Origin of the sequence: Roseburia sp. (assembly GCF_041325975.1) — a bacterium.
GTDB classification, from domain to species: Bacteria; Bacillota; Clostridia; order Lachnospirales; family Lachnospiraceae; genus Roseburia; species Roseburia rectibacter.
Genome location: NZ_JBGLEJ010000005.1, coordinates 1 through 53,570 on the forward strand (window position 1 = coordinate 1; position 53,570 = coordinate 53,570).

At 43.5% G+C, this 53,570-nt stretch carries 73 protein-coding genes, 1 other RNA gene and 3 pseudogenes (1 of these 77 running past the window's edge); 63 read left to right on the top strand and 14 right to left on the bottom strand.

From position 1 onward, the window contains the following. Positions 1 to 69 precede the first annotated feature (69 nt). The 10 genes and pseudogenes from ACDD58_RS11170 to ACDD58_RS11215 form a co-directional block, all read right to left on the bottom strand. Positions 70 to 807, bottom strand: a pseudogene (locus ACDD58_RS11170) (VirB4-like conjugal transfer ATPase); the annotation flags it as partial. Positions 808 to 867: 60 nt separating this feature from the next. Next, positions 868 to 1,263 (bottom strand): plasmid mobilization relaxosome protein MobC, encoded by a 396-nt coding sequence (locus ACDD58_RS11175; protein WP_117500819.1) that lies wholly within the window; start codon positions 1,261 to 1,263, stop codon positions 868 to 870. 340 nt (positions 1,264 to 1,603) lie between these two features. Then, positions 1,604 to 2,023 carry a response regulator transcription factor gene (locus ACDD58_RS11180; protein ID WP_173821045.1) on the bottom strand — a complete coding sequence of 140 codons (420 nt, stop codon included), beginning with the start codon at positions 2,021 to 2,023 and terminating at the stop codon, positions 1,604 to 1,606. Between the two features lie 206 nt (positions 2,024 to 2,229). Then, positions 2,230 to 4,392: a 3'-5' exonuclease gene (locus tag ACDD58_RS11185; RefSeq protein WP_117500820.1), complete on the bottom strand. Its 2,163-nt coding sequence runs from the start codon at positions 4,390 to 4,392 to the stop codon at positions 2,230 to 2,232. A gap of 686 nt (positions 4,393 to 5,078) precedes the next feature. Continuing rightward, positions 5,079 to 5,453 carry a hypothetical protein gene (locus ACDD58_RS11190; RefSeq protein WP_002591345.1) on the bottom strand — a complete coding sequence of 125 codons (375 nt, stop codon included), beginning with the start codon at positions 5,451 to 5,453 and terminating at the stop codon, positions 5,079 to 5,081. A gap of 151 nt (positions 5,454 to 5,604) precedes the next feature. Further along, positions 5,605 to 5,733 (bottom strand): annotated as a pseudogene (locus ACDD58_RS11195) (Maff2 family mobile element protein); the annotation flags it as partial. A gap of 63 nt (positions 5,734 to 5,796) precedes the next feature. Further along, a complete protein-coding gene (locus tag ACDD58_RS11200; RefSeq protein ID WP_070087586.1) occupies positions 5,797 to 7,581 on the bottom strand; it encodes a VirD4-like conjugal transfer protein, CD1115 family in 1,785 nt (594 codons plus the stop codon). Continuing rightward, complete coding sequence (locus ACDD58_RS11205) at positions 7,578 to 8,051, bottom strand: PcfB family protein (protein ID WP_002604484.1); 474 nt, start codon at positions 8,049 to 8,051, stop codon at positions 7,578 to 7,580. Before ACDD58_RS11205 ends, ACDD58_RS11200 begins: the two co-directional genes overlap by 4 nt. A gap of 36 nt (positions 8,052 to 8,087) precedes the next feature. Next, complete coding sequence (locus tag ACDD58_RS11210) at positions 8,088 to 9,032, bottom strand: DUF6017 domain-containing protein (protein WP_002604485.1); 945 nt, start codon at positions 9,030 to 9,032, stop codon at positions 8,088 to 8,090. Between the two features lie 128 nt (positions 9,033 to 9,160). Next, on the bottom strand, positions 9,161 to 9,379 hold the full coding sequence (locus ACDD58_RS11215) for a hypothetical protein (protein WP_002604486.1): 219 nt from the start codon (positions 9,377 to 9,379) through the stop codon (positions 9,161 to 9,163). Between the two features lie 203 nt (positions 9,380 to 9,582). On the opposite strand from ACDD58_RS11215, the gene ACDD58_RS11220 reads away from it, so the two are divergent. From ACDD58_RS11220 to ACDD58_RS11235, 4 genes and pseudogenes are all read left to right on the top strand, one after another. Further along, positions 9,583 to 11,226, top strand: coding sequence for a recombinase family protein (locus ACDD58_RS11220; protein ID WP_004607528.1), 1,644 nt, complete (start codon positions 9,583 to 9,585; stop codon positions 11,224 to 11,226). Then, positions 11,226 to 11,510: pseudogene (locus ACDD58_RS11225) on the top strand (macro domain-containing protein); the annotation flags it as partial. The gene ACDD58_RS11220 and the pseudogene ACDD58_RS11225, both read left to right, overlap by 1 nt. Positions 11,511 to 11,530: 20 nt before the next feature. Next, positions 11,531 to 11,920, top strand: coding sequence for a DNA-directed RNA polymerase subunit alpha C-terminal domain-containing protein (locus ACDD58_RS11230; protein ID WP_242999696.1), 390 nt, complete (start codon positions 11,531 to 11,533; stop codon positions 11,918 to 11,920). A gap of 17 nt (positions 11,921 to 11,937) precedes the next feature. After that, positions 11,938 to 12,396 (top strand): hypothetical protein, encoded by a 459-nt coding sequence (locus ACDD58_RS11235; RefSeq protein WP_117613580.1) that lies wholly within the window; start codon positions 11,938 to 11,940, stop codon positions 12,394 to 12,396. Positions 12,397 to 12,441: 45 nt separating this feature from the next. Here the strand turns inward: ACDD58_RS11235 and ACDD58_RS11240 are convergent, their stop codons facing one another. Together ACDD58_RS11240 and ACDD58_RS11245 are read right to left on the bottom strand one after the other, a co-directional pair. Beyond that, positions 12,442 to 12,642 (bottom strand): helix-turn-helix transcriptional regulator, encoded by a 201-nt coding sequence (locus ACDD58_RS11240; protein ID WP_022171364.1) that lies wholly within the window; start codon positions 12,640 to 12,642, stop codon positions 12,442 to 12,444. Positions 12,643 to 12,727: 85 nt separating this feature from the next. Further along, positions 12,728 to 13,462: an XRE family transcriptional regulator gene (locus ACDD58_RS11245; RefSeq protein ID WP_117613581.1), complete on the bottom strand. Its 735-nt coding sequence runs from the start codon at positions 13,460 to 13,462 to the stop codon at positions 12,728 to 12,730. A gap of 236 nt (positions 13,463 to 13,698) precedes the next feature. On the opposite strand from ACDD58_RS11245, the gene dinB reads away from it, so the two are divergent. The 10 genes from dinB to ACDD58_RS11295 all read left to right on the top strand — a co-directional run bounded on the left by dinB (position 13,699) and on the right by ACDD58_RS11295 (position 19,814). After that, complete coding sequence (gene dinB, locus ACDD58_RS11250; protein WP_117918804.1) at positions 13,699 to 14,949, top strand: DNA polymerase IV; 1,251 nt, start codon at positions 13,699 to 13,701, stop codon at positions 14,947 to 14,949. A 163-nt stretch (positions 14,950 to 15,112) separates the two neighbouring features. Further along, complete coding sequence (locus ACDD58_RS11255) at positions 15,113 to 15,355, top strand: LexA family transcriptional regulator (RefSeq protein WP_117918753.1); 243 nt, start codon at positions 15,113 to 15,115, stop codon at positions 15,353 to 15,355. A 5-nt stretch (positions 15,356 to 15,360) separates the two neighbouring features. Then, positions 15,361 to 15,615: a hypothetical protein gene (locus tag ACDD58_RS11260; RefSeq protein WP_004611568.1), complete on the top strand. Its 255-nt coding sequence runs from the start codon at positions 15,361 to 15,363 to the stop codon at positions 15,613 to 15,615. 550 nt (positions 15,616 to 16,165) lie between these two features. Further along, on the top strand, positions 16,166 to 16,513 hold the full coding sequence (locus ACDD58_RS11265) for a helix-turn-helix domain-containing protein (RefSeq protein WP_117918749.1): 348 nt from the start codon (positions 16,166 to 16,168) through the stop codon (positions 16,511 to 16,513). Between the two features lie 154 nt (positions 16,514 to 16,667). Then, positions 16,668 to 17,036, top strand: coding sequence for a recombinase family protein (locus ACDD58_RS11270; protein ID WP_117918747.1), 369 nt, complete (start codon positions 16,668 to 16,670; stop codon positions 17,034 to 17,036). Between the two features lie 143 nt (positions 17,037 to 17,179). Continuing rightward, positions 17,180 to 17,530, top strand: coding sequence for a helix-turn-helix transcriptional regulator (locus tag ACDD58_RS11275; protein WP_117918745.1), 351 nt, complete (start codon positions 17,180 to 17,182; stop codon positions 17,528 to 17,530). Position 17,531: 1 nt separating this feature from the next. Further along, positions 17,532 to 17,951, top strand: a complete 420-nt coding sequence (locus ACDD58_RS11280; RefSeq protein ID WP_117918743.1) for a recombinase family protein — start codon at positions 17,532 to 17,534, stop codon at positions 17,949 to 17,951. Continuing rightward, the gene (locus ACDD58_RS11285) at positions 17,948 to 18,313 is read left to right on the top strand and encodes a type II toxin-antitoxin system PemK/MazF family toxin (RefSeq protein WP_117918740.1); all 366 of its coding nucleotides are present in this window, start codon (positions 17,948 to 17,950) and stop codon (positions 18,311 to 18,313) included. The genes ACDD58_RS11280 and ACDD58_RS11285 overlap by 4 nt, the downstream gene beginning before the upstream one ends. Next, a complete protein-coding gene (locus ACDD58_RS11290; protein WP_243006712.1) occupies positions 18,306 to 18,533 on the top strand; it encodes an excisionase in 228 nt (75 codons plus the stop codon). Before ACDD58_RS11285 ends, ACDD58_RS11290 begins: the two co-directional genes overlap by 8 nt. An 81-nt stretch (positions 18,534 to 18,614) precedes the next feature. Next, complete coding sequence (locus ACDD58_RS11295) at positions 18,615 to 19,814, top strand: tyrosine-type recombinase/integrase (protein ID WP_370777508.1); 1,200 nt, start codon at positions 18,615 to 18,617, stop codon at positions 19,812 to 19,814. Between the two features lie 496 nt (positions 19,815 to 20,310). Here ACDD58_RS11295 and ACDD58_RS11300 read toward each other — a convergent pair whose 3' ends face one another. After that, a complete protein-coding gene (locus tag ACDD58_RS11300; protein ID WP_370777510.1) occupies positions 20,311 to 20,661 on the bottom strand; it encodes a helix-turn-helix domain-containing protein in 351 nt (116 codons plus the stop codon). Positions 20,662 to 20,852: 191 nt separating this feature from the next. Between ACDD58_RS11300 and ACDD58_RS11305 the strand changes: the two genes are divergently transcribed. Beyond that, positions 20,853 to 21,083 (top strand): helix-turn-helix transcriptional regulator, encoded by a 231-nt coding sequence (locus ACDD58_RS11305; RefSeq protein ID WP_107435378.1) that lies wholly within the window; start codon positions 20,853 to 20,855, stop codon positions 21,081 to 21,083. A gap of 10 nt (positions 21,084 to 21,093) precedes the next feature. Next, complete coding sequence (locus ACDD58_RS11310; protein WP_107435379.1) at positions 21,094 to 21,555, top strand: hypothetical protein; 462 nt, start codon at positions 21,094 to 21,096, stop codon at positions 21,553 to 21,555. 1 nt (position 21,556) lies between these two features. Here ACDD58_RS11310 and ACDD58_RS11315 read toward each other — a convergent pair whose 3' ends face one another. Further along, entirely contained in the window at positions 21,557 to 21,772 is a 216-nt protein-coding gene (locus ACDD58_RS11315; RefSeq protein ID WP_107435380.1) for a hypothetical protein, read from the bottom strand. Positions 21,773 to 21,824: 52 nt separating this feature from the next. Between ACDD58_RS11315 and ACDD58_RS11320 the strand changes: the two genes are divergently transcribed. The 47 genes from ACDD58_RS11320 to ACDD58_RS11550 form a co-directional block, all read left to right on the top strand. Beyond that, an RNA gene (locus ACDD58_RS11320) (hammerhead ribozyme type II) lies at positions 21,825 to 21,889 on the top strand. Between the two features lie 13 nt (positions 21,890 to 21,902). Further along, positions 21,903 to 23,855, top strand: coding sequence for a Mu transposase C-terminal domain-containing protein (locus tag ACDD58_RS11325; protein ID WP_370777513.1), 1,953 nt, complete (start codon positions 21,903 to 21,905; stop codon positions 23,853 to 23,855). Further along, the gene (locus ACDD58_RS11330) at positions 23,855 to 24,820 is read left to right on the top strand and encodes an AAA family ATPase (RefSeq protein WP_107435382.1); all 966 of its coding nucleotides are present in this window, start codon (positions 23,855 to 23,857) and stop codon (positions 24,818 to 24,820) included. Before ACDD58_RS11325 ends, ACDD58_RS11330 begins: the two co-directional genes overlap by 1 nt. A gap of 118 nt (positions 24,821 to 24,938) precedes the next feature. After that, on the top strand, positions 24,939 to 25,238 hold the full coding sequence (locus ACDD58_RS11335; RefSeq protein ID WP_370777515.1) for a hypothetical protein: 300 nt from the start codon (positions 24,939 to 24,941) through the stop codon (positions 25,236 to 25,238). A 109-nt stretch (positions 25,239 to 25,347) separates the two neighbouring features. Further along, a complete protein-coding gene (locus ACDD58_RS11340) occupies positions 25,348 to 25,575 on the top strand; it encodes a hypothetical protein (protein ID WP_107435384.1) in 228 nt (75 codons plus the stop codon). 17 nt (positions 25,576 to 25,592) lie between these two features. Beyond that, entirely contained in the window at positions 25,593 to 25,772 is a 180-nt protein-coding gene (locus ACDD58_RS11345) for a hypothetical protein (protein ID WP_107435385.1), read from the top strand. Further along, the gene (locus ACDD58_RS11350; protein WP_227064259.1) at positions 25,769 to 25,945 is read left to right on the top strand and encodes a hypothetical protein; all 177 of its coding nucleotides are present in this window, start codon (positions 25,769 to 25,771) and stop codon (positions 25,943 to 25,945) included. The genes ACDD58_RS11345 and ACDD58_RS11350 overlap by 4 nt, the downstream gene beginning before the upstream one ends. Beyond that, complete coding sequence (locus ACDD58_RS11355) at positions 25,942 to 26,097, top strand: hypothetical protein (RefSeq protein WP_370777517.1); 156 nt, start codon at positions 25,942 to 25,944, stop codon at positions 26,095 to 26,097. Before ACDD58_RS11350 ends, ACDD58_RS11355 begins: the two co-directional genes overlap by 4 nt. An 11-nt stretch (positions 26,098 to 26,108) precedes the next feature. Next, on the top strand, positions 26,109 to 26,378 hold the full coding sequence (locus ACDD58_RS11360) for a Mu transposase C-terminal domain-containing protein (protein WP_370777519.1): 270 nt from the start codon (positions 26,109 to 26,111) through the stop codon (positions 26,376 to 26,378). Positions 26,379 to 26,460: 82 nt separating this feature from the next. Next, a complete protein-coding gene (locus tag ACDD58_RS11365) occupies positions 26,461 to 26,697 on the top strand; it encodes a hypothetical protein (protein WP_107435387.1) in 237 nt (78 codons plus the stop codon). Beyond that, positions 26,672 to 26,911 (top strand): AbrB/MazE/SpoVT family DNA-binding domain-containing protein, encoded by a 240-nt coding sequence (locus ACDD58_RS11370; protein ID WP_107435388.1) that lies wholly within the window; start codon positions 26,672 to 26,674, stop codon positions 26,909 to 26,911. The genes ACDD58_RS11365 and ACDD58_RS11370 overlap by 26 nt, the downstream gene beginning before the upstream one ends. Continuing rightward, on the top strand, positions 26,908 to 27,564 hold the full coding sequence (locus ACDD58_RS11375; protein WP_370777521.1) for a hypothetical protein: 657 nt from the start codon (positions 26,908 to 26,910) through the stop codon (positions 27,562 to 27,564). Before ACDD58_RS11370 ends, ACDD58_RS11375 begins: the two co-directional genes overlap by 4 nt. 17 nt (positions 27,565 to 27,581) lie before the next feature. Then, entirely contained in the window at positions 27,582 to 28,070 is a 489-nt protein-coding gene (locus tag ACDD58_RS11380; RefSeq protein ID WP_370777523.1) for a regulatory protein GemA, read from the top strand. 23 nt (positions 28,071 to 28,093) lie between these two features. Beyond that, positions 28,094 to 28,393: a Mor transcription activator family protein gene (locus tag ACDD58_RS11385; RefSeq protein ID WP_370777524.1), complete on the top strand. Its 300-nt coding sequence runs from the start codon at positions 28,094 to 28,096 to the stop codon at positions 28,391 to 28,393. 97 nt (positions 28,394 to 28,490) lie between these two features. Next, entirely contained in the window at positions 28,491 to 28,844 is a 354-nt protein-coding gene (locus ACDD58_RS11390) for a hypothetical protein (RefSeq protein ID WP_227064256.1), read from the top strand. Positions 28,845 to 28,856: 12 nt separating this feature from the next. Further along, a complete protein-coding gene (locus ACDD58_RS11395; RefSeq protein ID WP_227064255.1) occupies positions 28,857 to 29,195 on the top strand; it encodes a type VI secretion protein in 339 nt (112 codons plus the stop codon). A 2-nt stretch (positions 29,196 to 29,197) separates the two neighbouring features. Continuing rightward, the gene (locus ACDD58_RS11400; RefSeq protein ID WP_337790792.1) at positions 29,198 to 29,758 is read left to right on the top strand and encodes a phage protein Gp27 family protein; all 561 of its coding nucleotides are present in this window, start codon (positions 29,198 to 29,200) and stop codon (positions 29,756 to 29,758) included. A gap of 6 nt (positions 29,759 to 29,764) precedes the next feature. After that, positions 29,765 to 30,334 (top strand): transcription termination/antitermination NusG family protein, encoded by a 570-nt coding sequence (locus ACDD58_RS11405; RefSeq protein WP_370778736.1) that lies wholly within the window; start codon positions 29,765 to 29,767, stop codon positions 30,332 to 30,334. Positions 30,335 to 30,612: 278 nt separating this feature from the next. Continuing rightward, positions 30,613 to 32,370: a phage terminase large subunit gene (terL, locus tag ACDD58_RS11410; protein ID WP_156834683.1), complete on the top strand. Its 1,758-nt coding sequence runs from the start codon at positions 30,613 to 30,615 to the stop codon at positions 32,368 to 32,370. 12 nt (positions 32,371 to 32,382) lie between these two features. Next, positions 32,383 to 33,759 carry a phage portal protein gene (locus ACDD58_RS11415; protein ID WP_107435396.1) on the top strand — a complete coding sequence of 459 codons (1,377 nt, stop codon included), beginning with the start codon at positions 32,383 to 32,385 and terminating at the stop codon, positions 33,757 to 33,759. Further along, positions 33,740 to 35,188, top strand: coding sequence for a minor capsid protein (locus ACDD58_RS11420; RefSeq protein WP_107435397.1), 1,449 nt, complete (start codon positions 33,740 to 33,742; stop codon positions 35,186 to 35,188). Before ACDD58_RS11415 ends, ACDD58_RS11420 begins: the two co-directional genes overlap by 20 nt. Further along, positions 35,188 to 35,385 carry a hypothetical protein gene (locus ACDD58_RS11425; protein WP_370777527.1) on the top strand — a complete coding sequence of 66 codons (198 nt, stop codon included), beginning with the start codon at positions 35,188 to 35,190 and terminating at the stop codon, positions 35,383 to 35,385. Before ACDD58_RS11420 ends, ACDD58_RS11425 begins: the two co-directional genes overlap by 1 nt. 112 nt (positions 35,386 to 35,497) lie before the next feature. Continuing rightward, the gene (locus ACDD58_RS11430) at positions 35,498 to 36,139 is read left to right on the top strand and encodes a DUF4355 domain-containing protein (RefSeq protein ID WP_370777529.1); all 642 of its coding nucleotides are present in this window, start codon (positions 35,498 to 35,500) and stop codon (positions 36,137 to 36,139) included. A 14-nt stretch (positions 36,140 to 36,153) separates the two neighbouring features. After that, positions 36,154 to 37,095, top strand: coding sequence for a hypothetical protein (locus tag ACDD58_RS11435; RefSeq protein WP_107435399.1), 942 nt, complete (start codon positions 36,154 to 36,156; stop codon positions 37,093 to 37,095). A gap of 3 nt (positions 37,096 to 37,098) precedes the next feature. Then, entirely contained in the window at positions 37,099 to 37,479 is a 381-nt protein-coding gene (locus ACDD58_RS11440; protein WP_107435400.1) for a hypothetical protein, read from the top strand. 12 nt (positions 37,480 to 37,491) lie between these two features. Next, the gene (locus ACDD58_RS11445) at positions 37,492 to 37,860 is read left to right on the top strand and encodes a translation initiation factor 2 (RefSeq protein WP_370777531.1); all 369 of its coding nucleotides are present in this window, start codon (positions 37,492 to 37,494) and stop codon (positions 37,858 to 37,860) included. Beyond that, entirely contained in the window at positions 37,857 to 38,219 is a 363-nt protein-coding gene (locus ACDD58_RS11450; RefSeq protein WP_107435402.1) for a hypothetical protein, read from the top strand. The genes ACDD58_RS11445 and ACDD58_RS11450 overlap by 4 nt, the downstream gene beginning before the upstream one ends. A gap of 88 nt (positions 38,220 to 38,307) precedes the next feature. Further along, on the top strand, positions 38,308 to 38,613 hold the full coding sequence (locus ACDD58_RS11455; protein WP_237963406.1) for an HK97 gp10 family phage protein: 306 nt from the start codon (positions 38,308 to 38,310) through the stop codon (positions 38,611 to 38,613). A gap of 10 nt (positions 38,614 to 38,623) precedes the next feature. Next, positions 38,624 to 39,079 carry a DUF6838 family protein gene (locus tag ACDD58_RS11460; RefSeq protein WP_107435404.1) on the top strand — a complete coding sequence of 152 codons (456 nt, stop codon included), beginning with the start codon at positions 38,624 to 38,626 and terminating at the stop codon, positions 39,077 to 39,079. A 5-nt stretch (positions 39,080 to 39,084) separates the two neighbouring features. Beyond that, complete coding sequence (locus ACDD58_RS11465) at positions 39,085 to 40,155, top strand: phage tail sheath subtilisin-like domain-containing protein (RefSeq protein WP_370777534.1); 1,071 nt, start codon at positions 39,085 to 39,087, stop codon at positions 40,153 to 40,155. A gap of 13 nt (positions 40,156 to 40,168) precedes the next feature. Next, entirely contained in the window at positions 40,169 to 40,603 is a 435-nt protein-coding gene (locus ACDD58_RS11470) for a phage tail tube protein (protein ID WP_107435406.1), read from the top strand. 9 nt (positions 40,604 to 40,612) lie between these two features. After that, positions 40,613 to 41,020 carry a hypothetical protein gene (locus ACDD58_RS11475; protein ID WP_107435407.1) on the top strand — a complete coding sequence of 136 codons (408 nt, stop codon included), beginning with the start codon at positions 40,613 to 40,615 and terminating at the stop codon, positions 41,018 to 41,020. A 164-nt stretch (positions 41,021 to 41,184) separates the two neighbouring features. Then, positions 41,185 to 43,749: a hypothetical protein gene (locus ACDD58_RS11480; RefSeq protein WP_370777536.1), complete on the top strand. Its 2,565-nt coding sequence runs from the start codon at positions 41,185 to 41,187 to the stop codon at positions 43,747 to 43,749. An 11-nt stretch (positions 43,750 to 43,760) separates the two neighbouring features. Beyond that, positions 43,761 to 44,438: a LysM peptidoglycan-binding domain-containing protein gene (locus ACDD58_RS11485; protein WP_107435409.1), complete on the top strand. Its 678-nt coding sequence runs from the start codon at positions 43,761 to 43,763 to the stop codon at positions 44,436 to 44,438. An 11-nt stretch (positions 44,439 to 44,449) separates the two neighbouring features. Then, positions 44,450 to 45,415 (top strand): hypothetical protein, encoded by a 966-nt coding sequence (locus ACDD58_RS11490; RefSeq protein WP_370777538.1) that lies wholly within the window; start codon positions 44,450 to 44,452, stop codon positions 45,413 to 45,415. Positions 45,416 to 45,432: 17 nt separating this feature from the next. Next, a complete protein-coding gene (locus ACDD58_RS11495; protein WP_370777539.1) occupies positions 45,433 to 45,798 on the top strand; it encodes a hypothetical protein in 366 nt (121 codons plus the stop codon). Continuing rightward, on the top strand, positions 45,795 to 46,244 hold the full coding sequence (locus ACDD58_RS11500; RefSeq protein ID WP_107435412.1) for a DUF2634 domain-containing protein: 450 nt from the start codon (positions 45,795 to 45,797) through the stop codon (positions 46,242 to 46,244). The genes ACDD58_RS11495 and ACDD58_RS11500 overlap by 4 nt, the downstream gene beginning before the upstream one ends. Further along, positions 46,244 to 46,951: a baseplate J/gp47 family protein gene (locus ACDD58_RS11505; RefSeq protein ID WP_107435413.1), complete on the top strand. Its 708-nt coding sequence runs from the start codon at positions 46,244 to 46,246 to the stop codon at positions 46,949 to 46,951. Before ACDD58_RS11500 ends, ACDD58_RS11505 begins: the two co-directional genes overlap by 1 nt. Next, positions 46,938 to 47,801 (top strand): hypothetical protein, encoded by an 864-nt coding sequence (locus ACDD58_RS11510; RefSeq protein WP_370777540.1) that lies wholly within the window; start codon positions 46,938 to 46,940, stop codon positions 47,799 to 47,801. The genes ACDD58_RS11505 and ACDD58_RS11510 overlap by 14 nt, the downstream gene beginning before the upstream one ends. Before the next feature lies 1 nt (position 47,802). Then, positions 47,803 to 48,198 carry a phage tail protein gene (locus ACDD58_RS11515; RefSeq protein WP_107435415.1) on the top strand — a complete coding sequence of 132 codons (396 nt, stop codon included), beginning with the start codon at positions 47,803 to 47,805 and terminating at the stop codon, positions 48,196 to 48,198. An 11-nt stretch (positions 48,199 to 48,209) separates the two neighbouring features. Continuing rightward, on the top strand, positions 48,210 to 48,437 hold the full coding sequence (locus ACDD58_RS11520; protein ID WP_107435416.1) for a hypothetical protein: 228 nt from the start codon (positions 48,210 to 48,212) through the stop codon (positions 48,435 to 48,437). An 83-nt stretch (positions 48,438 to 48,520) separates the two neighbouring features. Further along, positions 48,521 to 49,816: a hypothetical protein gene (locus ACDD58_RS11525; RefSeq protein WP_370777542.1), complete on the top strand. Its 1,296-nt coding sequence runs from the start codon at positions 48,521 to 48,523 to the stop codon at positions 49,814 to 49,816. 381 nt (positions 49,817 to 50,197) lie between these two features. Then, positions 50,198 to 51,403: a reverse transcriptase domain-containing protein gene (locus tag ACDD58_RS11530; RefSeq protein ID WP_370777543.1), complete on the top strand. Its 1,206-nt coding sequence runs from the start codon at positions 50,198 to 50,200 to the stop codon at positions 51,401 to 51,403. Next, complete coding sequence (locus ACDD58_RS11535) at positions 51,363 to 51,713, top strand: hypothetical protein (protein ID WP_107435419.1); 351 nt, start codon at positions 51,363 to 51,365, stop codon at positions 51,711 to 51,713. The genes ACDD58_RS11530 and ACDD58_RS11535 overlap by 41 nt, the downstream gene beginning before the upstream one ends. Before the next feature lies 1 nt (position 51,714). Beyond that, positions 51,715 to 51,834, top strand: coding sequence for a CD1375 family protein (locus ACDD58_RS11540; RefSeq protein WP_206197008.1), 120 nt, complete (start codon positions 51,715 to 51,717; stop codon positions 51,832 to 51,834). Between the two features lie 372 nt (positions 51,835 to 52,206). After that, positions 52,207 to 52,512 (top strand): hypothetical protein, encoded by a 306-nt coding sequence (locus tag ACDD58_RS11545; RefSeq protein WP_107435421.1) that lies wholly within the window; start codon positions 52,207 to 52,209, stop codon positions 52,510 to 52,512. A 10-nt stretch (positions 52,513 to 52,522) separates the two neighbouring features. Beyond that, on the top strand, positions 52,523 to 53,570 hold the 5' portion of the coding sequence (locus ACDD58_RS11550) for a glucosaminidase domain-containing protein (RefSeq protein ID WP_370777545.1). Its footprint extends 512 nt past the window's final position; only the first 1,048 of its 1,560 coding nucleotides appear in the window; the start codon lies at positions 52,523 to 52,525; its stop codon lies beyond the right edge, outside the window.

Below are 53,570 nucleotides of genomic sequence, written 5' to 3' on the forward strand. Positions count from 1 at the left end.
ATAGCAGCTTAAACGACAGAAAAAGCAAATTGTATGAGGATTACCGCCAAGCGAAAAAGCAAATGCAAGAACGAAAACGGCGGTGCTGCTGGTCGTCAAGCCGCGCTGGATATGGATAAGGTTTTCCCCCAACGGGATAGAGGACATAAGCCCCTGTTCCTGCCGGTAGTCAAGGCGGGTCAAAATGCAGTTGTATTTCTGCGCGATTGCCGCCGCTCCAAATACTTCGTTATCCAATTTCTGCTTGGTATCTGCAAGGTTTAAGACAAGCAGCGTAAGCAGAAACATTCTTTCGTTGCGGCTCTGCAAATCGCGGAGTAGGTTTTTTGCTTCCCCGCCGTAGGTGGCAAGGTCGGACGGAATAATATCCATGTCGTAGCCGCTGCGGATTGCTTTTTTCTGTTCCTCGATTTTCATACGGTCAAGGTCGGTAATCTTGCGCTTAATCGTCTTGATTGCTTCGTTGTGGTCGATACTCTGAATGTGCAGATTGACGATAATCCCGTTTTCCGCGTCCATGAAGTCGGCAAGCATACGGTCGGAGAGTTCCGGCGCGACGATCTGCAAAAAGGAAACTGCGCCAAACTTGCCGCCCATTTGAAACATTCGCCCGTCGCCAAATCGGAAAGAGGACGGCGCGATAAAGTCTTTGACAGAAAGACCGCTTGCGGGTAGCCATTCCCACGCAAAGTTAAAGCGTTCCCCGTCCGGGTGGAAAATCCCATGCAGCACTTCAAGACGCTGTTTCCCGTCCAATACCCGCGCCGCCGCGCCGATCACCTTAAAATGGTTGAGGGTGTGGGCTTCATGGTAAACTCGTCATGTTCAAAGGTTAGGTACTGCTCGGCAGCTCCATAGTCGGCATTTTTAGAGCTGATATGTTTGAATGTTGCCAACGGCTTCACCTACTTTCTGCAAGACTTCAAACTTCAAGGCGGCAAGCTCCGCTGTGGCGGCTCGTACCTCTTGGGAGAGGGCGTTATAGGGTGCGCCGTACTCGTTCAGACAGCGGGCAATCTGGTTTAAGTTGCCGCCGATTTTCCCGTATTCGGCTGTGAGTTTCCCAACGGCAGAGAGTAACTCATCATTGACCGGGGAAACAGTAATGACCGGGCGTATGCTTGACTTAATGAGGGCTTGTCGGATAAATTCGGCTTGGCTCATTTTGCAGAGGGTGACACGCTCGGAAAACTCGGCGTATTCTTCCTCGGTCAAGCGTGTCTTGATTACCCGGCTTCGGTGGGGCGTGTTGTATCTTTTCATGGCTGTGAACCTCCTTTCGTGGGTGGATTTTTTCAAGCGGCGCAAGCCGCAAAAGGCGGGCTTGGGGTGGCAACCCCAACAAGATTCCCATAGGACAAAATGAGCCGGTAGGCGAAATTTGGTACTGTGGTAGAATCTTGCTCTAAGAAAACGGCGAAACTCCCCCTTTACTCCTTACTACGCAGAGAAATGCAAATATGGCAAAGTTTTGAAAAACTTTTTGATAAAACTTTTCGACAAAGCTGGAAAATCAGCGCGGTTTTTGGCGCAAAAAAACAGGAAACCTTTTCTGATTTCCTGTCATGGTATGCCGCTGTAACGGGCGGCGGTTATTCTGTTGTCATTCCCCGGAAGCAAACTTGTAGCCCATACCTAAAACGGTTTTTATGTAAATGGGCTTGCGGCTGTCCGGCTCTATTTTTTTCCGCAGGTTGTAAATCACATTTGCAACGCTTGACTGGCAGCTTTCACTTTCCATGTTCCAAACGGCTTCAAATATTTGTGTCCGTGTGAGGACAATGCCGGGGTTGGAAGCAAGATATACAAGGGTACTGTATTCAAGGCGGGTAAGGCTTACTTCCTCCCCGTCTTGAAATACCCGGCGTTGGTTCTGCTTTATTTCCAGTCCCGGAAAAGATAACACGGAAGCGGTTGTGATCTGCATGGGTTCAATCTGTATATAATCAGATATTGCCGATATGATTTTGTCAATCGCTGTTTCCTCTTGTTCGTTAAGTGTCAGCAGTAGTAATTTCCCCATGTTCATTACCTCTTTTATCCGTTGAATTTAAACTATATTTTTCTGTCGTGTTTTTGACAGTAAGCAACAAATATATATGATAGAGAGCGTAATGTCAATTTAATGCCATTAAAAGAGAAAGATGGTCTGTCTAATTATTATCATTTTGTTCATATGCACTTACGCTGCGTTTGGCATTTAGGCAATTCAATATATTGTAAATTTATCTATATCAGCGGGCTAACCTCATTTTCACAAAATAAGCTAAGTTTGTGAAGCGCTCTTGTGCAGGCAACATATAAGAGGTTTTTATCATCTTCATCATGGTAGTTTTGGCTATCTGCATCACAAATTAAGACAGTATCAAATTCTAATCCCTTTGACATATATACTGGTAAGATAAACACGCCTTGTAAATCTGATACGCTCCCATTTTTAATTAATTGAATATCAAGTTTGTGTTTAATTTTATTAAATAGATAGGTTGAATTTTTTTCGGTTTTACAAATTAAGCATATCGACTGAAACCCTTTCTCTTGGCATAATTTTATTTCCTTAACAATTTCATCAATGAAGATTTCGGAATTATCAGCAATATATACTTTTGGGCTATCGCCATTCCGATTAAAACTTTTTATCTGTGAACTTTGTTCAATGAACTTTAAACTAAAATTTAAAATTTCATTCGTACAACGGAAACTTTTATCCAACATAATAAGAGAAGATTTTTTCTTGTTCAATATTTTTTGAATTTGTTCGTAGAAAGAAATATCTTCTTTTTTGGCAAGAGTCTGTTTCATATCTCCTAAAATAGTAAATTTGGCATTAGAAAAAAGCAAATTAAATATTTCATATTGGAGAGGGTAGTAGTCCTGTGCTTCATCAATGACTACCTGCTTAATATTTTTATATTTATTTGTTCCGTATATTTTTAAATACAAATAAGCGATTGCTATTGCGTCATCATAATACAAGCTGTCTGCTTCCAAATTTTCCTTAGTATATTTCCAAATATTTTTTATGTTTTGTGACGGATTGCTATTTTGCAGCAGGCTATAAAAATAGGCTTCATTGCTAAATAATATTTTATATAATTCAACAATGTCAATTTTTATAAATTTCTGTATTTCCTGCTTGATTAGATTTTTTTCTTCTTTATGCCCCCGCCCTTTTCCTGTTCCAAATATTTGTTCTAAAATATAATCTTCTAATTGTTCTAATTTTATGCCTAATGGTGTTTCTGGTCTTCCTAATATCTTGTCTTTTAGAATTTGCCCGCTTACAACGCATTTTCCCTCATAATAAACATCTTCAAATTCTATCCACTGGCGGGGTATATCAATGAGAAATTGGTCTAAAATTTCCCTAAAAAAACTTGACGTTTTAAATTCTATACTATTTCTTGAAATTTCCTTGTATTTTGAATTGACAATCAAGTTTTCTAAAAAATCATTTCTTGACTGAATTTTCCTGCCATTTAATAACTCACTAAGTATATCTTCAAACACGGAAGAAATAACATTATCTTCTCCCAATTCGGGCAATACATTTGAAATATATTGCTCAAATATAGAATTTGGGGAAATAATCATAATGTTATTTGCGGACAGCTTTGTTTGTAAACCTTGATACATAAGATAAGCAGCCCGGTGGAGAGCAATAGAGGTTTTTCCACTTCCCGCTACACCCTGTACCATTAGCAGGTCATTTTCCATATCTCTAATAACCACGTCCTGTTCATGCTGAATTGTTTCAACAATAGCTTTCATTTTAGCAGTAGTGTTTTGTGACAGTAATTGCCTTAAAAATTCATCAACAATCTGAACATCTGAATCAAAAAAATATTCCAGTATTCCGTTTTTTATTTCATATTGGCGTTTCAAATTGAGTTCACCTGTTACTCGTCCACATGGAGCGTCATAAAACGCTTCGCCTGTCATAAAACGATAGAAAACACTGGCAATCGGCGATCTCCAATCATAAACATACATCTCTTGATAGCTGTTTTTTCGTAGAGAAGAACGTCCAATGTATATTTTTTCAAATTCGTCCTCATCATCAAATTTAAAATCAATTCGGGCAAAATAGGGCGATTTTATCATCTTTTCTAACAGAAGTATTTTATGTTCTTCTTCTTCATAATCTATAATTTTGTCTGTAACAGGATTGATATATTGGCTTAATTCAACAAGTGCCTCGAAACCGTCTGATGTGTACAGTGATGTAATGCCGTGTTCTGTATTTTCACGCACATCTTTTTTGGCTTCGATAATTTCTGATTTCTTTTTGTCTGCCGCTTCTTTTGCCTGCTTTAATTGTTCCTCGGCTAAAGAGATTGTTTGTGCTAATCTTTTTTCTTCAAACGCTTTTTCTGTCTGATTATTCCCCATAATGATTATGACCTCCTTGAAAAATGAAAGAAAGTTTTACTGAAACATTGCTAGGCTAGTTTAGCATGTGTCAGCTTATATAAACAGTCTTGTATTTATAAAATTTGTATGGTATTATTATAGTGGGAAGAAGTATGTTAGATATTTGATTTCTGCAAGCATATCAATTCTAATACGGACGTGTAATTTAAGCAATAAACAAATTGGGACAAAGCAGTTATACCGCTATGTCCCAATTTGCTATTACTCCATATCTTCAGCAGACAGAAACACAAGCCCGACAAATTCTTCCTCAATCAGTTTCTTCAACTTTTCCACTGTGCTCTATGCAGGCTCCCGTATCTCCATTCCAACCTATAATCTCTTTCTGTAAAAGCAAATCTTGTTCTGTGAAAAAATGAGTTGGATTCCGTAGTAGTCGGCATTGTGCGTAATGTGTATAACTGACTGTATCATGGAATTGTGGGTAACTCTGTTTGCAGGACGTGGGAAAGCTGCACTTTAGCTTTTCCATGTGCTGTGAATAGAGTTATCCATGATTCCATAGCCTGTTATGCACATTTCCACAATGTTTGTCTTTTGGTCGTTGGTTCGGAAAAGAAAAGCCCTGTATGTTATTATATACAGAGCCATTCTAATCTTTTTTTATCCACTACATAGAGCGTTTCCTTTCTGCAAAATTCATTTTACAGAGTGATACCCGCCTTTTTTGCAAAGTAGTCTTTTCTCCCGGTAAGCTCTGACTGTTTTTCCTTTGGAAGATTGTTGAATAAATCATCATAAAGAACATCAGCTAACTGCATTTCTCTCGCAAGCAAAAATACATTTAGACTAAGCCATTCCTCCCAAAGCCCCTCAAATAAGCTGTTACTGTCTGTATAGGTGTCAAGCTCCTCAAAGCCATGTGACGCTGTATAGCATTGCAGTTTAACAAAGCCATACCTACCAACATCAACCAACAAAATATCTTCGTCCTCTATTTCGTACAGTTCCTCAAACACATCAATCACTTTGCGACACTTTTCCCGTTCTTCCTCTGTGATATATACTGTTTTTTCCATGCTCAATTACCTCTATCCTTTCAAATTGTGGAATACTGTTTTCAGTTTTCTTCTACTTCTGAACCACATATTTGAAATGCCATATATGCCATTTTATACGGAATAGAGGTTGGCTGTCTGCATTTATCAGTGTGTTACTTTATGGCACATGAGCATTTGCGCCCGGATTGTCGTTGCCGTAACCCTCCATGAGGTTGATAGCCCCCCAAATGCCAAGACCTGCGCCAAGCGCGATAACCAAAGTCTGCAATACACCAACTGCGCTGTTAAAGAAATCCATATAAACCTCGCTTTCTGCCGCTTTGCGGCTCAAAAAATGTTGTTGAAAATGAAAATGCCGCCGTTATTCCTCGGCGGCTGCGTCCTCGTCGGACAAATCTATTTCGTATATGTCAAAGGCTTCATCGGGCTTTACTATTGCCGGGCGGGTAGACATATACCGTTCCACATCAAAAGCGTTTTTCTTGTCGAAGTCGGAAAGGTATTTGTAGTTCGGGTGTTTCGTTATATCGTATTTGTCGCTTAAAAAGGGACGTACACCGCGTAGCTGCAAAATACATTTCCCACCGTCCATAACTGCTATTTCGTCCTGTGTCATCAACTCCTTTCCTAATTTTTGATAAGTAAGTCCATGAGAAACCTGCGTGCCGCGATTTTCGGAAGTGTTGAAACTGTCAATTGTTTCCCGTCCCAAGTTATCCGAAATATCCTTTGCATTTTTCCCACGTCCTCCCAAAAACAAGGTGCTGTCGGCATTATCAAGTATGATTTCTGCCGCGTCCTTGTAAATGGCTTTTAGCTGGCTCTGCGATTGCAGAATGATAGAAGCGGACATTTCCCGGCTGCGGATTGTGGCAATCAGTTTATCAAATCGGGGTATCTGTCCGATGTTCGCAAACTCGTCAAGCAAAAAGCGGACGTGAACAGGCAATTTGCCGTTATATTCGTCGTCCGCTTTGTCGCAAAGCAAATTGAAAAGCTGCGATTGCAGCATAGCGATAACAAAATTAAACGTGCTGTCCGTATCGCTCATTATGAGGAAAAGTGCGCTCTTTCTGTCGCCTAACGTGTCAAGTTCTAATTCGTCGTAGGACATGAGATCGCGCAATTCCTTAATATCAAAAGGCGCAAGCCTCGCACCGCAAGAAATGAGGATTGATTTTGCTGTTTTGCCCGCCGCCAATTTATATTTTCGGTACTGCTTCACCGCGAAATGGTCGGGGTCGCGTTCTTCCAAGTCGGCAAACAGCAGATCGACGGGGCTTTGATATTCCTCGTCGTCCTCGCGGGCTTCGCTGGCGTTGATAAGTTCCAACAGGGTAATAAAGTTCATTTCCTCGGCGGGGGCTTCATACCAGATGTAGCCAACCAATGCGCAATACAATAACCTTTCCGCTTTTACCCAAAAATCCTCCGCACTTTTTTCTCCCTCGCCTTTGGTATTCGCTATCAACGTGTTTACCAGCTTCAAAATATCTTTCTCGCTGCGGATATACACAAAGGGGTTGTAGTGCATAGATTTTTTGAAGTTAATCGTATTCAGTACCTTAATGCGGTAGCCCGCCCGTTGCAGCAGCTTCCCGCACTCAATCAAAACCGTACCTTTCGGGTCTGTCAAGACGTAAGAGGAATGAAGCTGCATTAAATTCGGCTTGACGAAAAACCTTGTTTTTCCGCTGCCGCTGCCGCCGATCACGACGACGTTCTTATTTCTTGCGTACTTCGGCTGCTTCGGGCGGCTGTTCATGGTAAGGCGTTCCGTCTGTGTCAAAATGATGTTGTTTTGAAACTCCGGGTCTATGTAGGGCTTAATATCTTCGGCGTTTCCCCATCGGGCAGAGCCGTACTCCGCGCCCTTGCGGTATTTCTTCGCGTTTTTCCCTTTGACATAGACAATCAAGCGGATAATCACCGCGCCGACAATGCCGACAAGCAAATCCAGCGGGTAAATGCTCGGCAAGGCACTTTCAAAGGCTGCGGAAAATCCCTGCGTGATATTCAGTATCTTTGCGGAAATATCCGCGCCGGGGGCAAGCCGCACCGCCTGTCCGACTTTATCAAAGAGATAGACAAAGAACACATAGGGGATATTCGGAAGTATTAGCTTTTTGTAGTTAATCTGCTTCATATCTCGCGCCCCCTGTCCATTTTCTTTACCTTGTCGCGGGCGGCGTTAAGCTGCTTTGCCTTGTCCTTTGCAGCGGCAAGGGCTTTGCGGATAGAGGGCTTTTTCTCCCTGTTCAGCTTCTTTGCGGAAAACTCTTGAAACGCTGCGGTCATAACGTCTGCGTCCCGGCCTTTGAAAAACACAAGGTAGCGGGTCTGCTCGCCCTTAACCTTTTTCAGCGAAAAATCTATGTTGTATTTCTTCGCCGTACTCTCAAAGGCTTTAATATTGCTGTCGGTGATCTCGATGTTGGAAACACCCGCGTTCTGCTTCATAAGCTGCCGCATGGTCTGTTTCCCATGCGCGGGCTTGCTTTTCTGCTCCAAAAACTTTTGGATTGCTTTCTGCAACGCCTGTTCGGTAAGCCGCGCCGCGCCTTTTCCCACTTTGACGTATAGGGCAATCGTTTTTTGGGTTACTTCCTCCTGCAAGGTATCAACTCCTTTCCCGGTAAAATGCGGCTATGCTCATTCGCCGCCGTATAAGTCGTGATTGACAAGGGCGGTATAGTAGCTGTCAATGGTACTCGGCGCGTTGAACAGCACCGCTTTTAGATACTGCTTGATGTTGCGCACTTTGGTTGTGTTCTCCCTCATGCAATCCAAAACAAACTCAATATGGCTGCTGTTCAGCTTCAAAAACTTGGATTTCACCAATTCGGCGGGGTAGTCGTCCCCGGCAATACGGATTGTCTTTCGGGCTGTGCAGACGGTTTCCAGCATAAGGTCAACAATCTCGTCCAAACGGTCTTTGTCAATTTTGCAGTTTTGAATGAGATGGTCGTATTCGATATTGTCCTTGATAATCTCCCTGTAAATCTCTACTGCGCTATTGCTTTTCGCTTCCGTTCTTTTCCTTTCCGGCGGCGTAGCCGCTTCGCCATGCGCAAAGGGCAAGGGGTTTAGGGAATGGAAAGGAATGGAATCGGTACTTGATAAATCAGTAATTGATTGTTCTTTACTTAATATATCTTTATTTAATTGCGTTGGATTTTCCAACGTAGGTTTTTCCTGCGTAGGTTTTTCCAACGTTGGATTATCCAATGTTGGATTTTCCAATGTAGGTAAATCCAATATAGGCGGCTGTCCGCCGCTGGTAGCTGCTTCCGGCTCTCGCGGCTGCGGCTGCTCGTATATGACGTAATCTGCGCCCCGCAAGCGTCCCTTTTCGTCGCGCTCCCGGCTGCGCACGATATATCCGGCTTTTTCGAGTTCCTTTACCGCTTCGCGGATTGCGTCGATCTTCTCCCGGTTGATATGGGATAAGCCCGCAAGGGTATAATCCCAATCTTCGGGCAGCGAAAGCATTTGCGACAACAAGCCCTTTGCCTTTAAGGACAATTCCTTGTTTCGCAAGTGGTGGTTGCTCATAACGGTATATCCCGTATTTCGCTCCACTCTGAAAACTGCCATATTTCCTCACTTCCTCTCTTGGTATGCGTGGACAATTAGAAAGCCGTTTTCGGCTGTTTTGGTATTGCAATATGCCCTTTGCCGTTTTCGCGTCTGCAAAGCCGCATGGCACAAGGGCTTTTGCCCGTCTATTTGTCCATGCTGGCGTGCGTTTTCCGCGTCCTTTTGCCGGGGCAATAGGGACACTCTTTGAAAACGCAAAACTCATATTTCCACCCGGGGCGGTAGAAACGGCAAGTGCCGCAATCTTCATCATCTCCGGCACAACCGGATTGATAGCGGTCAAATCCCGGCTTCTGCTGCATGAGCAATTCAAACGCCCGCTGCTTGCCCTTTGTGAAATACATTCCGGCTGCACCTCCTTTCCTGCGGGCATAAAAAAACGGCGTTACTTTCTCCCCCAAAGGGGTTAAGGTAACGCCGTTTGTGTGCGTATTCAGTTTTTAACACATTCCCTGTCTATCCGCTGTCCGCAAAACCATTGATTTTATTAGCTTTTTGCCGCTATCGCTATCACACCTCATTATTCCAAAGACCAAGTTTCCAGAATATGATAAAAGACATTGAAAGCGGTCTGATAAACTGCGTGATTACGAAAGATTTATCCCGTCTGGGGAGAAACTATCTTGATTGTGGGTTATATCTGGAAGTTTTCTTCCCAGAGCATAACGTGAGGTATATAGCGGTCAATGACGGCGTAGATACCTTGAATAAATCTGCTATGGACATCACGCCTTTCCGCAACATTTTAAACGAAATGTATGCCGCTGACATATCTGTTAAGATAAAATCGGCATATCGGGCGAGGTTTCAACAGGGGAAATTCATGGGAACTACCGCCCCTTATGGCTATATCAAAGACCCTGCCGACCACAACCATCTGCTGATAGATGATAAAGTGGCACATGTTGTAAAAGAGATATTCGACCTTGCATTAAAAGGGAATGGAGTTGCCAAAATTTGCAGACATCTTAATAAACAGCATATCCTACGCCCTGCCGCTTATGCGGCGGAGCGTGGCGAAACAGGCTTTGAACGTCATTTTGAGGGGAACGAGGACAAACGCTATATTTGGAGTGGGAACAGCGTGAGGAGCATTTTAAGAAGCCCGATATATGCGGGAAATCTTGTAGGCTACAAACGGATTGCCGCCAATATGAAAAGCAAGAAACGCCCCTCTAAGCTGCCCGAAGAATGGGAAGTGATACCCAATACCCATGAGGGAATAGTCACGCAGGAGGAATTTGATATTGTCCAACAGCTTATTACAAGTCGTAGGCTTCCACAGAACAAGGGAGGATTTGTAAATATTTTTGCAGGCGTTATCAAGTGTGTGGACTGCGGATGTGCTCTGCGGGCAATGAACGTACACAGGAGGAAACGCCCAGAGATTATCGACTGTGTACAGTATTCATGTAATAATTATGCAAGAAACGGAAGAAGCGAGTGTAGTGCCCACAATATAGAAGCAAGGGATTTATTCAATGCCGTTCTTGCCGACATCAACTGTTTTGCGGATATGGCAGTGAATGATGAAAAGGCGGTCAGGGCCATAGAAAAGCGGCTCACGGAAACAGACCAGAGCAGGGCGAAAGCATTAGAGAAAGAACGTAAGAAGCTGAACAAACGCCTTGCGGAACTGGACAGGCTGTTTTCCTCTCTCTACGAGGATAAGGTCATGGAGCGTATTACCGAGCGGAATTTTGAGATGATGTCGGGGAAATACCAGAAAGAGCAGCTTGAAATTGAAGCAAGGCTGAAAGAGGTGACGGAAACTCTTAATGAAAGCTACGAGAAATCACGGGGAATCCGTGACTTCCTCGCCCTTATCCGAAATTATCAAGGCTTAAAAGAACTGGATGCAACAGTTATAAACGCACTCATAGACAAGATACTTGTTTCGGAGCGTGAGAAGATGGCAGACGGAACAGTGAAGCAGGAAATCAAGATTTACTATAAATTCATCGGCTTTGTCGATGAATTACATATCATACCTACAAAACGGTGGGCAGCAATGCCCGCTAAAAATTGTACGGTGTGCGGCGTTGAATATGTCCCGGGCTCTGGTGCATCAAGGTATTGTCCTGCTTGTGCCAAGAAGATACGGAGGGAGAAATCAAACGAGAGCAAACGCAGGAGCAGAGAACAGAAAAGGATAGCATGTATGAACTGTCCGCAAAAAATGACCGACTGATATGGAATGGTGGCAGGGATAGAGAAGAGGAACTTCTTGCTAACTGCTATTTTAATTCTATGAATCTGGCAATGGATAATGGAATTAGGTCTATTGCATTTCCTTCCATATCAACGGGAGTATATAGTTTTCCGGTTGAGTTAGCGGCAAAGATTGCAGTACATACAGTAAACAGATTTTTGCAGGACAATCCGGATAGCTTTGATCTGGTGGAATGGGTGCTATTTGATACTCATACTGAATCAGTGTACGAAGCTGAGGTTGATAAGTTATACGACAAATAAAATGACGAAAGGGAGCTTTTATGTACGCTGAAAAAACAGATTATGATGATATTGAAATGTCGAGCAGATTACGGAATATCCTAAGAAGAAATGGATTTGAGTCATTGGAAGGATTGAGAGAATATCCAAAGGAGCATTTTATAAAGTTTCGCAATATGGGGCAGGCAACATTGCAGGAATTATATCAGATTTGTGAAGAGCAAGGCATAAAGCTTCGTAGTGTAGAAGATCTGAATGATAGGGAACATGGAGTCATATTTGATGACTTTCTATGTTTGGATGCGTTTGGAATGGGGATAAAAAGCAAGGATGATTTGAAAAGATATAGTCTTGAGAAACTTGAAAAGATGTGTCCTAAGGATAAGAGACTATTTGTTAGATTTAAAAAGTTGAAAGCAATTTATGGTTAATTTGCGAAAGGAGAACTATGGAAAAAAGATACTATATTGATGGTAAATGTGTTTTAAGTTATGATGACGATGTATTTTCCACTGATGATGATTATACAAATATTAAAGAATTGTTTATTTATCCAGCGGTTGATAAAGTGTATGTAAAATATTATGAGAAGCAATTGGTTCAGCAAGTCCTTGAGAAAACACTTAAAAAGAACGATTCGATATTTAATACATACTGTGCTATAAAAGAATTAATAAAAGACGAACCAATAAGTGTAGATTATGTTCAATCTGAGGAGGATACATTATTAAAAAATCTTATGAGGAAAAATTTGAATAGTGATGAATATGTTGAATTTGAAAAGTTGCTTGATGAAGCTGGTATTAATGCATGGCGCGAACAAGTTGATTTTTTGGGACGAGGAGATGGTATGATAGAACATATTTGGTGTGAATATGGAATAGATAAAAGAAGATTTTCAGTTTAAGAAAGATAGCGGAGCGAGCTGAATATTGAGCTCACTCGCTCCACGTTATTCCTCTACATGAAATACATCTTCCACCAGCATATTAAAGTACTTAGATACTCGTAGCATAAATTCGGCAGATGGGGCGCCGTCCCCACGTTCTACCCTGCTGACAGTTTTGGTGCTGAATCCGATAGCAGCGGCAAGGTCATTCTGGTAAATGCCACGCTGTTCACGGATTTCTCTGATATTATTTGTGACCACCATAAAAAATCCCTTCTTTCAGTTCTATAGATATTTTCTTATTGTCAATTATGCAAAAAAATGTGTCCAATAAAAAGGACTTGCGTTTTTATCGGCAATGATCGGTAAGAGCAGAAGCATCAGATTTTCCAAGAACTTTTCCAAATATGTCTAAGCGGTCATTTTCTCCAACCTTGATAGGTGCATACTTTTCGTTGAGTGAGATAAGGAAAATTCCGTCTTTGTCGTCCTTTAACTTCTTGATATAGGCTTCTCCGTTCAGAGCGAAGATGCCGATTTCTCCATTAGCAACAGATTCCTGTTGCAATACCCATGCAATCTGACCATCGTGGAATTCAGGTTCCATACTGTCACCACTAATGCGTACACCGAAAGTTGTATCTTCCGGCAGAATAGATTCATCTATGCGTACAGTCTCTTTAGGTCCGTCTACGAGAAAGTTACCGGTTCCGGCTGATACTGCATTTTCAAAAATATCAATGCTTCTGAATGGAATTATCTTAGCAGTTTGCTTTTCATACATTCCGGATGCGTGGAGCAGATTGATATAATCCATAGCCTTTTCCCTGCCTTCATCAGTAAGTGATGAAAAAGGATCAGCAGGATTTACTCCAAAATATGCTTCATACATATTAGTGATACCAAGGATTCTACACACTTTGTAAAATATGGTAACGCTTGGTTCAGCAAGATTTCTCTCCCAGTTGGATATGGCTTTATAGGAAATCTTGATGCCTTCTTTTGCCAGTTCATCAGCGAGATCCTGCTGGAGCAAGCCTTTCTTTTTTCTATATGTTGAAATGATTTCTCCGATTGAGTACATACATACGCCTCTTTTCTTTCCAATTAGTTGATTTCTAATGTCTCTTTTCACTCCATAGTATATAGCAATAGTACCAATTATTCAAGTTAAAAATCCAATATAATGAGAAAACAGACACATGTGTCCGTTGACAGTCGATTATTCTTGGGGTTATACTATGCCCTGTAAGGAACATTACTCATATACTTGGACTAAAGGTTATGGTAGTGATAGATTAAATGCAGGAGGTTATGCAGATGGGAGACAGGGTAATACTTCATTCAGATATCAACTGTTGTTATGCTTCGATTGAGCATCTGCATCATCCGGAGCTTGCAGGAAAGCCACTGGCAGTAGGCGGTGACCCGGAGGCAAGACATGGGATTGTCTTAACTGCTGACTATATTGCCAAGAAGTACGGTGTGAAAACAGGAATGGCGCTCTGGCAGGCAAAGCAGGTCTGTCCGGACATAACATTTGTTTCACCAAGAATGGACTTATATCTTCGGTTCTCAAGGATGGCGCATGAGATATATGCAGAATATACGGACAAGCAGGAGCCATATGGAATTGATGAGTGCTGGCTTGATGTGACAGGGAGCAGCTCCCTTAAAGGGGATGGATTGCTCATTGCACAGGAAATCAGCAAGAGAATGAAGTCAGAGCTTGGCATCACAGTGAGTGTTGGTGTTTCTTTCAATAAGATATTTGCAAAGCTTGGTTCAGATTATAAGAAGCCGGATGCAATCACAACTATGTATAAGAGTGAGTTTAAGCAGAAGGCATGGGCACTTCCGGTAAGTGATCTGCTATATGTCGGAAGGAGCACGAATCAGAAGCTTGCAAAATTCGGTATCAGAACCATAGGTGATCTTGCAAGGGCAGATGAAGGGATGCTTAACAGCCACCTTGGAAAGATGGGCAGCATCTTATGGTCATTTGCTAATGGCTATGATGAATCACCTGTCAAACTGGAGAATACCCACGCTCCAATCAAATCGGTGGGAAACAGCACAACGACACCAAAGGATTTAGTATGCGATGAGGATGTAAAGATTGTTCTTTATATTCTGGCTGAGAGTGTTGCAGCAAGACTTCGTGAGAATGGATTCCGGTGCAGAGTGGTTGAGATAAGTGTCAGGGATAATGAGCTATTCTCTTTTACCCGTCAGAAAAAGATTGACCACGCAACGAATATCACCGGAGAGATAGCTGCATACGCTTATCAGATATTTAAGGAAAACTATAACTGGAGCAAACCAATACGCAGTATTGGTGTCCGAGGTGCAGACTTAGTAACAGATAATTATTGGGAACAGATTGATTTGTTCTCAAGTGTGGAGAAGCGTGAAAAGCAGATGAAGATGGATTCAGCGGTTGATGAGATACGCAGAAGATTTGGATTTTACAGTATCCAGAGGGGACTCATGTACCGGGACAGGATTCTGTCGGCAGTCAATGCAAAAGAAGAACACACAGTACATCCACATGGGTACTTCTCAGGTTAGCAACGAGAAGTGCCAGATAATCAAGGCGCAGATGTGTTGTGCTTGTACATAAACATATGGGACTTGGTTATCTGATACGGCGACTGCCGTGAGCGAAATGAAGCGAAGCGGAATTGAGCTGCACTACGAGTAGCGATAGAGTTAAAGAAGAGGGAGGCGGAACATGAGCGAAGCAGAAAGAATTGATCTGGTAGACAGAGCACCATTGACGGAGAAGCAGCAGAATGTGTATGAAAGCATTATGCAATATCAGAGAGTTAATGGTTATGCTCCTACTATCAGGGAGATATGCAAGATGGTAGGGGTGGCATCGACTTCAAGTGTTTATGCACATCTGAAAATATTAGAAGAAAAAGGCTATATAGCAAGGAAGATGGATGCTTCCAGAGCAATAGCAATCTTGTAAGGAAGGTGATTACATTGAGCAATAAGGTATATGTTGATGTACTTGCAGAATTTTCAAAGGACGGACTGCTCATTCCCAAAGAGATAACGTGGGAAGATGGCAGAAAGTATGAGATTACACGAGTAAAAGACAAGCGCAGAGCAGCCAGTACAAGGGCTGGCGGCGTTGGAGAGCGTTATACCTGTGTGGTAGATGGAAAGGAAATATTCCTTTTCTATGAAGATAACAATATGTGGTTTATGGAAAGAGCCGGAGCCTGATGTGATTGTGTGCTGACAGCACAATTCATATCAGTTGGCTTTAGATCAGCAAAGCCGGGGAATGTGCAGACATTCATCGGAACTCCCGGCAAAAGGCTTGCAAAGGTGATTTCCCTTTCCTTTACGAGTACAGAATTGTAGATTGATGATTTTGTATGAATAAGGAGCGAACTGAATTGAACAAAGGAAATGTTATAGAAATTAGATGTAAAAAATGCAACAAGTTAATGATGGAATACTTTGTATGCGGTGATGATTTCGCTGTGGCACTTCAGAATATTGGAATTAAGTGTGACAGATGCAAGCGAGTGATGATACTTAAGAAGTATTCCGAGGGAATGATGAAGGAACATTCTGAGAATGGGACTTTCAGAATATAATGATTGAAAATTAAATTACAGCCCACCTGATAAGGGCACATCGAAAGATGGAAGCACCAGAGACGCAGGGGAAACGAACAGTATTTATGATACTGGTTTCCTCGTGCGTCTTTTTTGTGATGTAAAGGGTAATCCGACTTGTTCGTTTCCAAGGGCGGCAAGGAGGATTTATGAGCAGTAAAGCACAGACAAGAGAAAAGGATTATGAGAGAGGAATACGAATTGCTGACAGGAGAAAGGCGATAGGATTATCACAGGATGAGTTAGCTCATAGAGTAGGTATAGGCAGACAAGCATTATCTGCGATTGAAAATGGTGGAGATTTTAAGACACAGACATTAGATAATCTGGCAATCGTACTTGGTGTATCTGTTGATTTCATAATGTATGGAAAGAATGAAGAAAATTCAGAACTATTATCTGAGGCAATGGATGTTCTTTCAGATATGGATGAATTGCAGATAAGACAGTGTCTTGCAATGATGAAAGCAATGAAAAGCGTGTCAGTTGAAAAGTGATTGTCGTGTTTACACGACATAATTGTCGCCTGTACACGGTCGGCAATTAAGGTGTGGCAGATTACAATATACTTGTGCTTGAGATACAGCACAGAGTTTGAAAGCGGCGTGCACAATGCTTTCTTTAATATTTCAATTAAGGAAGGTAATAGCCATGAAAAAGTATAACGGAAAAGAACTTTACAAAGGACTTTTGTTTATAAAGTCAATGATGAGTATGAATAATGTGAACCGACAGAAAGAACTTGATCAGACATATGCTTTAAGTGTGGGAATTGAGTGTGATCAGACTGTTGTAGATGATGGAGCATCTACATCGGTTGACAGACCTCAGATGCGTCAGCTGATGGAAATTCTTGAGATTTCAGATTACAAGGTACTTGTCGTAGAAGATATTTATGAGATTACAAGAAATCCGGAAGATTTAAAGTCAATGATGGATCGCATAAATGATTTGGGTGTGACAATATTTGACCTTGGTACTATGAGTGCGAGGTACAACAATTATGCGATTGAGTGTTAGGAATTCAGGCAGGTATTCCTACATTGTATTTGCTTCTGAAACAGTGGTATTTGATGACTATGGGAAGCCAGTCATCAAATGCCCAACAGAGGCTGAGGCAGTGGAATACATCATGAATCGGTTAGAGAGTGAGGTTATTCAGGATGATATATGATATTTATGCAGTTGGTAATACTTTGAGAAGTATTAGAAATAAATATGGATATACACAGAATGATATGGCGGAGAGCCTTGATGTAAGTTATATTCATTATTCGCAAATTGAGCAGGGAAGACATCGGATGAGTCTGGAACTTATGCTGAAGATTGTAACAAAGTATGGAGTAGATCCTAATACATTGTTTGGAATTGAAAGCAGGGAAAAACATGAGAATAAAGATTTGTCTGTATTGGAAGATAAATTGCAGATGCTTAAACCAAATGATAGAGAATATGCAATGTCTACATGTTTGATTTTTATTGAAGGCTTAGAGGCAAGAAAGGAAGTGGTTTGAAATGAGAAGAGCAGGAAGAAAGAAAAAGCCACTGACCATACAGCCGATAAAGTGTGTTGTGATGTTGTCTTCTGATGAGGAGAATGACTGTATTGCAGCAGAGAAAAAGGAAAATAAGCAGTTGAAACGAATCATGGAATTTGCTGACAATAACAATCTTATTCCTATGAAAGTATTCCGAAGAGGAATTTTTGGACGACGATTAAGGGATGAAGTGTTTTATAAGGCAATAAGATATATGAGAGCAGGAAAGGCAGATGCGCTTATCGTAACAAATCTCGATGCTATTTCAGACGGAATAGCAGATTCTTATTTAAAAATAGGAGCAGTAAGGGAAGCTGGGTATAGATTATTCAGTGTAGATGAGAAGGAACCCAAGGTTGACTTGTATATTCCACCAAAGAGAGGTGATCTGCAGTGAAGATAAAGAGAAATATGATTGTGTGGGCTGAATTAAAAAGTGGACTCAGGCATATACAAGCTGGAAGGAGACCATGTATTGTAATAAGCTGCGACAAAGCAAACGGAAAATCACCTGTATACACAGTTGTTCCGGGGACAACTAAGTTGAAAAAGGATTATATTCCAGTACATTTCAATATTGAGCCTTCAGAAATTAGAGGATTTTTAAGACATACAACAATGTTTTTACCGGAGCAGCTTGTCACAATAAATGAGGAACAGATAATACAGACTGCCGGGATGATTGTCAGCACAGATGCAATAAAAAAGGTTGATGCGATGTTAGTCAGACAGCTGCAGATTGGAGAATATGATGGATGATGAAAATGAATTAGAGAATCAGAGTATAGATATTCCTATATGGAAGCGATATTTGCTTTCTGTAACTGAAGCGGCACAGTTTTATCACATTGGTGAAAAGAGACTTAGACAAATTGTAGATATCCATCCAAATGGGGAGTTTTATCTGTTAGTAGGAAACAAAGTTTTGTTTAAGAAAGAGAAATTTGAGCAATTTCTGGCAGAGTCAACTGCAATTTAATATGTAAAGTAGTAGAAAAGGGGGCACAAATGTGGTACAATAACCATGCTAGGGCTCTCTTTTTTGAAAGGAGACAAAGCTATGAGTGAGAAAAGACGAGATAATCGCAATAGAATTCTTCACGAAGGAGAGTACCAGAGAGCAGATGGACGTTATCGTTTTAGATATGTAGATATTCATGGAAATGAAGGGAATTTATATAGTTGGCGTTTGGACCATAATGATCCTATACCTAAAGGAAAGAAAATGGAGCTTTCTTTAAGAGAAAAGGAAAAACAGCTGGAACAGGATATGTTTAACGGACTTGTTCCAGGAGGTGGAGGACTTACAGTTCTTGAATTAGTGGAGAAATATGTAAGTCTTAAAATAGGGGTCAGACAGAGTACTTATGCTGGTTATAAGACGGTAATTAATCTGCTGAAAAAAGATGATTTTGGCAAAAAAAGAATCGACAAAGTGAAATTATCGGATGCGAAAGCCTGGTTGATCAAGCTTCAGAGGGTAGATGGAAAAGGTTATAGTTCAATTCATACTATCCGGGGAGTATTAAGACCGGCATTTCAGATGGCGGAAGAAGATGACTTGATTCGCAAAAATCCATTTGGCTTTGAACTGGTCAATGTTATTGTGAATGATAGTGTGAGAAGAGAAGCTGTCACAAGAAAGCAGGAGCGGGAATTTCTAAGATTCATAAAAGAAGATGCGCATTTTTGCAAGTACTATGATGCAATATTTATTCTCTTTAACACAGGACTTCGTATATCAGAGTTCTGTGGGCTTACAAAATCAGATTTGGATTTTAAAAACAAAAGAATACGGGTAAATCATCAATTACAGAGAACAAGTCAGATGCAGTATATCATTGAAAAGCCTAAGACAGAAAGTGGCGAGAGATATGTTCCAATGTCTGATGAGGTGGTGGCTTGTTTCAAGAGAATACTTAAGGACAGGGTCAATCCCAAAGTTGAACCGATGGTTGATGGAATGACAGGATTTTTATTCCTTGATAAGAATGATATGCCTATGGTGGCATTACATTGGGAAAAGTATTTCCAACATATTCGGGAAAAGTACAATAGCATATATAAGGTTCAGATGCCGCCGATTACACCACATGTGTGTCGCCATACATTTTGTTCTAATATGGCTAAGTCGGGAATGAATCCGAAGATGCTTCAGTATATTATGGGACACTCGGATATCAGTGTTACGATGAATACCTATACTCATGTTAAATTTCAGGATGCACAGGATGTGAGTTTCCGTATAAATCAAGGGTAATACCAACCTGAGAACCCTTAAAAACCCTTAAAGTCCCTTACATGGCGAGAAATCCCATGAAATGGGGCTTTTTTAGGCTTAAAAGGTAGGAAATGCCTTTAAAAAATACGGAATTTGTAAATGCCAACTTGAAAAGAGAAAGAGGAGTTTAAAAGGCGTAAATGTCAGAGATGATATTGGTAAAAAGTATGGGTTTTAAATCGTTCAAAAACCGTTTAAAAGTAGTTTGAGAAAGTGCTTGAAAGTATTGATTTTGTTGGATTTTTAGCCTTTCAAAAAGGTTTTAAAAGGTACGTTCAAAGAGCCATATTGAATAAGATTTTAAAAGGAGATTGAATACCAACCATAATACCAACCCAAAAAGAGCAGAATCGGGAGCGTGGCAGAACGTCCGAAACTGCTCTTTTTATTATGCCTTAAAGCACAGTGGTAAATGCAATTAAAATATATCACGCAAAAGAGGAAGGGTCAATATATAATACATTTCCATTTCTTTTTATGTGACGCTTCTGGAAGCAGACGCTTCCGGTGTACCATTCATCCGATCTATTTCTTCATAGATGATAGTGTGGACACGATGCTGCCCTCGGCGATCTAACTTGTCATAAGTGTCAATAAGTTCTTGATGATCCGGTGATAAAATGTTAGCGACTCCGAATAGTAGGTAGTCAGAAGAGATTGCGAAAATTTCGCACATTTTAGCAAGCTGCTCCAACGTAGGATTAGACTTGTGATTTTTCCAGTCTGTTAAAGGGCTTTTTTTCAAGCCAAGTAATTCTCCTAATTCTTTACCAGTAATACCTAAACGCTCTGTTTGCTCCAATATTCTCCCATACAAATCAGGCATAATAACCTCCTTGAAAATAATGCGTATATTTCGCAATATTATATTGACAATGCGAAAATATCGCACTATAATCAAAATGTACCAATAATACAAAAGCCATTATATCACGAAAAACGATAACTGAATAGGTTATTTTGTAACACTGGTACAGAAGAATATAACGGATAACGCTAAAGGAGGGCGAGTGGAAGTTGAAAAATAACAGAATAAGTAATCTCGCTGAATTCAGACGGTGGGTAAAAATACGGTTGGTGGAGAAAGAGATCTCCCAGAACGAGCTGGCAAGGCAGATGGGCATCCCACACGCAAGAATTAGCGAAGCAACACACGGAAAGCAGTCCGGAAACAAATACATCATTCCTATTATTGAGGAACTGGATGGAGATGTGGATGATTTTAAAGAGTTTTTAAAAGCCATTTAAGGAGGAGCGTATGAAAATGAATAAAGAGCAGTTTTTAAAAACGGAGTTCGGAGGGGAACTGGAAAGCACAATTACCGCATGGGATGATGCACTGAGCAGAAATAGAGAGGATAAGGAAGTACTGAGAACACTGGCATGGTGTCAGGCACAGTGGGAAGTTTACCGGATGGCGATCAAACACTTTTACGGAGTGGAATATCACTTTACCAGAACGGATGAGTATTACGGATTATGCACCGAGGATGAGAGCGATTGGCTGATGAGAGTGAAGCGTGTGAAGCTCTTTCAAATGGAAACAGCGTTTTCAAGGCAGCGAGTAACTCGCAGAGGAATCAGAATTGATGGAGTGGAGTACTGGGATGCAGATTTTGTACATCTCAATCTTGGAAAAACAGTAATTGCGGAGTGTACACCTTGGTTCATTAGGGTGTACACGGAAGCAGGAACTCCACTCCATATATTCCGAAAATAAATCACTTCCTGCATTTTTCAGTATTTGCTTCGTTTTCGAGGGCTTCTTGAATGAGGCAATCAATACGTGCAGATACGATTTCATCAAAGCGATTTAGTATTGCTTGATGGGCAGCAGGGTCTGAATTGTTCAGATATGACAATATAGCCTGAGCAAGGGGTTCTTGGGCATAGAGTTTTTCTGAAACGGATTCCTTCAATGCTTCAATATCAGTCATGGTAAACACCTCCTTCCTACGGAGATTATACCAGAGAAATTGAAAAGCGAACAGTCGAAACCGGCGGAAGCCGGTCATGCAGGGATAGCCTCCTGCATCTGATGATGACAGGCTGTAAGGTGGTGATGTGATGGGACAGATGCTTACCGCAAAGCAGGTGGCAGAGGTCAAAGGATGCAGTTATCAGTATGTTCAAAGGATAATTAAAGAAGGTAAACTTCAGGCGCAGGAAATCCTGAATGATAAAAACAGAAAGACCTATCTGGTACCGCTGGAGGCTCTGGATGAGGAACTACAGCAGAAATGGTATCAGATGAATCTGGAGAACCCACCGGAGGAGATAAGCACTCCGGAGCCGGTAACGGATAAAAAGGCGGTAGACCATTTCTCAGAAAGCGAAAGGCAGGAGATTGATTTTTGGATCAGCCTTGTGGAGCAGTGGCAGCAGTACCGGATGAAGCCGGGAGTTACCTGCAAAGCAGATGTTGATAAGAAATTTGTTACTTTATGTGGACTGGAATATCCGGACAAAGAGATTTCTGTTGATATCCTGTACCGGAAGTGGAAAGCGGTTAAAGAAAATGATTTAGACGGTCTCATTGACAAGAGGGGCAAATGGAAAAAGGGAACCAGCAGCATTGATGATACGATATGGCAAGCGTTTCTGTATTTCTACCTTGATGAGAGCCAGCATCCGATCCAGAAGTGCCTGGACTACACCAAGATGTGGGCTCAGGAAAAAAGACCGGATTTATACACCGACATTCCAAGCTATTCCGCTTTTTACCGCAGACTCAACAACGAGGTGCCGGAAGGTGTCAAGGTGCTGGGACGTGAGGGACATAAAGCCTACAATGACCGCTGCGCTCCGTTTATCCGCAGAATTTATGAGGATATCGAAAGCAATGAGTGGTGGATTGCTGATAACCATACCTTTGATGTCATGGTAAAGGACAAGAATGGAAACATCCACAGACCTTATTTGACAGCATTTCTGGATGCACGAAGCGGTATTTTTACCGGATTCCATATTACATACAATCCCTGCTCCGAGGCTACACTGATAGCACTGCGGAAGGGAATCCTCAAATATGGCATACCGGATAACATCTACGTGGATAATGGTCGAGAGTTCCTGACCTTCGATATCGGAGGCTTGGGACACCGTAAGAAGAAACCAAAGGATGGCGAGGAGAAATTTGAGCCACCGGGAGTATTCAAGAGACTTGGCATTAACATGACAAATGCGATTGTCCGGAATGCGAAGGCAAAAATCATCGAGAGACGGTTTGAGGATGTTAAAAATGACCTTTCAAGGCTTTTTAATACCTACACCGGAGGAAGTGTGGTGGAGAAGCCGGAGCGATTGAAATTCGTACTGAAGAAAGAGCAGATTTATACGGATGAGGAATTTGAGGAGTATGTGACAGCGGTTCTGGAGTGGTATTTCAACATGGAAGCCTACAACGGAGCTGTGGAAGCCGACAAGGGAAAATGCAAGATGGATGTTTTCAACGAGCATCTGAAACGGAAACGTGTGGCATCGGCTGAGGAGCTTAACCTCATGCTGATGAGAAGCACTAGACCGCAGCAGGTTACAAGGCGAGGAGTTCACTTGGATATTGGAGGTGGACGCATCGACTTTTGGAATGATGATTTTGTACATCTGATGCTCGGAAAGAAAGTTTACTTCCGTTATGATCCGGAGAATTTAAGCGAGGTCAGAATTTACGATCTGGAAGACCGTTACATTATGTCAGTACCTGCAGACAATACCGCAGTTCTTTCCTACAATGCCAGCAAGGATGATGTCAAGGCAGCGATGGCGAAGACCAGAAGGCTGGAGCGTATCGCAAGGGAATACAAGGAAAATGCTATTCTGGCAGATGTGGACAAGATTACTGCAATGGAGCTTGTGCTTAAGCAAGCCGAGCGAAACAAAGCGAACTATCAGGGCAAACCGAATCCATCCCTGCTTGAGGTTCAGAGGGCAGACGAAGAACCAGTATTCAAGAAAGTGGTTGGCGGTGCAGACCTTGATGTAATGAATAGAAATGCAGCCATAAGGCGAGGAGGTAAATGATGAGTAAACAGTACAACACAAAGCTTCAGGAGAGATTAGAGAAGTTCCTGAAGGACGAAAATTTGAGTCAGGCAAAGGCAGCCCCGATTCTTGGAATCAGTCAGGCTGCACTCAGCCAGTACCGCAGAAGTATGTACGATAAGGGCGATATTGAAGCGGTGGAAAATAAGCTGAAGGAGTTCTTTCAGATTCAGGAAGAGAAAACACAGAATGCGCAGAAAGCGGAACCTTTCAGAACCAAGACTTCAGCCGGGTACATACCGACAACCATTTCCGAGGAAGCGTACAAGTTGATCCGGTACTGCCAGCTGGAGAAGGGAATTGTAGTTATTGATGGGGATGCCGGGATCGGAAAGACGAAAGCAGCAGCCAAGTTCCTGCAGGACAATCCTTCAACAACAGTTTATGTGAAAGCAACACCGAGTACCGGCTCAACAAGAAGCCTTTTAAAGATGATTGCAAAGACATTAAAACTCCCTGAAAACCAGCGCACCGAGGATTTATCGGTATCCATTCAGGAGAAGCTCAGAGAGACTGATAAGGTTATCATTATCGATGAAGCACAGAATCTTAAATTCCTCACTCTGGAAGAAATCAGAGGGTGGGTAGATGAAGATATATTTACCGGAAAGCCGGGTATTGGAATCGTGCTCATCGGAAATGTGGAAGTCTACAATAAGATGCTCGGAAAGCAGGAAGCAATTTTCGCCCAGCAGTTCAACCGCACGAAGCTCCATGGAAGGTACCGCACATCGGATATCCAGAGAGAAGACGTTGTCAAATTCTTCCCGGTGTTGGAAGAGAAGGGAATGCAGAAAGAGATTGACTACCTTCTGAGCATCAGCCACAGCAAATGGGGAATTCGTGGAATGGTGAGTGTGTTCAATAACGCAGTCAACAACGAGGATATTTCCTTTGAGGGGCTGGAAAAAATGGCAAATACAATGGGAATCCGCTTCATATAGGAGGGCAGGACATGGAAAAGTGTTATATCGTGACTGTGATATGCCTGACGCTGATTGTACTGGCATATATCGGGAATAAAAAGGACAAGAAGTAAGAGAAAACGGAGGTAAATGCAAAATGAAGAACCCTAAAGAAAGAAGTACCGCAATTTTGGTCGGTGTAGCTGCTGGTGCAATCTTGATGGCTCTTATGTTTATGATTGTATTCGGCTTTCATACTGGAATAGCCGGTGTGGTACTGGTACTGCTGATTGTTGCAGTATCTGCAATATCAGGATGGTTAATAGGATGGAATCAGCGTATCCAGAGGAGTAACTATTACTCATACATGAAAGGGTACCGTGAGGGATTGAAAAAGAAAACGCTGATCATTAGGCATCCGGTATGCGAATGCAAATTCACGTTTCCGGATAGATAACAATGTGCCGGGGCTTATGCCCCAGCCTTAATGCAGCCACTGAATGGTGATGGTCACAAGCCCATGAAATGCAGAGTGAGGCAAAACTGAATAAAAGGAGGATTCAGGCATGGTGGTATGTCCTAAGTGCCGGAAACCATACACTGGACGTCCGGCATTGTCGAGGGTGGATAATAAAACGGATATCTGCCCGGATTGCGGTATGAGAGAAGCTATTGAGAGTATACCGGGGATGAATGACAGAAAGAGAATTGATCCGGCAGAACGCACAAGAAGGTTGGTACAATCCACCGGAAACCGATGGGCGATGGAAAATTTCAATGCAACACACAGTTGAGGTCGGGAGGTGATGAGGTGCCGGGAAAGATTACGGTGAGGAATTACACCACACTGACAGATTATGCAGCATTGCTACGAGCTGGAATGTACCTTGCTGGAAAGAAGGAAGAGGCAGAAGATAATGGATTCCGGTTTAAGGTTACAGAGAGTGAAAGGCATGGTGTAGTGGTAAAGATTGCGGAGGTGGATAAGTGAAGAATGGAAAGAAGCCGACACTGGCACAAAAGAAGTTTCTGCAGGATACCGGGCTGGATTCTGAAAAGTGGCTGATTGTTAAGGACACTCCAGAGGAGATGGTCATTGTCAGCAGAATTGCCCTGCAGAGGAGGAGTGGAAAAACAAAGACTATCAGAAAGGCGAAGAAATGAGCGAGAAATCAGATGTTAAGGTTCCGGAGGAAATTCGGAAAGGATGGGAAGAGACAAGGTTGTGTGCCAACCTGATCCGGGAAGGTAAAGCCAAGATTATGATTGCAACCAGAAAAGACGGTACCACGTACCGATACACGAAGCCAAAGTAAGGAGGTGCAGGATGGTATTAAGAGAAGAAATGTACTTTGAGCCGAGAACGATCAGTCCGGGGGGAAGCATCCGCTGGTTCGGAGCGACCTATTCGGCAGATCCGATGCTCTGTCATACGGAGCAGACGGTTTATATCAGGGATAACGGAAAGATGCTGTTCATCTATGAGTTAAATAGTGACAAATTATCCGAAGAGGAAAAAATCGAAGCAGTGTTCACACTGATCTGTAAGATTGAAAAGCCGGAAAAGGGACGCCGGTATGGCAGAAAAATTACATAAGGGGCATTTGCCCCTCTTAATGCAGCCACCGCAAGGTGATGGTCACAAGCCCATAAAATGCAGAGTGGGAGAGGAGAATGGCATGATAGCAAGGATTATACGGACAATCCTGCAGTATCCGGTTGGAGCTGAGGTCGGCTTTACGGATGAATTTACAACAGAATACCGGACTGTGACGGGATATCAGTACAGTCATGGAGCCTTCTATGTGATCTTCTCTGAAAGAAGCATGGTACACATGAACCGGCTGGATGAGCTGGTTGTGTCAGTAAAAATCAAAAGGAGGGCACGAGATGCAAGCAAGCAAAAAAGTGACTAAGGGTGGTGGAGTGACCATCCCAAGAGGTATCCGTCAGGAGACCGGCATTCTTCCGGGAGTTCCGGTTGACATTACAACGAATGAAGACGGCATCCACATTCAGAAGCATGTTCCGGCTTGTTTCCATTGCGGAACGGTGGATGATGTGAAAATGGTCTGTGGTATTGAGATCTGCAGGAAATGTGCAGCCAAGATTGCGGAGGTATTCAGATGATGTCAGATGTAATGGAAATCAAAGCAAAGGCTGACCGGTTAGTGGAGCTGACCAGCCAGCAGAGTGTAATCAAGGCAGAGATTGACGAGATCAAAGCGTGGTTCGAGAAGCTGGCAACGGATGACCTGAGGGACACCAAGAAAAAGACCATTGACTATTGGGGCAGCAACAATTCCAAGGTTGTGGTCGGAAACAGCGAGACTGTAAAACCGGTCTCCATGACAATGGTTAAGAAGTTGCTGGGTGATGTGTTCGGGGATTTTGTGAAAGAGGATACCACATACAAGATGACGGATCCATGCAAGAGACTGTTTACCATGATGTTCATGGGCAATTACACCGAGGGAAGCTTGGACGAGACAATCAAGGCAATCACAGCTGATGAGAAGATCCAACGTACCCTGAAAAAGAAGCTGAAGGGCAAGTATGAAAAGGATACGGAGACATTGATGAAGCTGGTGGGGCTGCCGGAGCAGGAAGCCAGCGACTGGGCATATCTGACTGCGGAGATCATCAACTGGGAATGGATGCTGCAGATATTAAAGTCAGCAGAGTGGAAAGGAACACCGCAGGAGGCGGTTGAAATCATCCGGGCAGCCATTATCGTGGATGAGGGCATCAAGGTAACGGTGGAGGCTGAGAAAACGGAATAACCGGAAAGGAGAGGCAGATGAGAGCGATAGAGCAGTTTCAAATCAGAAAAATATATGCCATCGGCAATGCACTTGGCATTAAGGCATCCGGCAACGAGGATGAACTCCATGTGCTGGTGGGAGGTGTGACCGGAAAAGACTCTATAAAAAGTCTTACATACCAAGAGGCTTGTACAGTGATTGCACGTCTGGAGGAGCTGCAGGGTAAAACTGCCTCTCCAAAGCCGAGAAGCAAAATGCCGAAGGAACATCAGAGCAGACCGGGCGGAGTCACATCCGGTCAGCAGAAAAAAATCTGGTTCCTCATGTATGAGCTTAAGAAATACGATGAGGTGCCAAACGATGTGCAGCTGGGGGACAGACTTTGTGCGGTCATCAAAAAGGAATTTGGTGCGGATGCCATTGCCAAGAACCCGTTTGCATGGATAACCTTTGAGCAAGGGAATAACCTGATCGAGATTTTAAAGAGATATGTGGCAAGTGCCAGAAAGAGAGGCGAGGCATAATGGACTTGCTGGAAAAGGTGCAAATGGAAAATCTGGACGAGGAGCAGAAAATGCTTGCGGAACTGATTGGGCTGGAGGCTTTCAAGAGCCTCGTGAGGGCTTTTAATGGCACTTCCATCTACATTCCGAAAATTGAAAGTCTGGAAAAAGCGGTTCGTGACGAAATGATTAAAGAGGAGTTTGACGGAGGAAATTACAGAGAACTGGCTCTGAAATTTGGATTGACAGAAACGTGGATTCGCAATATAGTTTTAGACAAAGCAAAAGAGATAAAAGCCAGACCGATAGATGGTCAGATGAATCTTACGGACTTCTTAGAATGAATATATTTTCTTAAGTGCTTTATTTTAATATTTATGATTTAGGAGATACACTTGTGTTAGACACGCAGGTGTATCTTTTTTTGTGTGAGGTGAGAGGATGAGCGAATGGATTATAACTACAGCAATCACATTGGGAATTGGAGTGATTACATATTTTCTGAAACGCACCATGAGTCAGGTTGACAAGCATGGAGAGGAGATCAGAAGGATAGACAATGAGAGGGTTACTAAGACAGATCTGAAAGAAAGCACCGAGGAATTAAAAAAAGACATCCGGCAGATTCGGGAAGACTATACACCCAAGAACGTACATGAAAAAGATTTTGACGAATGCCGGGCTGATATCAAACAGATCAAAGCAGAGTATCTGACGAAGGATGATTTTATACGGGAAATGAACAAGATGGACAGAAAGCTGGATCAGATGCTGGAACTTATGCTGAAGAAGTAGGAGGTCGAAAAGATGAGCAGAGAAACAGAAAAAAGGCAGCTTCGGGCTGGCAACTTTACAATGAACAATGGCAGGGTGCTGTCGACAATAAACCTGCTCCGGGAAAAATACAATGCACTCCGGAGTGTGGAGAAGGCGGTCAGCTACGAAGGCATTGAAAAGCAGGAATTTGTAGACAGCGTTAATTTCCTTGCAGAAGAGGGCTATATCTACCTGAGGGATATTAAAACACGTGAAGATGCATCCCTTGCGGACTGTGATTATCAGACACTGGAAGCCAAAGTCACAGGAAAAGGCATCCGGCTCCTGGGCGGTGGGATTACTGATAACATGGTTGATCTTGGCAATTAATGATGGAACAGAAGGAGAGAAGACGCAGCACCGGCAAGGTGGACAGATTACCGCCAGAACTGAAGGACACTGTGGAGCAGATGCTCCTGACCGGTTGCACATATAAAGAAATTGTTGCATTTCTGAAAGAGAATGGCGAAGAAATGTCACAGATGGCGATCTGTACTTATGCAAAGAAGTATCTTGCCACTGTGGAGATGATAACGGTGGCACAGAGCAATTTCTCCATGCTGATGGATGAAATGAGCCGGTATCCGGATCTGGACACTTCGGAGGCACTCATCCGTCTGGCGAGCCATCATGTCATGAATGCCCTTACCAACGTGGATGAGGAGCAGATGAAGGAAGTGCCGATTGAGAAGCTGATCAAGGAGACCAATGGTCTCATCCGGGCAGCTGCTTATAAGAAGCGGATTGAAGTACAGAATCGTGATAATTACGAAGCCGGACTGGAGGCAGTCAAGAGCCTTGTATTTGAGGCTATGGCGAAGGAAAATCCGGAACTCTACCGTCAGGTGAGTGCATACCTGAACAAGAAGAAAAACGAAGGACTGGAGGGATAAAAGGTGATGTGGTATGTGATTCAAGTTATGACCGGCAAGGAAGATGATATTGCCGGGAAGTTGAAAGAACAGGGCATCAGGGCTCTTGTTCCGAAAGAAAATCGTCTGATACGCTCCGGCGGTTCGTGGTCGCAGAGAGAATACATCCTGTTTACCGGATATGTATTCCTGAACATGAATTACAATGCGGATAATTATTATAAGGTCAAGGGCATTCCGGGAGTAATCCAGTTTCTTGGAGACAGCAGGAATCCGTCAAGACTTTCTTATCTGGAGGCGGAGTGGATCATGCTGCTGACCGGGGAGAACAATCAGCCGATTGAGCCTACAGTAGTCAGGGCTCTTGGCGATGGAAATTATGAGGTTGTGAAAGGTGTTCTTGAAAAATTTGAAAACCGCATCATCAAGTATGATAAGCGGAGCAGGAAAGCAACCTTTGAGATTACGATCTGTAATGAGAAAAAGGAAGTCCAGTTGAGCATCCGGCTGGAGGAAGATGAGGAACTAAGCCTTGCCGGGGCTGGCAGGGATGGGGCAGAGGGTGCAGCACAAGCGGTTTTGAAAGAAGCCACCTGATGGCATACGGTTGATTCGTCCCGATGCCGGAAGCTGGCGGACATAGAGAAAGGGAACTGAGCAGAAAAAGTACACTGGTTGGGTGGCGAAGCCTACCCATCGGGCTTGTTCTGGCAGTTCTCTTTTTTGAATGGTGTAAAAACACCGTTTAAAAACACGCTAAACCCATTTAAAATCGTTTGAATGATGAAAGTGGGGGAAATTATCGCTGAAACACAAAAATGCAAATATGGGGCAAATATGAGCCTTAAAATTTTACGGAAAGGCAGGTGGTGGGTGTGCGAGCAGGAAAAAAAGAAAGCATCGGTGTTCTGATCGGAGCGATGGCAGAGGCTGAGAGCAAGAGCTTCTATGATGATACCGAGGCTGTTACAAGCGATTTAAAAAGCCTTTTAAACATCTTTTTAAAAAAGGACAGTTCTTCGGAACGTGTGCAGATTTTGAAAGATTATGAATCCGGAGCACCGCTTACCGGAAAAGGAGGCATCCGCCAGAGGCTGGGAGCCATTGATATGGAATTTTTCGGCAGGGCATACTTTCCACATTATTTTTCCAGACCATCCCCGGAATTTCACCGGGAACTGGATAATATATGGCAACAAGGAGTTTTGAAAGGGGAATATCCGACTACACCGGCAAAGGTAAAGAAGATCAGCCGGATGAATGGAACCAAGCGAGTGGTCGCAGCTCCACGTGGACACGCAAAGTCCACGAGCCTTACTTTTAAAGGCAGCATTCATGCCATAGTTTATGAATACAAGCATTATCCGATTATCATATCCGACAGCTCAGAGCAGGCTGAGGGATTTCTCGATAACATCAGGGTAGAGTTTGAGGAGAACGAAGCTCTGAAGGAGGACTTCGGGAGCCTGGTCGGAAAAGTCTGGAGAAGCAACGTACTGATCACAAGCACCAACATCAAAGTTGAGGCAATCGGATCGGGAAAGAAGATCCGAGGCAGAAAACACAGAAACTGGAGACCAGACCTTCTGGTTCTGGATGATATTGAAAATGACGAGAATGTCCGGACACCGGAGCAGCGAAAGAAACTTGAAAGCTGGTTTTTAAAAGCTGTTTCAAAAGCCGGTGATGATTACACGGACATTATCTATATTGGAACATTATTGCATTATGACAGCCTTCTGGCGAAAACCCTGAACAATCCGGGATATAAAGCCATTAAATACAAGGCGGTCATTTCTTTTTCCAACGAAGAGGATCTATGGAAGGAATGGGAGGAGATTTACACAGACCTTTCAAACGAGAACCACGAAGCCGATGCGAGAGAGTTTTTTGAAAGGCACCGGGAGAAGATGTTGGAGGGCACGGAGGTTCTGTGGGAGGAAAAACTGTCTTATTATGATCTGATGGTTATGAGGTTGACAGAAGGCGAGGCATCCTTCAACTCCGAGGAACAGAACGAGCCTATCAATCCGGAAGACTGTATTTTCAATCCTGAATGGTTTGAATTCTATAATGAAGCAGAGATCGACTTCAAGAACCGGGACTTCCTTTTCTTTGGCTTTGTCGATCCGTCACTTGGAAAGACCAAGCACAGCGACTTTTCCGCCATCATCACGCTGGCGAAGCACAAAGTATCCGGGTATATGTATGTCATGGATGCGGATATCGAACGCAGACATCCGGATAAAATTATCGGTGACATTCTGGAGAAGGAGAAGATGCTCCGCAGGGATTATGGCAGGGGCTATAAGAAGTTCGGAGCTGAGACAGTGCAGTTCCAGTGGTTCCTGAAGGAAGAATTGGCAAAGGCATCTGCAAAAGCTGGGTTATACCTTCCAATCGAGGAGGTACCGCAGACCAGCGATAAGACAATGCGTATACAGACGATGCAGCCGGATGTAAAGAACCATTACATCAAGTTCAATAAAAGGCACAAGAGACTGCTGGAGCAGATGGAGCACTTCCCGATGGGAGCGCACGATGATGGTGTGGATGCTCTGGAAGGATGCAGAACGATTGCCAAGAAGATGAAACGGTTCCGGGTGCTGGATAAAGGGAAATTAGGATTGTAGGAGGTAACGGTCATGCCGGTTATTTATATGGATAGGGCTTCCATTGAAAGTCTGACAGAAAAAGATATCCGTGAGATCATCGATGAGAACAGCACGGATGTAAAATACGGAATGCTGCATGATTACTATGTTGGCAATCATAGAATCCTTGGAGAAAACAAGAAGGACAGCACAGCTCCGAACAACCGTCTGGTCAATAATATGGCAAAATACATCACGGATACCGCCACCGGTTACTTCGTGGGTGAGCCGATTGTCTATGACTCCCAGAATGATGAATACCTGCAGACAGTGCAGGATATTTTTGATTACAACGATGAGCAGGATCACAACATGGAGCTGGCGAAGCAGTGCAGCATTTGCGGAAGCTGCTTTGAAATGCTCTATCTGGATGAGGATGCCAAGATAAGGCTTGCGAGGGTTCCGGCTGCTAACGGAATTATGATTTGCGAGACGGACAGTGGATTTTCCACTCCGATGGCATTTATCCGAACCATTATTTCAAAGGATAAGGATGACAACGTAATCAGGAAGGTGGAGTTCTGGAATTCCAGTCTTGTGATGCGATTCCAGTCATTGAATAATGGATACCTGAACATGATAGCAGTTGAGGAACATTACTGGCAGGACGTTCCGTTTGTGGAATACATCAACAACGAGGAAAGGCTTGGAGATTTTGAGGGTGTCATTACGGAGATTGATGCCTATAACAAGGTGCAGAGTAACACTGCAAACTATTTCCAGTATAATGATGATGCCATTTTAAAGGTTTTAAAACTTGGAGATGTCAGCAGTCAGGACATTGCTGACATGAAGGAAAAAGGAGCTATCATTCTGGAGGATGGAGGAGATGTGGACTGGCTCCTGAAGACGATTGATGATACTGCACTGGAAAATTATAAGAACCGGCTCCGTGAGGATATTCACACTGGAGCCAATGTGCCACATATGTGTGATGAGTCTTTTGGAGGAAACCTATCCGGAGTGGCTATATCCTATAAATTATGGGGACTGGAGCAGATATGTTCGATTAAGGAACGGAAGTTCAAGAAAGGACTGCAGCGCAGGATTGAGCTGATCACAAATATCTTGAACATCATGGGGCACAATTATGATTACAGAGACATTGTTCCAAAATTCCGCAGAAACCGTCCTCAGAATGATATGGAAACAGCACAGATTGTCACGATGCTGGCAAATGACCTTTCAAGGGAGACCAGACTGCAGCTGATGCCAGGTGTTGAAAATGTTCAGGATGAGCTGAGAAAACTGGAGGAAGAAAAGAACAAGGAGCAGGAAGACTTCGGAGTATATAAGAATTTTACCAAGGCTTTTCAGGGTGCAGCTGACAGAACGGAGGCGGTAACGGATGAGCCAGAAGGAACGTAACGAGTGGATTGAGCGAGCCAAGCAGAGGGTTCTCAATAATGCAGAGATTACAGACCAATCCGTAAAAGAGATAATGTTTCTCTTTGATGAAGCAGCATGGACGCTTGAAACGGAAATCAATTCTATGTTTCAAAAATATGCCACGGAGAATGGTCTGACGAATGCAGAGGCTTCCAAGCTGCTGACCGGAAGTGAATATTCCCGATGGAAAAAGGGGATTGAAGAATACCTGAAGGAAGCTGAAGGGGATTCCAAGACACTTCTGGAACTGAACACGCTGGCAATGAAGTCGCGGATCAGCAGGAAGGAGCAGATGCTTGCTACCGTTTACCAGACAATGATAACACTGTCGAGGGATACGGAAACGAAGATAACAGATCTGCTGGGTGATATGTTCAAGACCAATTATTACCGGGGCTGTTATGATGTGCAGAGCATCCTTGGTGTTGGATTCAATGTTTCCAAGGTAGATGTGAAGATGCTCCAAAGGATACTGAAGCATCCGTGGTCTGGAAAGAATTACTCGCAAGCACTGTGGGAAAATACTGATAAACTTGCCACTCTCGCCAAGAGAGAGCTGACGATGGGATTTATGAATGGCTCCAGCGTACAGAAGATGGCAAAGGAAATCAATGATGTCATGGGCAAGGGACGCTATGCTGCAGAAAGGCTTGTCCGGACGGAGAGCAGCTATTTCTCTAATCAGGGAGAACTTGCTTCTTATAGGGAAATGGGAATTCAGGAGTATACTTTTCTTGGAGGTGGTTGCGAAATATGTATGGAATTAAATGGACAATCTTTTCCGCTGGATGAGGCAGAGCCGGGGCTTAATCTACCACCGATTCATCCGAATTGTAAATGCACAATCAAGGCAAAAGCAAAGATTGATTTATTTAAAGACCGGGAAGGAGTGAATCCACTGGAGAGCAATCCGAAGTTTGAGGAGTGGAAGAAGAAATATGTTGACACTCCAGCTCCGGAACCTATAATAAAACTATCAGAGAATGAACAGCACGCAATAAATAGCTATATAAGCAGCGAGGCATACACGTGGAATGACAAGCTGAGAAGGGGCGTCAAACTGACGAAGGAAGAAAAGAAACAGATTAGCAATCTGGATTCAGCTCTTCAGAAGATGCCGACCTATCAGGGAGTGTTATATCGCTCTGTTTCTGATTTTGGAATACCAGATGTGCAGGAGTTTATTGTGGGGCATAAGCCCGGTATGGAAATTAGTTTTCCTGAATTTCTTTCAAGTTCCACTGAGGTATATGATGACAGTTTCCCGATTCAGTATGTTATTACATCAAAGACCGGGCGAGATATACGGAAATTTAACTCTCAGGAAAAAGAGATTTTGTTTGAAAGAGATTCGATGTTCTACATATCCAAGGTGGTTAATAACGTGATTTACATGGAGGAAATATAATGAGCAATCCATATTCAGATAAACGGTGGAGTGATGCACCGAAACCAGTTAATAGCGAGTGTAATTCGTGTAAATATCATTACGGATTCGGAAAATGCGAAAAACATCCGGAGGGAATACCAAAGGAGAAGCTAAAACAGTCTTTTCCGGGTACCGGAAATTATAATAAAAAATATTGCGAACACAAGAGCAAATAAGCACCCAGCCGGGTGCTTATTTAATTGCAAAAAATATGGACTCAAGCATCGTTTAAAAGCATTTTAAATGGTGCTTTTGTTATACAAAATTTAGACCAGGAGGTAAAAAAAGATGGATGGAACAACCACCATGCAGGGTACTGAGCAGGAAGTTCAGAACACTGCAACAGAAACGCAGGGACAGCAGACAGCGGAAAGTACACCGGAGAAAGTAAGTACCCTCCAGAAGTTTATTGATGGACTTTTTGGCGGTGGAAAGAAAGCTGAAGGGACTGAACCTGAAAAAAAGGATGGAGATCCTGCTGCGGAAAAAGCTGAAGAGGAGAAATCCTTCACTCAGGCAGATGTAGATGCTGCCATCGAAGCTGCGAAACAGCAGTGGTTAGATGAAGCTGCGGAGGCAGAGCGTGTCAAAAAACTCACTCCGGAGGAAAAGGCAAAAGAGGAGAAGGAGAAAAAAGACTCCGAGATTGCCAGTTTGAGAAGCCAGCTCTTGCAGAAAGAGCTGAGAGAGAGTGCGACTAAATCTCTGGAAACGGATGGATTCCCGGTTGGTCTTGCAGATGTGCTTGACTATTCCAGCAAGGAGCGCATGGAAGAAACCCTGAAGAATACCACAAAGGTTTTTAAGGACAGTCTGGCAGTGGCAATCCAGTCTCGGCTGAAGGGTAAGACACCGGAAGGACTCGGCGGAGCAGCTTCTGCTGAAAATCTGTTAAGAGACCAGATCGCAAGAAATGTCAGAGGATTATAAGGAGGAGAAAGTAAATGAATACCATTGAAACCGCAACAATTATTCAGAGCGAGTTAGACAAGGCTGCAGTGGAGCAGGCTACTTCCGGTTGGATGGAAGTAAATGAGAAGTTGGTTAAGTACACCGGTGGTGCGGAGGTCAAGATTCCGAGTCTCGATATGGACGGAATGGCTGATTATGATCGCACCAATGGATTTGTGCAGGGCAGCGTGAATTTCCAGTATGAAACCAAGAAGATGACTCAGGACAGAGGACGCTCTTTCAGTTTTGATGAGAACGATGTGGATGAGACAAATTTTGTATTGACTGCATCCACTGTTATGGGCGAGTTCCAGAGAACCAAGGTTGTTCCTGAGATTGATGCATATCGTTACAGTACCATCGCTGCAGCGTGTATCAAGAAGGGCAAGGCATCCGGAGGCTATACCGCTGATGAAGCAACCATTCTCCAGAAACTTTACTATGATATTGCAGCTGTTCAGGCGATCGTTGGACAGAACACACCACTGGTTATCACCATTGATTCCATGGTAGCAGCAATCTTAAGCATGTCCGAAAAGCTCTCAAAGAAGCTGGATATAACCGATTTCAAGCAGGGAGATGTAACTCTTAAGGTTCGCAGCTTGGATGGTATCCATCCTTTAATCCCGGTAAGCTCCGACAGAATGAAGACGGAGTACCTTTTCAAGGATGGCGTGACTTCCGGTCAGGAAGCTGGTGGTTTTGCTCCTACTGAAAACAGCAAGAGCATCAACTGGATCATCACTCCGAGAAAGGCACCTATTGCAGTGTCCAAGACGGATAAAATGAGAATTTTTGATCCGGAAACCAACCAGAAAGCAAGAGCATGGGCGATGGATTATCGTAAGTTCCACGATATCTGGATTCCTGCTCGTAAGGTGGAACAGTGCTTTGTTAATGTGAAAGAAGAATTAGCCCAGGGGGGAAAGGAGTAGACCATGAGCGAGATCGAATTAAAGAGAGCGAATGTAGTGAAGCGTGTTGATTCCGAGGACAAAGCCAAGGCTCTGGAAGCCAAGGGGTTTGTCAGAACAGATGGAACAGTTGCAAATAAAACAGAAAGTAATGCCGCATCTGAAGCTGTGATCAATGAATTGAAAGAGCAGCTTTTAAAAGCAGGAAAAGTCATTGAAGCGTCGGATGCTAGAAGGGGAGAATTGGAAAAGGAGCTGACTTCAACGAAAGAAAAGCTGGAGGAGGCTTCTAAATACGCAGAAGAAGCTGATAAAAAGATCGCTACTCTGGAAGCTGAACTTTCTGGCACGAAGGAACAGCTGGAGGCTGCTTTGAAGAAAAATAAGGCTGCAGAGAAAAAATAAGGAGGAACTGCCATGACAAAGGAGCAGGAGGACTGGTTAGTAGCGGAAGTGATGGACAGCATGAAGATGTCAGAAACGGAAGAACGGTCAGCCAGAAGGTATGTCAAAAGGGCAGTGGATAAGATCCTGATTTATTGCAACCGTGATGATCTGCCGGAGCAGCTTCTCAGCACTGCAGCACAGATTGCTGAAGATATGTTGAAGGCTGATCTGGTAAAGACCGGCGAGAAGGAAGTGGCGAGTATCAATCGTGGTGATACCGCCATTTCTTATCGTGACGGAAGTGGTAATCAGAAAGCCACTGTTGATTTTATGAAGAACTATGAAAAATCCCTTAACCGTTTTAAAAAAATAAATCTGCCGAAGGATTTAGCAAAATGACAGAAGCTGATATCCTTGCAACAACATACGAAGATACCGTGACCGTTTACAGAGCTTTCAAAGATACCCTTCCGGGTGGAGAAAGCGTTTTTAAAAGCGGTCTGGATGGAAAAGTTGTGTATGAAGATGTGGAATGCGCATTGTCTACACATACAGGTGGAAAGCTGCAACAATCGAAATCTACTGCGAAGACGGAAACAACTTTTTGTCTGTTTACCCGTCCGGAAGTTGATATCCAGACCAATGATTTCCTTGTGATCACGCACTTTGGAAAGAAAATTGAAGCGGTTGCAGGTTTTCCTGAGTGCATGAAGTCTCATAATAATATCCCGGTCAAGTTGGACAAGGAAACTGTTTAATACTGAGTATAAGCTGGAGGGGCTGGAAGAATGGGAGAAACGACTCTCACAAGCCATAGAGAGCCAGTACCCGGCTGAGTTCCGGGAGATGGTTATTGATTTGGCGGTTCAGCTTCAGGGAAAGGTCAAGGATAACACTCCGGTTAAAACTGGACACTTGCGGAATGAGTGGCACGTTGGGAGTATAGAAAAGCGAGGCAATGAATATTACATCGAGGTCTATAACAACGTGGAGTATGTCGAGCCGGTGGAATATGGACACCAGACAAGAGGTGGAAAGGGCTTTGTAAAAGGAGCCCACATGATGGAGCTTTCCCTTCAGGAAGTGCAGAAACACCTTCCCGGTTATCTCCGGGAGTGGATGAATGACTTCCTGAATACTCATGAACTTTAGGAGGTGGACTATGGAACATCCGATTATTCAGATAAAAAATGCAATCACAGCATTGCTGAAAGGGATTGATCCGGATACCGATGTCTTTTACGAGGAAATAAAAGGCACGGAAGAAAAGCATGGGCTTGATGAACCAGAAACCTATTACTTCGTAGATATCATCCCGAATGGGAACGAGACAGTCGACAGATTTTTTACGGATATGGGAGTGTTGGTTGATATTGCTTACCACGAGAAAAGCGAGAGCAATACCGCCTATTTGATTAAAGGGGCAGAGATTGATGCGGTTGTCCGCCCGGTGTTCAGTTTTGGAGACAGGAACATAACCATCAATGATGCCAATATGAAAGTATCAGACCATGTGCTGCATTACAGTTTTACCATAAACTTCCGTCAGGCACGGGAGCAGACGAATGAGTTTGAACCGATGGGAGAGCTGGAAGTGGCTATTAGAAAAGGAGTGTGATTTAAATGAGTTTAGGATTACCGAGTTTTAGCATGATTTTCAGTGGAAAGGCAGTGTCTGCCATTGAAAGAAGTGCAAGGGGTATCGTTGCCATGATTCTCACGGACGGTACCGAAGGTGGAAAAGACTTGAATATTTACAAGAAGGTGGATGAGGTTGATTTTCAGAACTGGACAGAGCAGAACTACAACTATTTGAAGCTGGTGTTCGCTGGAGCTCCGTCTACTGTCATTACAATCCGCAGAGCAGAAAATGCAGAAGGGTACAATGCTGAACTTAAGAAGCTGAAAGATCTGAAATGGAACTACCTTACCATTCCCGGTCTTGGTTCTGCCGATACAACAACAATCTCAGCGTGGATCAAGCAGTACCGTGATGATGAGAGAAAGACCTTCAAGGCGGTTCTGGCACACTGCAAGGGAGATCATGAAGGAATCATCAATCTCACAACGGAGAATATCTCCACGACCATTACCGGAGCAAAGCATACTGCAGCTGAGTATTGTGCGAGAATTGCTGGGGTACTTGCAGGGCTTTCCCTTGCAAGAAGCAGCACATATTATGTATTGGACGATATTTCTGAAGCAGAAACTCCGGACGATCCGGATGATCGTATCAATGCTGGTGAGCTAGTCATTGTCTTTGATGGAAGGAAGTACAAGATTGGGCGAGGCGTGAACAGCCTTGTCAGTTTCACGACAGAAAAGACAGAGGATGTCCGTTTTATCAAGATTGTAGAAGGAATGGACTTATACATGGATGACATCAGGGAAACCTATGAGGAAAGCTATGTCGGCAAGATCATCAATGACTACGATGGAAAGCAGATGTTCGTGGCTGCCATTGGTGCTTACCACAAAGGGCTACTCGGCAATGTGCTGGATAAATCCTATGATAATGTGGTGGCGATTGATATCGATGCACAGCGTACTTATCTGGAGAGCAGAGGAATGGATACTTCCGAGATGGATGATATTGCAGTTGCTAAAGCTAACACCGGAACAAAGGTATTTATCACTAGCAATGTAAAGTTTGTAAACGCAATGGAAGATCTGAAAATGAATGTCAATATGTAGGAGGTAAACGGATATGGAAGTTATCAGAGGTAATAAGACTCTCTCCGGAACATGGGGAGAACTCTGGATCAACGGAGAGAAGATTTTTGAATTCTCCAAAATTGAAATGAAAGTAACTGCTAACCGTGAGGATGTGCAGCTGGGAATTGATGTGGACAGCAAGATTACCGGTCTGAAGGGCGAAGGTTCTTATACCGTGAAAAAGGTATATACCAGAGCAAAGGAAATCTTGGAGAACTGGAAAAAGGGCATGGATGTCCGTGCAGAGGTTATTGCGAAGCTGGCAGATCCTGATGCTGTTGGAGGTCAGATCGAACGCTGGGCTTGTGATAATGTATGGCACAATGAGATTCCGGTTGTGAACTGGGAGAAGGGTGGAATTATCGAGGAAGAAGTTTCTATCGGATTCACACCTTCTGATCTGCAGAACTTAGATGCTGTTGCGTAGGAGGTTGCTATGGAAAAAAATAAAGATGATATTTTCAAAGCCTTTACAGCGAAGGCTGTTCAGAGATTAAAGGATAAGAAGGTTACAAAGTACGAGACTTTATATGTTCCGAGCATTGACCAGAACATCAAGATCCGGAACCTGAACTATCCGGAAATTGTGGAATGCACGGAGATTGACGATAAGCAAGATCCGAACGCATCTGATAAGTATTGTATTTATCTGGCAGTTGTTGAGCCTGATTTAAAGGCGGTCGCAATGGAATTAAAGGATCAGGGCGAGATTAAGACCTATCCGGAAGTGGTTGATATTTTCGAGATGAGTGAGATTACATCCATTGCTACGGAAATTATGAAATTGTCCGGTGTGATCGGAAGTAAAAAAGTGACGGTTGTTGAAGAACAAAAAAACTCATAGACCAAGACGGTGAGTGTTATTTCCTGCATTATTATATTCAAAAAGGCTTCAAGCTGGAGTATCTACTCCAGCTTGGGGTGGAAGAAAAATGTTTCTATTATGCATCGATGTTAAAGAGCATTGAAGAACGTGAGCAGCTGTTTTCGGGAGGTGGAGGTGGCTAAATGAGTGTTGTAGGCAGTATTTCCATCCGGGATAATGCCAGTTCTGTGCTAAAGAGCATCCGACAAGAACAGACCGCCCTCCGGAAAGATGCAGCTGAAACGAGGAAAGAGCTGCAGCGTGCTTGGGATAAAACTTACACTGCTAAGATCAATACCGAATCGGCAACAAGAAAGACGGATGGACTAACCGGAAAGGTAAAGCAGTTAGGAAAAACAGTAATATCCCCAGTCATTAAGGCGAAGGATGCAGCCAGTGCGACAATAACAAAAGTCAGCAATGGAATTAAGACGGTTGGAAAAAAGGTGGCAACTCCGGTCATTAAGATAAAGGATTCTGCCACATCAAAAGTAAAATCAATAAAAAATGCATTAACGGGGGTGGCGAAAAAAGTAACCACACCCGTTATTAAATTGAAAGATGCAATCACTTCCAAAGTCACAAAGATAACTGGGAAGCTGAAAGCATTAGGGGGGAAGATTTTTTCTCCGATAGTAAAGCTGAAGGATGCCACAGCAAGTGGAATATCTTCTATCAGTGGCAAACTTAAGACCTTGGCAGCAACCGTGGCTATTCCGGTAACGATTGTAGCAACAGCGGTGGTCGGCGGTGCTGTAACGGAAGGAGCTGCACTGGAGCAGAGCATTGGTGGCGTGGAAACATTGTTCAAGGAGAATGCCAGTGTTGTTAAAGCCAATGCGGATGCAGCGTTTAAGACAGCCGGTCTATCTGCCAATGAGTATATGTCACAGGTCACAAGTTTTTCTGCATCACTTTTGAGCAGCTTGGGTGGTGATACCGCTAAGGCTGCAGAAGTTGCTGATATGGCTATGATTGACATGGCAGACAACGCAAATAAATTTGGTACCGACATGGAGTCTATCCAGAATGCGTATCAGGGATTTGCAAAGCAGAATTACACGATGCTGGATAATCTTAAGTTGGGATATGGCGGTACGCAGGAAGAAATGCAGAGACTGCTTCAGGATGCCAGCAAGATATCAGGTGTTAAGTATGATATCAGCAACTTGTCTGATGTTTACAGTGCTATTCATGTGATTCAGAATGAACTCGGAGTAACCGGAACAACCGCAAAAGAAGCCGGACAGACCTTTAGTGGTTCGTTCTCAGCGATGAAGGCAGCAACAAAGAACCTTCTTGGAAATATGGCGATTGGCGGGGATGTAACCGGATCGATGGAACAGTTGGTGGATAGTGCGTCGACATTCTTATTCGATAATGCGGTTCCGATGATTGGACGTGTATTCTCATCACTGCCAAGAGTGGTTAAAACTGGGGTTAAAAAAGCGGTACCGAAAATCAAGACGCTTGGAAGAGATATAGTGGTCGGATTGAAGGACGGGCTTAAGGAAATGTTCCCTTCAATGGCTCCGGTAATCGAAAACGGATTCAATGCTGCCATTACAGCTGTACCGGAATTTATTTCAGGAATTAAGAGTGTGGTTTCCACGCTGGGGTCTCTGGCTGCCGGGTTTGCACCGCTGATTCCGCAGCTTGTCTCGTTTGGTAGTGGTATGACTACTACCATCCAGCAGGTAGTCGGTGCGTGCGTACCGGCTCTAACAAGCATTATTTCCACTGTACAGACGATGCTACCGGTAATTCTCCCAGTAATCCAAACGGTGGTTTCCACGATAGGAAACATCATCGGTCAGGCAGCTCCGGTCATTGCCGGTCTAGTACAAGGTATCGGAACGGTGGTTTCTGCACTGGCTCCGGTATTCAGTACGATTTTCTCTGAAATCGGAGAAAAGGTTGGCAGTGTCATTTCATTTGTCAGTGAGAGGATGGGCTTTATTCAGGAAGTCATCGGAACGGTGGCTCCATTGATTGGGGACATCATCAGCACAGCTTGGGGAGTAATTTCTCCAGTAATTGACATTGTAATCAGCGTATTTGAGATTTTGTTTGGCGTGGTTCAAAAGGTATTCCCTGGCATCCAGTCAATTATCGAAACCGTGTGGGGAATCGTAAAGCCACTGGTGGAAGGAATCGGCAGCGTTATCGGAAAGATTGCAGGATGGTTTGGTTCTGTAGCAGATGCGATAACCGGTTCTGGAGGAGATTCCGGAACTGTTGGAGAAAACGCTGAAGGAGATAATAACTGGAAGGGCGGTTTGACATGGGTTGGCGAGAAAGGTGCCGAGCTTGTTGATTTGCCAAGAGGTTCCAGAATTCTTCCACACAAAGAGAGTGTTTCCCTGACGAAGCAGGGCAGTGGAGTTGTAAAAGACAGCACTGCCAACATCATGCAGAATACAGTTTTATCCGGTGGCGGTCAGGATCTGACTCCGATCATGATGATACTGACAAGCATTGATGAGAACCTGAAGCAGCTGGTGGACAGAATCAAGGGGAAAGAAAGCGGTCTTGAAGTTCCGGGTTCCGGAAAGACTAAAGGGACTGCAAAAGGATTTATTGGCAGCGTGACGGTTGCCATTGCAAAACTGGCAGATGAGATCATTGTCCGTGAGGATGCGGATATTGATGAAATTGCCGACAAGGTTGCAAAGAAAGTCGTGGAAGTAGTTGTAAACATGGGTTAGGAGGTGGTCTGATGAAAACCAGAGTAATTGAATTAAGCGTAAACAACAGGAAAGAAGTTATCGAGCTGCCAATCAATCCTCCTTCTGTGGAATTCACAGAAAAACAGTTGAATCAGGCGATAACCCTTCTAAACATAGGAGAAGCCAATCTGAAGGGAGAGCGAGGGCTTAAGTACACAAAGCTGTCGAGCTTCTTCCCTTCGGAGAAGTCTCCATTTTATAAGAATGCGAAAAAGAAGCCTGACAAATATGTAGCGATGCTTCAGGAATGGAAAACCACAAAAGCAGTGGTCAGGGTAATCATAAGCGATATGAAAATCAACCTCGCAATGCTGATTGATGATTTTACCTACTCTATGAGGGAAGGTGATGGGGATATTTACTATACCATTTCATTTTCCGAGTACCGGACATTGAATGTTCCATCTGTTCAGATTACAACGAAAGTACGGAATAATGGTCTTTTGTCGAGACCTGCACCTGCAGCTGCAGGTGGATCTTATACAGTGGTTGGAGGAGATACACTCTGGGGGATATCAAAACAGAAATACGGAAATGGAAGTTCATATCCTAAAATTTATAATGCAAACAATGGAACAATTGAGGCAAGTGCTAAAAAGCATGGAAAGTCCAGTTCTGATAATGGACACTGGATTTATCCGGGCGATGTGTACACAATTCCGGCATAGGTGGTGTTGAGATGAAATTACTGACTGTAGGAAAAGATATCAGCGAACTGATCGAGCAGATCAAGTGGTCTGGTGACACAAAGCAGGTCGCACGTACAATTCAATTCACAATTGCGAAGAATAAGAAGGACAAAGACTTTCCCACGGTTATCATTGACGAGGGTGCAGAAATCATCATGCAGGATGACAGTGGGAAGGATGTCTTTGGAGGCATTATTTTTGACATTGACAAGAGTGCCAGTTCCAAGGTGGAAACTTATCTGGCATACGATTTAATGTTCTATATCAATAATTCAGATGTCAACAAAATATTTGAAGGAACTCCGGAAACGATTGTTCCGGGGATCTGCACAGAACTCGGAATTGAAAGCGGAACGATGGCTGCAACGGGAGTGAATATATCTTCTATGCCATGCTTTGGCAAGAAAGCCTATGAAGCCATTATGATGGCATACACAGCTGCAGCAAAGCAGAATGGCAGCAAGTATATTCCGCTGATGACCAATATTAACAAAGTGAGTGTTTTGGAGAAGGGGACGCTTTGTGGGGCGGTTATGACCGGGGATTACAACCTGATTGAAGCAACCTATAAAAGCACCCTTCAAAAGCTCGTTAATAGGGTTTTAATAACAGATAAAAACAACAATGTCATAAAGACGGTGGAGGATGCAGCCTCGATCCAGAAGTATGGTTTGGTGCAGAGAGTGCTGAAACAGAATGATGGAGAGGATGCTACAACACAAGCCAAGAAGATGCTGGTAACAGTGGAGTCCTCGGCAACCGTGTCCGGAGTTCCAAATGATTTCCGTGCGGTATCAGGATACTCAATCATTGTGCAGGAAACTGACACCGGGCTTTATGGACAGTTTTACATTGAAAGTGACACACATACCTTTTCGTGCGGTAAGGCTCAGATGGATCTGACACTTGCCTTTGAGAACCTTATGGATGAAAGGGAGATTGAAGAGACTACATAAAGGCAGGAGGTGGAAAGGTGTCGACAAACAGAAATATTGTGGAAATGGTCGAGGCAATCAGAAAGGGAACTGGTGGTTGCAATAGTGCTGATGGAGTGGATGGTACCTATATGGCGGATGTGTTGTCGGTAAAACCACTGACAATCAAGATGCACAATACAACTATCACAAAGAACCTTTACATCAATCCGGCACTGATGCTGAATGCTTCGGATAGTGGCGAGGACATCAAAAAGCCATTTATTACACCTTTTGAACCGCAGGAGGCTTATGAGTTCCTGAAAGAGTTTCACGAGAAGTATGTGCTTAAGAAAGGGGACACGGTTGTGGTGCATATAACCGGATCCTCTTTTTATATAGCAGGAAAGGCGGTTAAGGCATGAGTATTTTTCCTTTTATTGATTCAACAAGCACAAGCACTGAGACGAATGACGAACTGCCAATGTTGAAGGAATATGCTTATGACTTCGAAAAGAACGAGCTGCTTCTGGATGAGGGAGGACGCACCTACATGGTGGAGGGAAATGAAGCACTCCGCATCTGGATATTTAAAGCCCTGTTCACGGAGCGATGTCATTATACCGCATATTCCTTTGCATTTGGCTCAGAAATTCAGGATCAGGTAATCGGACACTCCATGAACGTGGAGATTGTCAAACTGGAAATTGAACGCTTTATCATTGAAGCTCTTATGGTCAATCCATATATAAAGCGTTTGGATAATTTTATTTTTGAAAATACTTCTACCGGGATGACGGTGAGTTTTGACTGCACCAGCATTTATGGTTCAAACACAATTCTGGTTCCGGTGAGGGAGGTGAGAGTGTAATGGATTTTAGTGCTGAAGGAATACTGGCAAGGATGAAGGCTGCGTTGAAAAATGAGGATACCAAGATGGAAGGCAGCTTCTCAATGGATAATCTTCAGGCGGTGGCTGAGGAGCTTGCCCGGCTTGATGCCATGAGGATTGTTCCTCTGATGAATACCCTGACAGACAAAGAGGAGGATATGGGTACCAGCGGAAACGAGAGGCATTATGTGAGATGGGCAAAGGAAGCCACGGATGCAGAGGGTAATGTCATTGTGGGAAATGCAAAGGTGGACACACCAAGGGATGGAACCGGGCTTGTGTCGATTGCGATTCTTACAGTGGATGCCAAGCCACCAACGGAAGAACAGATTGCATTTGTCCAGGAATACATAAACAGTATGCGTCCGGTTGGAGCTGATCCGGTTGTGGATGCTGCGGAGAGCATTCCGATTGTTATTTTATGCAGCGTTGTGAAAATGTCCGGTTACACAGAAGAAACCGTGAAAACGCAGATCAGGAGCAAGATCGAGGAGTATTTCACTCAGATCGCTTTCCAAAGCGGAACAGTGTCTTTGAACTACTATAAAATCAGTAACATCATCAGTGGAGTGGATGGTGTGAAGGAAGTGGGAATCCTGAAGGTCAACGGAGCTCAGGACTCCATTACTGCAGAATACAACAAGTATTTTGCTCTGCAGGAGCTGACGGTCAATGTCACTGAATAACAGCCAAATGCTTCCAGCAAGAGTCCGCAATATGAGACAGATGAATGATGTCCTGAATGCCGAGGATATCATTCTGGCTGAAATAGAACGGATCATTGATGAGATGTACCAGAGAGCATCCTTACTCCACGAGGAGCTGATCAATGAAGAATGGCTGGAAAATAAACTGTCAGAGAGAACCGGAGCCGGTGTTGATGTTACCGGATATGCTGAGAAGTTGCTTGCGGAGATTGTTCTGGATGTGAGTGAGCTGCAGCATATCGATATGCCGGATGTCCGAAAGTTTTTGGATAAATGGGTACCGGCTCATCTGATGTATAAAATAATTCTGCTGCTGGACTACTCGGCAAGTATCGGAGAGGTCTTCTCGGTAACGGAAATGACAATCGGTTTTGATTCGCCTTACTGGAATGTCCGGAGGTTAAATGGAACATGGTTGCTGGATGGCACCTATAATCTGGGAGTCGGAAGAAAAACGGATGAATGGGGCATCAGCTACGATATGGGAGACGTCGAGGTTTTGGAAAGCGTAGAACTGGATGTGAGTGTATCTGCTACATCACAGCTGCAGGAGATGTTTACTGATGCCGGAGTGGTTATCGGCTTTGACTCGCCTTACTGGAATGTCCGGAGATTGAATGGAACATGGCAGATGGATGGCAGCTATGAGCTGAATGTGTTAAGAAAACCAGATACATACGGTCTGGCAATTGACTTGGGGAATACCAATATCGAGGAAATGACACCGGGAGGTGTTGTTATAAAGAAAGACTTGTGGCTGCTGGATGGCAGCTATCAGTTAAATGGAACAAGGATATTAGATGCCATAAGGCGAGAGGAGGAATTGTAAAATGGCAGAGAACCTTACACAGAATCAGATTATTACAATTGCAGGAAGGAAAAAGATGCTGAGAGCCAGAGCTGGAGAAATCCAGCTGCCTAAGATTGTGGGCTTTGTATTTGGTGATGGTGGTGTGGATGCGGATGGAAATGTTATCGCACCGCTGGAGGCAGAATCAGAACTGAAGAACGAATTGCTCAGAAAGAAATACGATACTTACACCATGTTGAGCGATACGAAGTGCAAGTATGAATGTGAGCTAAAGGAGAGTGAGCTTCCGGGTGCTGCGATTAGCGAAATCGGACTCTATGATGCGGATGGGGATATCGTTACCATCAAGCGTTTTACCGCAAAAGGAAAGGATGCGGATATCAGCATGACTTTCTATATCAACGATACATTTTAGGGAGGCAGGACATGGCGAAGAATTTAACGATTCAGGATGAGCCGGTTTACAACGAACAGATGGAGGTTTTGGAGCCTACCACACCGGCACATGCAGATTACTTTAATGAGCGATATGCCCAGCTTCTCAACAACGGAAAAGCCAACCGCAGGGATGCGAAGATCTTTGAGGATGACGTGAACGGTGGGAAGATGCGATTAGGCATGGAAAACGGTCATTTATATTATGAGGAACTGTAAAAATAACGTATTACGTTATAATCTAACAAAATAAGCAAATATAAAACGTAAAGTGTTATATTATGCTGGAAACGAGGTAGAAAATGTCGAAAAAGGTTTTTATTGCAGAGCAGGAAACACTGCTTGAAGTGCAGGAGCAGGTGGAAAAGCTGGTGAGAAATCTGGTACCGGATGATGCACCGATTTATGGAATGGTTATCCATGAAGCTTCCGACCTGAATCCGTCCACAAGAGTGGAGTACCTTGGTGCGAACAAGGACTTTACACCTATGAGCATGAACATGAGCACGCACGCCATGAATTATGGCTCATGGGCTGACTGGGACTGGCTGAAAGCCAATGTACCGGTTATGTGTAATTGGGATGGAGGTATTGATTACTTCTTAGATCCGGACGATTATACGAAGAAAGCGGATGGAACGAACTCTGATGCGGCTAATATTGATTATGCCGGTGATGCGATGGCAATCGTAAAGAAAATCTACAAGAAGGAATATAAGGTTGGAAATGACCGCTATGTATATTTCTGTGAAAGAAAAGTGGATGATGATTTCCATGCAGTAGGATTTAATGTACTTGGAAAAGAAAGAGATTATATGCTGATCCCGATGTTCTATGGCTCCATTGATTCCAATGGAAAGATGAGAAGTATTGCAGGGCAGTGGAGCTGCTTAACAGCCTCCGGTTCAGCTGCAGACAATGCAACCGGAAAAGCAATCGGGACTGCCGAGCAGTATACAGCAATTCAGGCAGCATCCAGCAAAGCTCTTTTCTTTGGCGGTGCATTAACGAATACATTGGCAGACATCTGTATTCTGCTGAGCAAGAGCACCGACTCTCAGACTGCTTTTGGATCAGGCATGTGTTCTACCTACGTTGAAGATAAAACACAACATTACGGAACGAAAATCAATACAGTCATTGGCGGAGGACAGTTTTATGGTTCTAATGATAATAAGTCCTTCAATAAGATTTTCCATAGCTGCGTTATGGGGAGTTATATGCTGTGGCAGAGAGATCCGTATATGCTCCTGATTAACGGAAGAATAAAGGTGTCCCCGGATTATACCTATGACTTAACCGGGGCTAAATATCTGGATACTGGAGTGAATTTGGCAAAAAACGGATATTATGCAACAACTCAGGTGGTAAAGGATTTTGGTGCAGTGCCAAATGATGAAATCGCATGCAGTTCTGCTACTGGATACTGTGATCACACTTGGGTGAACGCAGAAATAACGGCGGTTTCGCTGCGGTTCGGCAATTGCGGCAGCGGTGCTACTGGCGGGCTCTGGGCTCGCGCACTGCACGTTGTCGCTGCTAACGCCTGGTGGGACTGCGGGGCGTCCAAACTTCTTCCAGCACCTGCTGCAGCGTAAGCTGCAGATAGGGGGTTTGGGGGTCTTCCCCCAACTGCTTTGTATAAAATATAGGAATGATTTTTTAAAGATCTTGAGGGGCTATCGGAACTCCCTCTCCGGCGGTTTCGCTGCGGTTCGGCAATTGCAACAACGGTGCTAATGACGGGCTCTGGGCTCGCACACTGAACAATGTCGCTGCTAACGCCTGGTGGAACTACGGGGCGTCCTGATTCTATCAAGAAACTATAAGTCCAAAATGTTACCGATAGTCATATACACCGCAGACAGTTGAAATACTGCTATATCCGCCTTTACAGGTTTTGGTGAGTGGAAATTATTCCGGTCAGGAGCTGCAAGTAGTAAGTAATGTTCGAAAGCGGCGAGGAGATAGAAGATAAAATGCATAAGTTCAAATATGACATTGAAAAAGAGACCGGCATTCCTTGGAAGAAAAAGAAAAGTTACAGATATTTATACACGCTGGCTTGCCAAAAGGGTGTTATCCTTCGGGCATTTAAGCGGATGAAGCGTGGAAAAAGTGACAGAAAAGATATTCAAATGGTGGAGGAAGATTTAGATGGATGGGTTGAGAAAATACAGAAAATTATCCAGAATACGAAGCCAGCCGGATGGAAGGTGGAAAATCCGGAACTGGAATTTAAACCACCAAAGCATAACCCGGTTATTATAAAAGAAGCTGGGAAAACAAGGGTCATATATGTACCGACAATGGTTGAATTGTGGATACAGCACGTTATTGTGCTAATTCTGGAGCCGATTATTCAAGGGAGCAGTTACCATCACAGCTATTCGTCTTTTCCCAAGCGTGGATCACATCGGGGAATGAAAGCGATGAAAAGATGGATTCAGTCTGGGAAAGGTATCCGGAATTTTGCACAGTGCGATATCCGACATTTTTATGACCATGCAAAGTATAAGTTTATCCGACCAAAACTGTTAAAACGTATCAAAGATGCTTTATTTATGTATCTGATAGATGTGTGCCTGACATGGTTTCCAGATAAGCTGCCACTGGGCTTTTATTTGTCACAGTGGCTGGCAAACTTTCTCCTGCAGGGGCTGGATTTTCTGATAAAGTGCAAGCTGAAAATAGCACACTTTATCCGGTATATGGATAATTTCACGATGGCAGATGATAATAAAAAGAAGCTGCACATGGCGATTATATTCATTAAGCAGTGGCTTGGAAAAATCAGGCTGAAAATGAAAGGTGACTGGCAGGTGTTCCGGTTTGAGTACATTAAAAAGAATGGCAGGAGAACCGGCAGGGAAGTATCGGCAATGGGCTGGCTGTTCTATCGAAATCGGGTAATCATAAGAAAGCATACGCTGATACATATTGCGAGGATAGCAAGGAAACTCAATAAAAAGAAGATGGAAAAGAAGAAATATCCATTAAGGCTCTGCAAGGGTTTTATTTCCCTGATGGGCTGGATAACACACTCTGACACCTATGAGTGGTATCTGATGTATATTAAGCCACTTATAAGCGTGAGGGCGATCAAACGCATCATATCTAAAATGGACAAGGAGGCAAATAAAAATGCAAGGATGGAAAACAGAGAATTGCTCCTCACTGCCTGAAACGTTGGAAATGGTAAATGCCAATACTTACATCCAGAGAAGAAATATCAATCGTATCGAACGAGACAGTATGGATGGCAGCGAAGAGAAAGAAGTGGGCTATACATGCGAGTATCGTTTCCTGAGTGAAGAAGAGTATTATAATCTGATCCAGCAGGAAGAGAACACTGAAAAAGTAAACGAGAACATTCTGATCAGCATGGGAGCACAGGCAGAACTCTATGAAAAACTGCTCGCAACAGAAGAAAATCAGCTCATTATTATGAACGCAGTAGCGGAACTGTATGAAGCAAAGACGGGAGGTAATTAAGATGTTGGAACTGTATATTAAATTAGTAAAGGCTGGAAAAAGAACAATCGACAGTATTCCGGAGAAATTCAGGGACGATGTAAGAGCAGCAATCGAAGCTGCAGAAGATGCTGCGGAATAAACGATGAAATGCCGGAAAGGGTGGCTTTATGAATCTGTTGGCGGTGATAGACCTGTTGTGTGACATCACTACTCAGCAATCGGATCTGCTGAGAAAACTCGTGACTGAATTAGAACACACAAAGCAGGTTTCCCAAGAGGTCAAATCGTATTACAGGGAGGCTTTTGAAAACATAGAAAAGCAGTTGGATGTCAGTGAGTATAACTGTAGAAGAATTGAATAGTTGATAAACATTCAGGAAAATGTTGACGGGGTTTTTCTTGTAAATGAGGAGTCTGAAACAAGGCTCCTTTTTGAATGCAGCAAAGGTGTTTAAAAGGGCTTTCAAAGCCCTTTTTTAAATACAAAAAAATATGGAAGGAGACGCAGAAAATGGCAAGTTTAAGCAATGCAGTAACTATTATCGTGGTATTCGCAATCCTGATCCAGTTCCTTGTGGACAGAGTGAAGGAGCTTGTGGGTGACAAGGTAATGAACATCGTTAAGGCACCGGTATGGGCGGTAGCTTTCGGAGCGCTTTTTGCTTTGATGTTCGACATTGATTTCTTTGCTTTGATGGGCTACAGTTCACAGCTGCCTATTATTGCAAAGGTGATTACCGGCTTAATTCTTTCCTCCGGCTCTACCGGAGTACATGAGCTGGTAGCCAAGTTAAGGGAAAGCAGAGTGGACAGTTAGGAGGTACACAATGGGAAAGAAACGTATTTGTTTAGATCCAGGGCATTATGGAGAGAAATATAATGCCGGGGTCGTTTCTGGATATTATGAATCAGCGACAGTCTGGAAACTGACACAGTATGAGAAGGAATATCTGGAGCAGATGGGAATTGAGGTTCTCGTAACCAGAAGTAATATCAATGAGAATCCGGATCTGACAGCCAGAGGAAAAATGGCTGCCGGATGCGATCTGTTTGTGAGCAACCACACAAATGCCTGTGGTACTGAGGTAGTAAACAGAGCAGTGGCGATTCATTTTACAGATCGTAATGAAACCTTGGTTGATGATCAGTCCAGAGAATTTGCAGCACAGATTGCAAAGGTTATCCAGAACACAATGGGCGTGGACGGATATCAGATTTATTCGAGATTATCCGACAATGACAGAGATGGAAATGGAAAGAAAGACGATAACTACTATGGAGTGCTGAATGGCAGCTTCTTAGCCGGAGTTCCGGGCGTTATCGCAGAACATTCTTTCCATACAAATACTGAAGCTTGTAAATGGCTGATGGATGATAGCAATCTTCGTAAGCTGGCGAAGGCGTGTGCAGAATGCATGGCATCCTTTGTGGGTGCATCTGTGACAGTGGATACCGGTATTCAGGCGGTAGAGTTTGCGAATATGGCAGATACTGATATCGTGAAGCGAGTTGGCGAGTTATGTACTGCTGATATGAAGAACACCGGCATCCTTGCCTCTGTGTCAGCAGCACAGTTTATTCTGGAATCAGGATATGGAAAATCAGTGCTCGCACAGATGGCAAATAACTGCTTTGGAATGAAGTGCTCGTTATCCGGAAACACTTGGTCTGGAAGCTCATGGGACGGAACGAGTGAATATACCAAGGAGACGAAGGAATATGTAAATGGAGAGTATGTAACGGTTACAGCTGCATTCAGGGCATATCCGAATGTCGAAGCATCTATTGCTGATCATTCCGCATACCTGCTGGGTGCAAAGAAAGGCGAAGCACTTAGATACGCTGGTTTGAAAGGCGAGAAGGATTACAAGAAAG

What these genes read in the sequence shown, in the direction of transcription:
- ACDD58_RS11230 (WP_242999696.1), top strand. Translation starts at nt 11,531, where the DNA reads ATGTACGCTGAAAAAACAGATTATGATGATATTGAAATGTCGAGCAGA.
- ACDD58_RS11380 (WP_370777523.1), top strand. Translation starts at nt 27,582, where the DNA reads ATGAGAGCGATAGAGCAGTTTCAAATCAGAAAAATATATGCCATCGGC.
- ACDD58_RS11335 (WP_370777515.1), top strand. Translation starts at nt 24,939, where the DNA reads ATGAAGAACCCTAAAGAAAGAAGTACCGCAATTTTGGTCGGTGTAGCT.
- ACDD58_RS11435 (WP_107435399.1), top strand. Translation starts at nt 36,154, where the DNA reads ATGAATACCATTGAAACCGCAACAATTATTCAGAGCGAGTTAGACAAG.
- ACDD58_RS11510 (WP_370777540.1), top strand. Translation starts at nt 46,938, where the DNA reads ATGTCACTGAATAACAGCCAAATGCTTCCAGCAAGAGTCCGCAATATG.
- ACDD58_RS11365 (WP_107435387.1), top strand. Translation starts at nt 26,461, where the DNA reads ATGATAGCAAGGATTATACGGACAATCCTGCAGTATCCGGTTGGAGCT.
- ACDD58_RS11420 (WP_107435397.1), top strand. Translation starts at nt 33,740, where the DNA reads ATGAGCCAGAAGGAACGTAACGAGTGGATTGAGCGAGCCAAGCAGAGG.
- ACDD58_RS11235 (WP_117613580.1), top strand. Translation starts at nt 11,938, where the DNA reads ATGGAAAAAAGATACTATATTGATGGTAAATGTGTTTTAAGTTATGAT.
- ACDD58_RS11270 (WP_117918747.1), top strand. Translation starts at nt 16,668, where the DNA reads ATGAAAAAGTATAACGGAAAAGAACTTTACAAAGGACTTTTGTTTATA.
- ACDD58_RS11525 (WP_370777542.1), top strand. Translation starts at nt 48,521, where the DNA reads ATGTCGAAAAAGGTTTTTATTGCAGAGCAGGAAACACTGCTTGAAGTG.
- ACDD58_RS11440 (WP_107435400.1), top strand. Translation starts at nt 37,099, where the DNA reads ATGAGCGAGATCGAATTAAAGAGAGCGAATGTAGTGAAGCGTGTTGAT.
- ACDD58_RS11545 (WP_107435421.1), top strand. Translation starts at nt 52,207, where the DNA reads ATGGCAAGTTTAAGCAATGCAGTAACTATTATCGTGGTATTCGCAATC.
- ACDD58_RS11315 (WP_107435380.1), bottom strand. Translation starts at nt 21,772, where the DNA reads ATGACTGATATTGAAGCATTGAAGGAATCCGTTTCAGAAAAACTCTAT.
- ACDD58_RS11330 (WP_107435382.1), top strand. Translation starts at nt 23,855, where the DNA reads ATGAGTAAACAGTACAACACAAAGCTTCAGGAGAGATTAGAGAAGTTC.
- ACDD58_RS11385 (WP_370777524.1), top strand. Translation starts at nt 28,094, where the DNA reads ATGGAAAATCTGGACGAGGAGCAGAAAATGCTTGCGGAACTGATTGGG.
- ACDD58_RS11395 (WP_227064255.1), top strand. Translation starts at nt 28,857, where the DNA reads ATGAGCAGAGAAACAGAAAAAAGGCAGCTTCGGGCTGGCAACTTTACA.
- ACDD58_RS11290 (WP_243006712.1), top strand. Translation starts at nt 18,306, where the DNA reads ATGGATGATGAAAATGAATTAGAGAATCAGAGTATAGATATTCCTATA.
- ACDD58_RS11520 (WP_107435416.1), top strand. Translation starts at nt 48,210, where the DNA reads ATGGCGAAGAATTTAACGATTCAGGATGAGCCGGTTTACAACGAACAG.
- ACDD58_RS11375 (WP_370777521.1), top strand. Translation starts at nt 26,908, where the DNA reads ATGATGTCAGATGTAATGGAAATCAAAGCAAAGGCTGACCGGTTAGTG.
- ACDD58_RS11340 (WP_107435384.1), top strand. Translation starts at nt 25,348, where the DNA reads ATGGTGGTATGTCCTAAGTGCCGGAAACCATACACTGGACGTCCGGCA.
- ACDD58_RS11500 (WP_107435412.1), top strand. Translation starts at nt 45,795, where the DNA reads ATGAGTATTTTTCCTTTTATTGATTCAACAAGCACAAGCACTGAGACG.
- ACDD58_RS11210 (WP_002604485.1), bottom strand. Translation starts at nt 9,032, where the DNA reads ATGGCAGTTTTCAGAGTGGAGCGAAATACGGGATATACCGTTATGAGC.
- ACDD58_RS11430 (WP_370777529.1), top strand. Translation starts at nt 35,498, where the DNA reads ATGGATGGAACAACCACCATGCAGGGTACTGAGCAGGAAGTTCAGAAC.
- ACDD58_RS11275 (WP_117918745.1), top strand. Translation starts at nt 17,180, where the DNA reads ATGATATATGATATTTATGCAGTTGGTAATACTTTGAGAAGTATTAGA.
- ACDD58_RS11310 (WP_107435379.1), top strand. Translation starts at nt 21,094, where the DNA reads ATGAAAATGAATAAAGAGCAGTTTTTAAAAACGGAGTTCGGAGGGGAA.
- ACDD58_RS11325 (WP_370777513.1), top strand. Translation starts at nt 21,903, where the DNA reads ATGGGACAGATGCTTACCGCAAAGCAGGTGGCAGAGGTCAAAGGATGC.
- ACDD58_RS11215 (WP_002604486.1), bottom strand. Translation starts at nt 9,379, where the DNA reads ATGTATTTCACAAAGGGCAAGCAGCGGGCGTTTGAATTGCTCATGCAG.
- ACDD58_RS11400 (WP_337790792.1), top strand. Translation starts at nt 29,198, where the DNA reads ATGGAACAGAAGGAGAGAAGACGCAGCACCGGCAAGGTGGACAGATTA.
- ACDD58_RS11490 (WP_370777538.1), top strand. Translation starts at nt 44,450, where the DNA reads ATGAAATTACTGACTGTAGGAAAAGATATCAGCGAACTGATCGAGCAG.
- ACDD58_RS11265 (WP_117918749.1), top strand. Translation starts at nt 16,166, where the DNA reads ATGAGCAGTAAAGCACAGACAAGAGAAAAGGATTATGAGAGAGGAATA.
- ACDD58_RS11180 (WP_173821045.1), bottom strand. Translation starts at nt 2,023, where the DNA reads ATGGGGAAATTACTACTGCTGACACTTAACGAACAAGAGGAAACAGCG.
- ACDD58_RS11175 (WP_117500819.1), bottom strand. Translation starts at nt 1,263, where the DNA reads ATGAAAAGATACAACACGCCCCACCGAAGCCGGGTAATCAAGACACGC.
- ACDD58_RS11240 (WP_022171364.1), bottom strand. Translation starts at nt 12,642, where the DNA reads ATGGTGGTCACAAATAATATCAGAGAAATCCGTGAACAGCGTGGCATT.
- ACDD58_RS11470 (WP_107435406.1), top strand. Translation starts at nt 40,169, where the DNA reads ATGGAAGTTATCAGAGGTAATAAGACTCTCTCCGGAACATGGGGAGAA.
- ACDD58_RS11455 (WP_237963406.1), top strand. Translation starts at nt 38,308, where the DNA reads ATGGTTATTGATTTGGCGGTTCAGCTTCAGGGAAAGGTCAAGGATAAC.
- ACDD58_RS11185 (WP_117500820.1), bottom strand. Translation starts at nt 4,392, where the DNA reads ATGGGGAATAATCAGACAGAAAAAGCGTTTGAAGAAAAAAGATTAGCA.
- ACDD58_RS11245 (WP_117613581.1), bottom strand. Translation starts at nt 13,462, where the DNA reads ATGTACTCAATCGGAGAAATCATTTCAACATATAGAAAAAAGAAAGGC.
- ACDD58_RS11445 (WP_370777531.1), top strand. Translation starts at nt 37,492, where the DNA reads ATGACAAAGGAGCAGGAGGACTGGTTAGTAGCGGAAGTGATGGACAGC.
- ACDD58_RS11280 (WP_117918743.1), top strand. Translation starts at nt 17,532, where the DNA reads ATGAGAAGAGCAGGAAGAAAGAAAAAGCCACTGACCATACAGCCGATA.
- ACDD58_RS11540 (WP_206197008.1), top strand. Translation starts at nt 51,715, where the DNA reads ATGTTGGAACTGTATATTAAATTAGTAAAGGCTGGAAAAAGAACAATC.
- ACDD58_RS11450 (WP_107435402.1), top strand. Translation starts at nt 37,857, where the DNA reads ATGACAGAAGCTGATATCCTTGCAACAACATACGAAGATACCGTGACC.
- ACDD58_RS11190 (WP_002591345.1), bottom strand. Translation starts at nt 5,453, where the DNA reads ATGGAAAAAACAGTATATATCACAGAGGAAGAACGGGAAAAGTGTCGC.
- ACDD58_RS11370 (WP_107435388.1), top strand. Translation starts at nt 26,672, where the DNA reads ATGCAAGCAAGCAAAAAAGTGACTAAGGGTGGTGGAGTGACCATCCCA.
- ACDD58_RS11505 (WP_107435413.1), top strand. Translation starts at nt 46,244, where the DNA reads ATGGATTTTAGTGCTGAAGGAATACTGGCAAGGATGAAGGCTGCGTTG.
- dinB (WP_117918804.1), top strand. Translation starts at nt 13,699, where the DNA reads ATGGGAGACAGGGTAATACTTCATTCAGATATCAACTGTTGTTATGCT.
- ACDD58_RS11475 (WP_107435407.1), top strand. Translation starts at nt 40,613, where the DNA reads ATGGAAAAAAATAAAGATGATATTTTCAAAGCCTTTACAGCGAAGGCT.
- ACDD58_RS11405 (WP_370778736.1), top strand. Translation starts at nt 29,765, where the DNA reads ATGTGGTATGTGATTCAAGTTATGACCGGCAAGGAAGATGATATTGCC.
- ACDD58_RS11530 (WP_370777543.1), top strand. Translation starts at nt 50,198, where the DNA reads ATGCATAAGTTCAAATATGACATTGAAAAAGAGACCGGCATTCCTTGG.
- ACDD58_RS11535 (WP_107435419.1), top strand. Translation starts at nt 51,363, where the DNA reads ATGCAAGGATGGAAAACAGAGAATTGCTCCTCACTGCCTGAAACGTTG.
- ACDD58_RS11480 (WP_370777536.1), top strand. Translation starts at nt 41,185, where the DNA reads ATGAGTGTTGTAGGCAGTATTTCCATCCGGGATAATGCCAGTTCTGTG.
- ACDD58_RS11415 (WP_107435396.1), top strand. Translation starts at nt 32,383, where the DNA reads ATGCCGGTTATTTATATGGATAGGGCTTCCATTGAAAGTCTGACAGAA.
- ACDD58_RS11220 (WP_004607528.1), top strand. Translation starts at nt 9,583, where the DNA reads ATGATAAAAGACATTGAAAGCGGTCTGATAAACTGCGTGATTACGAAA.
- ACDD58_RS11465 (WP_370777534.1), top strand. Translation starts at nt 39,085, where the DNA reads ATGAGTTTAGGATTACCGAGTTTTAGCATGATTTTCAGTGGAAAGGCA.
- ACDD58_RS11355 (WP_370777517.1), top strand. Translation starts at nt 25,942, where the DNA reads ATGAGCGAGAAATCAGATGTTAAGGTTCCGGAGGAAATTCGGAAAGGA.
- ACDD58_RS11460 (WP_107435404.1), top strand. Translation starts at nt 38,624, where the DNA reads ATGGAACATCCGATTATTCAGATAAAAAATGCAATCACAGCATTGCTG.
- ACDD58_RS11515 (WP_107435415.1), top strand. Translation starts at nt 47,803, where the DNA reads ATGGCAGAGAACCTTACACAGAATCAGATTATTACAATTGCAGGAAGG.
- ACDD58_RS11485 (WP_107435409.1), top strand. Translation starts at nt 43,761, where the DNA reads ATGAAAACCAGAGTAATTGAATTAAGCGTAAACAACAGGAAAGAAGTT.
- ACDD58_RS11360 (WP_370777519.1), top strand. Translation starts at nt 26,109, where the DNA reads ATGGTATTAAGAGAAGAAATGTACTTTGAGCCGAGAACGATCAGTCCG.
- ACDD58_RS11425 (WP_370777527.1), top strand. Translation starts at nt 35,188, where the DNA reads ATGAGCAATCCATATTCAGATAAACGGTGGAGTGATGCACCGAAACCA.
- ACDD58_RS11255 (WP_117918753.1), top strand. Translation starts at nt 15,113, where the DNA reads ATGAGCGAAGCAGAAAGAATTGATCTGGTAGACAGAGCACCATTGACG.
- ACDD58_RS11200 (WP_070087586.1), bottom strand. Translation starts at nt 7,581, where the DNA reads ATGAAGCAGATTAACTACAAAAAGCTAATACTTCCGAATATCCCCTAT.
- ACDD58_RS11295 (WP_370777508.1), top strand. Translation starts at nt 18,615, where the DNA reads ATGAGTGAGAAAAGACGAGATAATCGCAATAGAATTCTTCACGAAGGA.
- ACDD58_RS11390 (WP_227064256.1), top strand. Translation starts at nt 28,491, where the DNA reads ATGAGCGAATGGATTATAACTACAGCAATCACATTGGGAATTGGAGTG.
- ACDD58_RS11300 (WP_370777510.1), bottom strand. Translation starts at nt 20,661, where the DNA reads ATGCCTGATTTGTATGGGAGAATATTGGAGCAAACAGAGCGTTTAGGT.